The 55,191-nt window shown below is 71.2% G+C and carries 54 protein-coding genes and 1 pseudogene (2 of these 55 running past the window's edge); 29 read left to right on the forward strand and 26 right to left on the reverse strand.

All coding sequences use genetic code 11. The annotated features are described in order from the left end of the window. From ACIBK0_RS30560 to ACIBK0_RS30585, 6 genes and pseudogenes are all read right to left on the reverse strand, one after another. Positions 1–1,564 carry the 5' portion of a SulP family inorganic anion transporter gene (locus ACIBK0_RS30560; RefSeq protein WP_399087019.1) on the reverse strand. 50 nt of this gene lie to the left of the window's left edge, so the window shows 1,564 of its 1,614 coding nt (coding positions 1–1,564); it begins with the start codon at positions 1,562–1,564; the stop codon falls past the left edge of the window. Positions 1,565–1,974: 410 nt separating this feature from the next. Then, positions 1,975–2,667: a carbonic anhydrase gene (locus tag ACIBK0_RS30565; RefSeq protein ID WP_399087021.1), complete on the reverse strand. Its 693-nt coding sequence runs from the start codon at positions 2,665–2,667 to the stop codon at positions 1,975–1,977. Between the two features lie 103 nt (positions 2,668–2,770). Continuing rightward, positions 2,771–3,145, reverse strand: a pseudogene (locus ACIBK0_RS30570) (cytosine permease); the annotation flags it as partial. Positions 3,146–3,372: 227 nt separating this feature from the next. Continuing rightward, entirely contained in the window at positions 3,373–3,666 is a 294-nt protein-coding gene (locus ACIBK0_RS30575) for a hypothetical protein (protein ID WP_399087023.1), read from the reverse strand. Positions 3,667–3,813: 147 nt separating this feature from the next. Beyond that, positions 3,814–4,314 (reverse strand): cysteine dioxygenase, encoded by a 501-nt coding sequence (locus ACIBK0_RS30580; RefSeq protein WP_399087025.1) that lies wholly within the window; start codon positions 4,312–4,314, stop codon positions 3,814–3,816. A gap of 40 nt (positions 4,315–4,354) precedes the next feature. Continuing rightward, positions 4,355–5,245, reverse strand: coding sequence for an amidohydrolase (locus tag ACIBK0_RS30585; RefSeq protein WP_399087027.1), 891 nt, complete (start codon positions 5,243–5,245; stop codon positions 4,355–4,357). 166 nt (positions 5,246–5,411) lie between these two features. Between ACIBK0_RS30585 and ACIBK0_RS30590 the strand changes: the two genes are divergently transcribed. Both ACIBK0_RS30590 and ACIBK0_RS30595 read left to right on the forward strand, forming a co-directional pair. Further along, positions 5,412–6,416 (forward strand): LacI family DNA-binding transcriptional regulator, encoded by a 1,005-nt coding sequence (locus ACIBK0_RS30590; protein ID WP_399087029.1) that lies wholly within the window; start codon positions 5,412–5,414, stop codon positions 6,414–6,416. A 127-nt stretch (positions 6,417–6,543) separates the two neighbouring features. Further along, positions 6,544–6,894 (forward strand): DUF1330 domain-containing protein, encoded by a 351-nt coding sequence (locus ACIBK0_RS30595; protein ID WP_399087031.1) that lies wholly within the window; start codon positions 6,544–6,546, stop codon positions 6,892–6,894. 91 nt (positions 6,895–6,985) lie between these two features. Here the strand turns inward: ACIBK0_RS30595 and ACIBK0_RS30600 are convergent, their stop codons facing one another. Genes ACIBK0_RS30600 through ACIBK0_RS30615 form a run of 4 tightly spaced genes read right to left on the reverse strand, consistent with a single transcriptional unit; the run spans position 6,986 to position 10,276 of the window. After that, the gene (locus ACIBK0_RS30600) at positions 6,986–7,918 is read right to left on the reverse strand and encodes an ABC transporter substrate-binding protein (protein WP_399087033.1); all 933 of its coding nucleotides are present in this window, start codon (positions 7,916–7,918) and stop codon (positions 6,986–6,988) included. A gap of 14 nt (positions 7,919–7,932) precedes the next feature. Then, on the reverse strand, positions 7,933–8,604 hold the full coding sequence (locus tag ACIBK0_RS30605) for an ABC transporter permease (protein WP_399087190.1): 672 nt from the start codon (positions 8,602–8,604) through the stop codon (positions 7,933–7,935). Beyond that, a complete protein-coding gene (locus ACIBK0_RS30610) occupies positions 8,604–9,245 on the reverse strand; it encodes an ABC transporter permease (RefSeq protein ID WP_399087035.1) in 642 nt (213 codons plus the stop codon). The genes ACIBK0_RS30605 and ACIBK0_RS30610 overlap by 1 nt, the downstream gene beginning before the upstream one ends. Beyond that, entirely contained in the window at positions 9,242–10,276 is a 1,035-nt protein-coding gene (locus ACIBK0_RS30615) for an ABC transporter ATP-binding protein (RefSeq protein ID WP_399087037.1), read from the reverse strand. Before ACIBK0_RS30615 ends, ACIBK0_RS30610 begins: the two co-directional genes overlap by 4 nt. A 142-nt stretch (positions 10,277–10,418) precedes the next feature. Between ACIBK0_RS30615 and ACIBK0_RS30620 the strand changes: the two genes are divergently transcribed. The 3 genes from ACIBK0_RS30620 to ACIBK0_RS30630 all read left to right on the forward strand — a co-directional run bounded on the left by ACIBK0_RS30620 (position 10,419) and on the right by ACIBK0_RS30630 (position 13,513). Continuing rightward, the gene (locus ACIBK0_RS30620; RefSeq protein WP_399087039.1) at positions 10,419–11,984 is read left to right on the forward strand and encodes an aromatic amino acid ammonia-lyase; all 1,566 of its coding nucleotides are present in this window, start codon (positions 10,419–10,421) and stop codon (positions 11,982–11,984) included. Next, positions 11,981–12,841, forward strand: coding sequence for a MurR/RpiR family transcriptional regulator (locus tag ACIBK0_RS30625; protein ID WP_399087041.1), 861 nt, complete (start codon positions 11,981–11,983; stop codon positions 12,839–12,841). The genes ACIBK0_RS30620 and ACIBK0_RS30625 overlap by 4 nt, the downstream gene beginning before the upstream one ends. Positions 12,842–12,943: 102 nt before the next feature. Continuing rightward, a complete protein-coding gene (locus ACIBK0_RS30630; protein ID WP_399087044.1) occupies positions 12,944–13,513 on the forward strand; it encodes a hypothetical protein in 570 nt (189 codons plus the stop codon). Between the two features lie 19 nt (positions 13,514–13,532). On the opposite strand, the gene ACIBK0_RS30635 is transcribed toward ACIBK0_RS30630, so the two are convergent. The 5 genes from ACIBK0_RS30635 to ACIBK0_RS30655 all read right to left on the reverse strand — a co-directional run bounded on the left by ACIBK0_RS30635 (position 13,533) and on the right by ACIBK0_RS30655 (position 17,483). Continuing rightward, a complete protein-coding gene (locus tag ACIBK0_RS30635) occupies positions 13,533–13,907 on the reverse strand; it encodes a hypothetical protein (RefSeq protein WP_399087046.1) in 375 nt (124 codons plus the stop codon). 16 nt (positions 13,908–13,923) lie between these two features. Next, a complete protein-coding gene (locus tag ACIBK0_RS30640; protein ID WP_399087048.1) occupies positions 13,924–14,433 on the reverse strand; it encodes a roadblock/LC7 domain-containing protein in 510 nt (169 codons plus the stop codon). A 64-nt stretch (positions 14,434–14,497) separates the two neighbouring features. After that, positions 14,498–15,313, reverse strand: coding sequence for a transcriptional regulator (locus ACIBK0_RS30645; protein WP_399087050.1), 816 nt, complete (start codon positions 15,311–15,313; stop codon positions 14,498–14,500). After that, complete coding sequence (locus ACIBK0_RS30650) at positions 15,310–15,708, reverse strand: hypothetical protein (RefSeq protein WP_399087052.1); 399 nt, start codon at positions 15,706–15,708, stop codon at positions 15,310–15,312. The genes ACIBK0_RS30645 and ACIBK0_RS30650 overlap by 4 nt, the downstream gene beginning before the upstream one ends. 320 nt (positions 15,709–16,028) lie before the next feature. Further along, on the reverse strand, positions 16,029–17,483 hold the full coding sequence (locus ACIBK0_RS30655) for a diaminopimelate decarboxylase (protein WP_399087054.1): 1,455 nt from the start codon (positions 17,481–17,483) through the stop codon (positions 16,029–16,031). A gap of 148 nt (positions 17,484–17,631) precedes the next feature. Between ACIBK0_RS30655 and hutU the strand changes: the two genes are divergently transcribed. From hutU to hutI, 4 genes are all read left to right on the forward strand, one after another. Then, on the forward strand, positions 17,632–19,296 hold the full coding sequence (hutU, locus tag ACIBK0_RS30660; RefSeq protein WP_399087056.1) for a urocanate hydratase: 1,665 nt from the start codon (positions 17,632–17,634) through the stop codon (positions 19,294–19,296). Further along, a complete protein-coding gene (locus ACIBK0_RS30665; RefSeq protein WP_399087058.1) occupies positions 19,293–20,522 on the forward strand; it encodes an allantoate amidohydrolase in 1,230 nt (409 codons plus the stop codon). The genes hutU and ACIBK0_RS30665 overlap by 4 nt, the downstream gene beginning before the upstream one ends. After that, positions 20,519–21,880 (forward strand): formimidoylglutamate deiminase, encoded by a 1,362-nt coding sequence (locus ACIBK0_RS30670; protein ID WP_399087060.1) that lies wholly within the window; start codon positions 20,519–20,521, stop codon positions 21,878–21,880. The genes ACIBK0_RS30665 and ACIBK0_RS30670 overlap by 4 nt, the downstream gene beginning before the upstream one ends. A 65-nt stretch (positions 21,881–21,945) precedes the next feature. Further along, positions 21,946–23,121: an imidazolonepropionase gene (gene hutI, locus ACIBK0_RS30675; RefSeq protein WP_399087062.1), complete on the forward strand. Its 1,176-nt coding sequence runs from the start codon at positions 21,946–21,948 to the stop codon at positions 23,119–23,121. A 15-nt stretch (positions 23,122–23,136) separates the two neighbouring features. Here the strand turns inward: hutI and ACIBK0_RS30680 are convergent, their stop codons facing one another. Together ACIBK0_RS30680 and ACIBK0_RS30685 are read right to left on the reverse strand one after the other, a co-directional pair. Further along, on the reverse strand, positions 23,137–24,729 hold the full coding sequence (locus ACIBK0_RS30680; protein ID WP_399087064.1) for a ricin-type beta-trefoil lectin domain protein: 1,593 nt from the start codon (positions 24,727–24,729) through the stop codon (positions 23,137–23,139). 197 nt (positions 24,730–24,926) lie between these two features. Next, a complete protein-coding gene (locus tag ACIBK0_RS30685; protein WP_399087066.1) occupies positions 24,927–25,859 on the reverse strand; it encodes an RNA polymerase sigma factor SigF in 933 nt (310 codons plus the stop codon). A gap of 238 nt (positions 25,860–26,097) precedes the next feature. Between ACIBK0_RS30685 and ACIBK0_RS30690 the strand changes: the two genes are divergently transcribed. From ACIBK0_RS30690 to ACIBK0_RS30715, 6 genes are all read left to right on the forward strand, one after another. Then, complete coding sequence (locus tag ACIBK0_RS30690; protein WP_399087068.1) at positions 26,098–26,466, forward strand: STAS domain-containing protein; 369 nt, start codon at positions 26,098–26,100, stop codon at positions 26,464–26,466. Between the two features lie 245 nt (positions 26,467–26,711). Next, positions 26,712–27,257: an ATP-binding protein gene (locus ACIBK0_RS30695; RefSeq protein ID WP_399087070.1), complete on the forward strand. Its 546-nt coding sequence runs from the start codon at positions 26,712–26,714 to the stop codon at positions 27,255–27,257. A gap of 173 nt (positions 27,258–27,430) precedes the next feature. Continuing rightward, the gene (locus ACIBK0_RS30700; protein ID WP_399087072.1) at positions 27,431–28,135 is read left to right on the forward strand and encodes an LPXTG cell wall anchor domain-containing protein; all 705 of its coding nucleotides are present in this window, start codon (positions 27,431–27,433) and stop codon (positions 28,133–28,135) included. 89 nt (positions 28,136–28,224) lie between these two features. Further along, on the forward strand, positions 28,225–29,190 hold the full coding sequence (locus ACIBK0_RS30705) for a hypothetical protein (RefSeq protein ID WP_399087074.1): 966 nt from the start codon (positions 28,225–28,227) through the stop codon (positions 29,188–29,190). A 14-nt stretch (positions 29,191–29,204) separates the two neighbouring features. Further along, complete coding sequence (locus ACIBK0_RS30710; protein WP_399087192.1) at positions 29,205–30,281, forward strand: hypothetical protein; 1,077 nt, start codon at positions 29,205–29,207, stop codon at positions 30,279–30,281. Between the two features lie 62 nt (positions 30,282–30,343). Next, the gene (locus ACIBK0_RS30715) at positions 30,344–31,654 is read left to right on the forward strand and encodes a hypothetical protein (protein ID WP_399087194.1); all 1,311 of its coding nucleotides are present in this window, start codon (positions 30,344–30,346) and stop codon (positions 31,652–31,654) included. A gap of 920 nt (positions 31,655–32,574) precedes the next feature. On the opposite strand, the gene ACIBK0_RS30720 is transcribed toward ACIBK0_RS30715, so the two are convergent. Beyond that, positions 32,575–34,071, reverse strand: coding sequence for an oligopeptide:H+ symporter (locus ACIBK0_RS30720; RefSeq protein ID WP_399087076.1), 1,497 nt, complete (start codon positions 34,069–34,071; stop codon positions 32,575–32,577). A 492-nt stretch (positions 34,072–34,563) separates the two neighbouring features. Between ACIBK0_RS30720 and ACIBK0_RS30725 the strand changes: the two genes are divergently transcribed. Both ACIBK0_RS30725 and ACIBK0_RS30730 read left to right on the forward strand, forming a co-directional pair. Next, on the forward strand, positions 34,564–35,241 hold the full coding sequence (locus ACIBK0_RS30725; protein WP_399087078.1) for a response regulator transcription factor: 678 nt from the start codon (positions 34,564–34,566) through the stop codon (positions 35,239–35,241). Between the two features lie 323 nt (positions 35,242–35,564). After that, on the forward strand, positions 35,565–36,842 hold the full coding sequence (locus ACIBK0_RS30730; RefSeq protein ID WP_399087080.1) for an ATP-binding protein: 1,278 nt from the start codon (positions 35,565–35,567) through the stop codon (positions 36,840–36,842). Between the two features lie 422 nt (positions 36,843–37,264). On the opposite strand, the gene ACIBK0_RS30735 is transcribed toward ACIBK0_RS30730, so the two are convergent. Next, positions 37,265–37,801: a GtrA family protein gene (locus tag ACIBK0_RS30735; protein ID WP_399087082.1), complete on the reverse strand. Its 537-nt coding sequence runs from the start codon at positions 37,799–37,801 to the stop codon at positions 37,265–37,267. Between the two features lie 186 nt (positions 37,802–37,987). On the opposite strand from ACIBK0_RS30735, the gene ACIBK0_RS30740 reads away from it, so the two are divergent. From ACIBK0_RS30740 to ACIBK0_RS30755, 4 genes are all read left to right on the forward strand, one after another. Next, a complete protein-coding gene (locus ACIBK0_RS30740; RefSeq protein WP_399087084.1) occupies positions 37,988–39,148 on the forward strand; it encodes a 5-(carboxyamino)imidazole ribonucleotide synthase in 1,161 nt (386 codons plus the stop codon). Next, positions 39,145–39,669 carry a 5-(carboxyamino)imidazole ribonucleotide mutase gene (purE, locus tag ACIBK0_RS30745; protein ID WP_399087086.1) on the forward strand — a complete coding sequence of 175 codons (525 nt, stop codon included), beginning with the start codon at positions 39,145–39,147 and terminating at the stop codon, positions 39,667–39,669. Before ACIBK0_RS30740 ends, purE begins: the two co-directional genes overlap by 4 nt. A gap of 5 nt (positions 39,670–39,674) precedes the next feature. Further along, positions 39,675–40,853, forward strand: coding sequence for a dipeptidase (locus ACIBK0_RS30750; RefSeq protein WP_399087088.1), 1,179 nt, complete (start codon positions 39,675–39,677; stop codon positions 40,851–40,853). 124 nt (positions 40,854–40,977) lie between these two features. Beyond that, a complete protein-coding gene (locus ACIBK0_RS30755) occupies positions 40,978–42,096 on the forward strand; it encodes a dipeptidase (protein ID WP_399087090.1) in 1,119 nt (372 codons plus the stop codon). A gap of 108 nt (positions 42,097–42,204) precedes the next feature. On the opposite strand, the gene ACIBK0_RS30760 is transcribed toward ACIBK0_RS30755, so the two are convergent. Beyond that, positions 42,205–42,597, reverse strand: coding sequence for a VOC family protein (locus ACIBK0_RS30760; RefSeq protein ID WP_399087092.1), 393 nt, complete (start codon positions 42,595–42,597; stop codon positions 42,205–42,207). A 13-nt stretch (positions 42,598–42,610) separates the two neighbouring features. Then, the gene (locus tag ACIBK0_RS30765) at positions 42,611–42,970 is read right to left on the reverse strand and encodes a VOC family protein (RefSeq protein ID WP_399087094.1); all 360 of its coding nucleotides are present in this window, start codon (positions 42,968–42,970) and stop codon (positions 42,611–42,613) included. 112 nt (positions 42,971–43,082) lie between these two features. Between ACIBK0_RS30765 and ACIBK0_RS30770 the strand changes: the two genes are divergently transcribed. Further along, on the forward strand, positions 43,083–43,589 hold the full coding sequence (locus ACIBK0_RS30770; protein ID WP_399087096.1) for a CGNR zinc finger domain-containing protein: 507 nt from the start codon (positions 43,083–43,085) through the stop codon (positions 43,587–43,589). Positions 43,590–43,779: 190 nt separating this feature from the next. On the opposite strand, the gene ACIBK0_RS30775 is transcribed toward ACIBK0_RS30770, so the two are convergent. The 4 genes from ACIBK0_RS30775 to ACIBK0_RS30790 all read right to left on the reverse strand — a co-directional run bounded on the left by ACIBK0_RS30775 (position 43,780) and on the right by ACIBK0_RS30790 (position 47,886). Next, the gene (locus ACIBK0_RS30775; protein WP_399087098.1) at positions 43,780–44,379 is read right to left on the reverse strand and encodes a hypothetical protein; all 600 of its coding nucleotides are present in this window, start codon (positions 44,377–44,379) and stop codon (positions 43,780–43,782) included. Between the two features lie 31 nt (positions 44,380–44,410). Continuing rightward, positions 44,411–44,968, reverse strand: a complete 558-nt coding sequence (locus ACIBK0_RS30780; protein WP_399087100.1) for a hypothetical protein — start codon at positions 44,966–44,968, stop codon at positions 44,411–44,413. An 80-nt stretch (positions 44,969–45,048) separates the two neighbouring features. Beyond that, on the reverse strand, positions 45,049–46,332 hold the full coding sequence (locus ACIBK0_RS30785; protein ID WP_399087102.1) for an AI-2E family transporter: 1,284 nt from the start codon (positions 46,330–46,332) through the stop codon (positions 45,049–45,051). A 210-nt stretch (positions 46,333–46,542) separates the two neighbouring features. Further along, positions 46,543–47,886 carry a UDP-glucose dehydrogenase family protein gene (locus ACIBK0_RS30790; protein ID WP_399087104.1) on the reverse strand — a complete coding sequence of 448 codons (1,344 nt, stop codon included), beginning with the start codon at positions 47,884–47,886 and terminating at the stop codon, positions 46,543–46,545. Between the two features lie 271 nt (positions 47,887–48,157). Here ACIBK0_RS30790 and ACIBK0_RS30795 point away from each other — a divergent pair, with 271 nt between their 5' ends. Then, entirely contained in the window at positions 48,158–49,315 is a 1,158-nt protein-coding gene (locus ACIBK0_RS30795; RefSeq protein ID WP_399087106.1) for an acyl-CoA dehydrogenase, read from the forward strand. A gap of 90 nt (positions 49,316–49,405) precedes the next feature. Here ACIBK0_RS30795 and ACIBK0_RS30800 read toward each other — a convergent pair whose 3' ends face one another. After that, the gene (locus ACIBK0_RS30800; RefSeq protein WP_399087108.1) at positions 49,406–50,071 is read right to left on the reverse strand and encodes a tellurium resistance protein; all 666 of its coding nucleotides are present in this window, start codon (positions 50,069–50,071) and stop codon (positions 49,406–49,408) included. Positions 50,072–50,304: 233 nt separating this feature from the next. Between ACIBK0_RS30800 and ACIBK0_RS30805 the strand changes: the two genes are divergently transcribed. The 6 genes in view from ACIBK0_RS30805 to ACIBK0_RS30830 are tightly spaced (at most 43 nt apart) and all read left to right on the forward strand, a layout consistent with a single transcriptional unit that may run on beyond the window. Beyond that, positions 50,305–51,546, forward strand: a complete 1,242-nt coding sequence (locus ACIBK0_RS30805) for a hypothetical protein (protein WP_399087110.1) — start codon at positions 50,305–50,307, stop codon at positions 51,544–51,546. Continuing rightward, positions 51,543–52,022 (forward strand): hypothetical protein, encoded by a 480-nt coding sequence (locus ACIBK0_RS30810; RefSeq protein WP_399087112.1) that lies wholly within the window; start codon positions 51,543–51,545, stop codon positions 52,020–52,022. The genes ACIBK0_RS30805 and ACIBK0_RS30810 overlap by 4 nt, the downstream gene beginning before the upstream one ends. Positions 52,023–52,043: 21 nt before the next feature. Beyond that, on the forward strand, positions 52,044–52,712 hold the full coding sequence (locus ACIBK0_RS30815; protein ID WP_399087114.1) for a VWA domain-containing protein: 669 nt from the start codon (positions 52,044–52,046) through the stop codon (positions 52,710–52,712). 43 nt (positions 52,713–52,755) lie between these two features. Beyond that, a complete protein-coding gene (locus ACIBK0_RS30820; protein ID WP_399087116.1) occupies positions 52,756–54,132 on the forward strand; it encodes a protein phosphatase 2C domain-containing protein in 1,377 nt (458 codons plus the stop codon). Continuing rightward, positions 54,129–55,076 carry a hypothetical protein gene (locus ACIBK0_RS30825; protein WP_399087118.1) on the forward strand — a complete coding sequence of 316 codons (948 nt, stop codon included), beginning with the start codon at positions 54,129–54,131 and terminating at the stop codon, positions 55,074–55,076. Before ACIBK0_RS30820 ends, ACIBK0_RS30825 begins: the two co-directional genes overlap by 4 nt. Before the next feature lie 40 nt (positions 55,077–55,116). Continuing rightward, positions 55,117–55,191, forward strand: partial view of a CbrC family protein gene (locus ACIBK0_RS30830; protein WP_399087120.1) — the beginning only. The gene runs 456 nt beyond the window's last position; only the first 75 of its 531 coding nucleotides appear in the window; the start codon lies at positions 55,117–55,119; the stop codon falls past the right edge of the window.

Below are 55,191 nucleotides of genomic sequence, written 5' to 3' on the forward strand. Positions count from 1 at the left end.
TGGGCTGCGCCCCCGACGGCAGCACCCCGAGAGACTCCAGGACCTTGCGGTGACCCCGTTCGACTCCGGTGATGCGGACCTCGATGCCCCGGCCCCGCAGATCCCCCACCGCGTCCTTCAGCGCCAGCGCGCCGGTAGCGTCGACCGCCGTCAGCCCCGACATCCGCAGGTCGACCGCCGACACCCCGTGCACCTCCGCGAGGCTGCGCCGGAAACGGTGCGCCGCGGCGAACAGCAGGGGCCCGTCGAAGCGGTACGTGACCTCGGCGCACCCCGGCCCCTCGTCGTCGGCGGCGGGGGTGAGCCGGCTGCCCCGTACCGCCGCGCGCAGGGCGAGCAGCACGGACACCGCTAGGCCCAGCAGTACCGCCCGCACCAGGTCGAGGGCGAGCGTCGCGAACGCGGTGAGTGCCAGCACGAGGGCGTCCCCGCGGGTGGCGCGCGCCATCGCCCGTACGGCGTTCGTCTCCACCATCCGTACGGCGGTGGCCAGCAGCACCCCTGCCAGCGCGGCCAGCGGGATCCGTGCCACCAGCGGGGCCGCCGCCGCGACGATCCCGGCGAGGATCACCGCGTGCGTGAGCGCGGCGAGACGGGAGGCCGCGCCGGTACGGACGTTCACCGCAGTGCGCGCGATCGCTCCCGTCGCCGGTACGCCGCCGAACAGCGGGGCCGCGAGGTTGGCGATGCCCTGGCCGAAGAGTTCCTTGCCGGGGTCGTGGCGCTCACCCGGGCGCATGCCGTCCGCAACGGAGGCGGAGAGGAGTGACTCCAGGGCGGCGAGGGCCGCGACCGCGGCGGCGGGCGTGAGGAGGGACGGCACGCGGGAGGCGTCGAAGAAGGCGAGGGAGGGGGCGGGCAGGGAGGCGGGCAGACTGCCGATCCGGGTCACCTGCAGCCCGAGCCCCTCCGCGACGAGGGTCGCGGCGGCCACGGCGACGAGGGAGAACGGCACTCCGGGCCACCGGCGGGCGCCTGCCAGCATCACTGCCGCCGACCCCAGCGACAGTGCGAGCGCCGCCCACTGCGGGGCCCGCCCGAACTCCTCCGCCGCCCGCGTCGCCACCGCGGCGATCTGGTCGCCGCCCGGCACGGGCACACCCAGCGCCGACGGCACCTGCTGCAACGCGATCACACACGCGATGCCAACGGTGAATCCCGCGATCACGGGAGCGGGCACGTACGCCATCGCGGCCCCCGCCCGCGCGAACGCGAGCGCCAGCAGCATCACTCCGGCGATCAGCCCGACGGTCAGCACCCCGTCGGCGCCGTACTCGTGCACGATCGGCACGAGCACGACGGTCATCGCCCCCGTGGGTCCACTGACTTGTCTCGCCGATCCGCCGAACAGCGCGGCCAGCGCCCCCGCGACGATCGCGGTGGCCAGCCCGGACGCGGCTCCGAGTCCGGAGGTCACCCCGAACCCGAGCGCGAGCGGCAGGGCGACCACGGCGACCGTGAGCCCGCAGAGGAGGTCGCGCCGCGGAGCGCGCGTCATGGAGAGGAAGTCGGCGGGAGCGGGGAGGACGGAGAGGGCCCGGGTGAGGGCGGGGGATTGCTTCATGGCGGGTGTGGCTTCTTCGCGTGGGGAGTGGGTGAGTTGAGGGACACACCGCGCCGACGCCGGAAGCGTCAGCCGCCGGGCTTGGGGTGTGGGCGCGGTTTCCGCGACGGCCAGGGGTTCCGGCGCGGACCGTGGCATGGGCGACGGCTGCCTCTGTGGGGCGGACGTGGCATCCGTCAGCCACCGCTGTGGCTACCGCTGCAGGCGTGGACGCGCAGCCGTGACGGATCGCCACGACAGTGGGTGCGGACGTGGCAGCCACCCCGCTGCCGCTGTGGGCAGTCGTTCTGCGGGGCGATGGGGCCCTCTGCTCGAGCGGACCGAGAGCTCGGGGGAGGGTGGGCACAAGGGCAGCGCCCGGTGCCGTCGGAACAAGGGCTCAGGGCAGCAAGGGCGCCCGTGGTATGGGCTCAGGGCAGCACGGCGACCCGCCCGCTGTCGAGATCGAACCGCGCGGCCGCCACCTCGGCCGGGGCGAACGCCGGGTCCGCCCGGATGGCGTCCCGCACCCACGCCGCATGGGCCCGCACGGTGAGATCGGCCCAGTCACCGGGCAGACCACAGGTCCGCCGAGCCGCAGGCATGATTTCGTCCACCAGCAGCCGGAGATGCCCCGGCACGGGCGCTCCGTCGCGAAGATGCGTGAGCGTCGCCGCGACGGCCCCGCACCGCTCGTGCCCCAGCACGAGCACCAACGGAATGTGCAGCACCTCGACCCCGTACTGGACGGACCCGAGCACCGCCTCGTCCAGCACCTGGCCGGCGGTCCTTATGCAGAGCAGGTCCCCGAGCCCCTGGTCGAAGACCATCTCGGGCGGCACACGGGAGTCGACGCACCCGACGACGACCGCGAACGGATGCTGCTCGGCGGCGAGGACATGCCGCCGCGCGCTCCCTTCGTGCGGATGCAGCGGGCGCCCGGCGGCGTACCGCCGGTTGCCCGTGAGCAGTTCGGCGAGGGCCCCGCGGGCGGTCGTCGGGTGCGGATGCGGATCTAGGTGTCGATGCGGAGATGGATCCGGCGCGGCGGCTGCCGAAGCGGCCGGGGTCGCGGTGAGCGCGGCGGTGGTCGCCGCCAGAAAGGCCCTGCGATTCGAGGGCATGACGCTCCCTCAGGAGTTGTTCGTGTAGCGCTCATTCACAGTACGCACATGAATACTCACCCTGAGTGTCCGTTTAATGACCCTTGGTTGATTCGTCGTCAGATCATCGCCGCGGCGATACCGGCTCTTGATCGGGTACCGGCGGATACGCCGTCCGCTCCGGAATGTGCGCCGTGTTGCGCCGTGCGACCAGCCAGTACAGCAGCGCCGGTACGGCGAGACCCATGATCCACGACACGTCCGCACCGCCCAGCGGCGCCACCAACGGTCCCGTGTAGAAGCTCGTCGCCAGGAAAGGGAGTTGGGCGAGCAGCCCCGCCGCGTACACCCCGAGCGCGTCCCATCGCCACGCTCCGTAGCGGCCGTTGGGGTCGGAGAGGGCAGGGATGTCGTACCGCTCCTTCGAGATCAGGTAGTAGTCGACCAGGTTGATCGCCGACCACGGCGTGAAGAAGGTCAGCAGGAAGAGCAGGAAGTCTGTCAACTGCAATGTCGCCGGAGTGACAGGCTTGCAGTACGGGCATCACTGGCTGTGATACTTCGTCCGCGTCCAGCCACCCGCTGTCGCGGGATGGCAGGGGTCGTTGACTGGGCCCCGCGTCGCCACAACTCCCACGCTCTGGCGAGAACCGCCAGGACAAGGACCGGTCGTCGTAGGCCTGAGCGGCGTCCGCGCGGAACGCAACGGGCTTGGACTCGGCCCGCTTACGGCGCTTCGACCCAGGCTTGCCCAGATTGCCGTGACGAATGTGCGCGCAGGGTCGCGTAGGCGTCGGACGCCTTGCGGATTGCGTGTAACGCGGGCTGAGCCGACAACCCGAACCGAGCTTTCACTTCGTCGTACGCCGCGACCTGTAGCGGCCTCTTGCTGAACACCTGCCGCTCGAACGCCATCGCAGACACCCAGCGCGCTGCGTCGTTGCATCTGTGCAGGGTCGACCTCAGCGCCACCGCCTGCTCGGGGGTGGGCAGGAGCCTCACCTGCACAACGATCTTCATACTTGTAACCGTAACGTCGCTCCGCGTCACGTGGATGCGAACAGAACCCTGATATTTGTCGGGGTGAGGCAGAGGTCGAATGCTGGTTGGGATCTCTCTAGTTCGTCAGTGGTGCTGCTTGGCGTACGCGTCAGTGAGCTGGGCATTTCAGGCGGCCGGAGTGTCCAGCGGCCGCAGCTCGTCGGCGTACGAGACGGAGATCCGGCGCATCAGGCCGTCCTCGGTGATGTCGTACTGGCCGAGCCGCCACAGCGGTGGCGAGTACGCGTGGATCGAGACCGCGTCGTCGGTGGCGCCGGTGAGCCGGTGGATGTGCTCGGGGCCGAAGCAGAACGAATCGCCCGCGCCCACGGTGACGGACAGGTGGCTGCCGCCTATGCGCGGGTTGGATTCGTCCAGTGCGCCCTGGACGACGGCGACCGCGCCGGAGGAGATGTCGTGGTCGTGCCAGCCGGTGTCGTTCTGCCGGGTCCAGCACAGCAGCCAGACATCGACGTACTCGTCGCGGTACAGGGACGCGTAGTGCCGCTCCTCGTCGGAGAAGGCGACCTGTTCGCGCCAGAGGTCGGGGCGGACGGCGAGATCGTCGACGAGTGCCCGGAGCTCGCGCTTGTCGAGCGTGCGGTCCGGCAGGGCCTCGTACGTCATGGATGGCTCCTCTCGTGTCGTGTCGGTCGCGTGGCGTGGCTCAGGCCGGGCCGCGCAGCAGACGGGCGGGGTTGACGGTGCGCAGGGCGTGGACGGCGGCGTCCGCGCCGAGGTCGGGGATGACGGGGGGTGCGTAAGGGCGGTCGCTGCCGCTGACGACCACGTCGATGCCGACGGCCCTCACGAGTGCGTCCACGGCGCGCGTTCCGTAGGACGAGGTCTCGTAGAAGGCGTCGAAGTCGACCTCGCCGCGCCCGCCGCCACGGGCGGCGAACCGCTCGCCGTGCAGCGGGGCCAGGCCCGCGAGGGCGGCGAAACAGACCCGCAGGCGCGGGTGCCGGGCGCGGCCGAAGGCGCGGAAGGCGAACCAGGACGCGTGCATCTGGTGGAGGTAGGGGACCAGGGCGGGCCACCACGGCGGGGCGTCGGGGGTGGGCGGGGCGGCGCCCGGGTGGACGAAGAGAGGTTTGTCGTGGTGGGTGAGGACGTCGAGGAGGGGGGCGCAGCGGTCCCAGCCAGCCGCGTCGAGGAGCGCCGTGGCGGGGAGTTGGAGGCCCGCGCAGCCGCGGTTCAGCTCGCGGGCGACCGCCTCCGGGTCCGGTGCCGTCAGACAGGACGAGGCCCAGACGCCGAAGGGTGCGGGCAGCGCCAGGGCGCCGTCGTGGAAGGCGGTCAGGAGCTCCCCTGCCTCGGTGGGCGGCAGGTATTCGATGCCGAGCGGGCTGGACAGGGAGACCAGAGCCAGGTCGAGGCCGTCGGTGCGGGCCAGCTCGGTGCGGGCCGCGATGTCGTGGTCGGCCGGGTCGACCTCGTAGGGCGGCTCGCCCTCCAGGTGAAGGGTCCAGCCGTCGAGGTACGGCGGCGTGGTGCGGGCGCGCAGCAGCTCGATGAAGGCGGGCGGCCAGATGTGCTGGTGGACGTCGGTGGGCACGCGGCGGTCCTCGGGGCGGGATGGTCTGACTGGTCTGAGCATGGTTAACCGCTTCACTTATACGGTTAACTTAAGCGGTTAACAAGCCCTTCTGTCAACCGTTCGGCCAGGGAGTGGAGGGCGCCGCATGCCCACAATGCGGACGGGGCCCGGTAGGCTTCCCGGCATGGCCAGGCCCAACAAGCGCACCACCCTCCGGGAGGTGGCCGAGGCCACGGGCCTCTCCACCGCCGCCGTCTCCTATGCCCTGCGCGGCAAGCACGTCTCGAAGGAGACCGAGGAGCGGGTACGCAGGGCCGCGGCCGAGCTCGGCTACGAGGCCGACCCCATCGCCCGCGCCCTCGCCAGCGGCCGCACCAGCATGGTCGGCGTTCTCGCGGGCGACCTCCAGGACCTGTGGCAGCAGCAGCTCATGGCCGCCATCGGCCGGGAGCTCCTGGCCGGCGACCGCTTCGCGCTGATCCTGGACGCGGGCGGCGACCCCGACCGCGAGCTGGCCCTCGCCAAGCAGCTGCGCGACCAGCGGGTCGACGCGCTGCTGGTGTCTCCCGTCAACCCCTCGGCGGAGGGCTGGGCCGCGATCGCCGACGCGCTCCCGGTGGTGGCCGTCGGGGACTCGCTGAGCGCCGCCCGCACCGCCGGGCAGGTCATCTTCGACAACAGGGCCGGCATCGACGCCGTACTGGAGTACCTGCACGGCCTCGGCCACCGCCGGGTGACCGTGCTGACACCGACCCGGCCGAGCACGCCGGACCGCCCCGCCGACGTCTATGTCCGTGAGGCCGCCGACCGCCTCGGCCTCCGGGCCGAACTGGTCCCCTGTCCGCAGGAGTTGGGCGAGGCGACCTTGGTGGCGCGGCGCGTCCTGGACGGCGCGCGCCCCGCGACCGCCGTCTTCTGCTTCTCCGACTCCCTCGCATACGGGGTGTACGCGGCCGCGGCCGAGGCCTCCCTCGAAGTCGGCCGCGACGTCTCCGTGGTCGGCTTCGACGACCACCCCGTCTCCCGGGTGCTCACGCCGCCGTTGACCACCGTCGACTGGGGGCTGGCCGAGATCGCCGCGGAGGCGGCTCGACTGACCGTCGCGGCGATCGAGGGGAAGCGGGTGCGCAAGAAGCGGATTCTCTGCGCGCCTCGGATGAGTGAGCGGGGCTCGGCGGTGCGGGTGTAGGGGCCCGCCGGCCTCGGCCAGGGCTTACCCCGGAGGTAATCGACCGCGCTCCCGCGGCACGGCAGGCTTCATGGCAACCGCTCCGGCGCCGCCGGCCACCGGGGTGTCACCCACCGAAGGAGGCCCCATGTCCGCGTACGCCATGGCCAACCTGTTCCCGACCGGCCTGAACGAGGACATCCTGACCTACATCGAACAGATCCAGGACACCTTCGCCGCGTTCGGCGGCCGGTTCCTCGTCCACGGCGCCCGCGCCGAAGTGGTGGAGGGGGAATGGCCGGGGGACATCATCGTCGTCGAGTTCCCCGACATGGACAGCCTCAAGGCGTGGTACGCGTCTCCCGCGTATCGGGAGATCCTGTCGCTGCGCAAAGACCACATCGAGGGCAACTTGTTGTTCGTGGACGGCGTTGCGGCCGACTATGACGGGAGGAAGACAGCGGCGGAGCTCAGGGCCGCGATGGCGCCGGGTCGCTGACTCGTCCCGGCGCCCCCGAAGCCCCACGGTCGTGTCCTCGAAGAAATGCCGGACGGGCTGAAACACCTTGAACCGCCCGACAGTTCGACGCTCACGCCAGCTTCTTCCCCTTCAGCCAAGCGTTCGCGACCTCGTCCGGGTCCTTCTTCTCCTTGTCCACCAGACGGTTGAGCTTGGTGAGTTCCTCGGAGGTGAGGACGTTGCCGAGGGTCGCGAGGGCCTTGCGGACCTTGGCGTCGGCCTTGCGGGAGGCGATGAGGGGGACGATGTGCTGGGAGGGGATCAGGTTGAGCGGGTCGGTGAGGACGACCCAGCCGTTGTCGGCCACGTCCACGTCCGTGGTGAAGACGTTCGCCACGTCGATGTCGCCCTTCTTCAGGGCGCCCTTGACGAGCGGGCCGGAGGAGTCGAGGGACTTGAACTCCTTGAACTCCACGCCGTAGCGGTCATTGAGGCCCACGACGCCGACGACGCGCTTCTTCATCTCGGCCGCGGCGCCGAGGATCAGCTTGCCGTTGGCCTTGCGCAGGTCGGCAAGGGAGGTGAGGCCGTACTTGTCGGCGGTCTCCTTGGTGACGGCGAAGCTGTCGCGGTCCTCGGCGGCGGCGTACGGGAGGACTTCCAGGCCGCCGGGGAGGACGGTGGTCAGCGTGTTCTGCATCGCGCCCGCCTCCGTGTCCGTGGCCTTCTCGTCCAGGTAGAGGAGGAGGCTGCCCTGGTACTCGGGGAGCAGGTCGATGTCGCCGCCCTTGAGCGCGGGGACGACGATCTCGCGCGAGCCGAGGTTGGGGCGGACCTTCGTCTTGACGCCCGCGGCCTCCAGCACGCCCGCGTACAGGTAGCCGAGTATCTGGTTCTCGGTGAAGTTGGCGGTGCCGATGGTCACGCCACCGGCACTCGATCCGGAGCCGCCGCCGTTACCGCTGCCGGAGCCGTCGAGCGAGGTGATGCCGCTGCCGCAGGCGGCGAGGGCGGGGACGGAGGCGGCGGCGAAGAGGCCGCCGAGCAGAGTCCTACGGTTCATGGTTCTTCGGCTCCTCAGTGGGCTGCGGTACGGCGGTGGCGGAACAGGTAGCGCTGGAGTCCGGCCAGCGCCAGGTCGAGTACGACGGCGACGATCGCGACCAGGGCCGCGCCGCCGAGGACCTGGACCAGGTCGCGCTGGGCCAGGCCGTCGAAGACGTACCGGCCCAGCCCGCCGAAGCTGACGTACGCGGCGATCGTGGCGGTGGACACCACCTGGATCAGGGAGAGGCGCAGGCCCGTCATGATCAAGGGGAGGGCCAGCGGGATCTCCACCTGGAACAGGACCTGGTGGCCTCGCATGCCCTGGCCGCGCGCCGCGTCCTTCACCTCGGGGTCCACGGCGCTCATGCCCGCATAGGTGTTGGTGACGATGGCCGGTACGGCGAGGACGACAAGGGCCACATACACCGACCACAGGGACAGGCCGCTGATCAGGAAGACCAGGACCACCAGACCGACGGTGGGGAGCGCGCGGCCGAACGACGAGAGGTTGATGGCCAGGAACGCGCCCTTGCCGGTGTGGCCGATCAGCAGGCCCAGCGGGAGCGCGATGGCGGCGGCTATGAGGGTGGCGAAGAGGGAGTACTCCAGGTGCTCGGCAATGCGGTGCGCTATGCCGTCAGTGCCGGCCCACTGGTCGCCGCTGACCAGCCACTTGCCGAGGTTCTTGAAGAGTTCGTACATCAGGCTCGCCGCCTCGTCCACGGGGTGAGTACGTACTGGATCGCGACCAGCAGCGCGTCCGCGACCAGGGCCAGCAGCAGGGTCAGTACGACACCGGCGATGACCGGTGTCGGGAAGTTGCGCTGGAAGCCGTCGGTGAAGAGCTGGCCGAGGCCGCCGTCGCCGATGTAGGTCGCCACGGAGACCAGGGAGATCGACATGACCGTGGCGATCCGGACGCCCGCCATGATCACCGGGAGGGCGAGGGGGAGTTCGACGGTCAGGAGGGTGCGCAAGGGGCGCGTGCCCATGGCCTTCGCGGCTTCCTTCGTCTTGGCCGGGACCGAGTCGAGGCCCTCGACCGTGTTGCGCAGGAGGACGACCAGGGAGTAGATCGTCAGGCCGATGACCGTGGTGGTGCGGGTCAGGCCGGACACCGGCAGCAGGAGAACGAAGATCGCGATCGACGGGATCGTGAACAGGACGTTCGAGAGGCCGAGGAGGAAGCCGCGCAGGGGGCGGACCCGGTGGGCGACGACGGCCAGGGGGAGGGAGATCAGCAGGCCGAAGAAGACCGCCGAGAGCGCGGCCTGGAGGTGGGAGAGGGTGAGCGTGGTGAGGTCGTCCGTGTGGTCGCCTATCCACGACCAGTCGATGGTCATGCGGGCACGCTCGCTTCCGTGTGGGCGCGGCCCGCGTGCTCGTGGATGTCGTCCCGGGACGAGACACCGGTGAGCGCTCCGGCCGCGTCGACCCGGGCCACCAGGCCGGTGGGCGAGGCGATCGACTCGTTGAGGGCCGCCAGCAGGGAGTCGGTGTCCTTCAGGGGCCGCAGGGGGAGCTCGGCTTCCTTAGACGCCCAGTGCAGCGGCTTGCGGGCCTCGTCCAGTACGAGGGTCCAGGCGCCGCCCTCGGGGGCAGGGCCCTGCGGCAGGTCCGCGAGGGACTTCAGCGAGAGCAGCTTGAGGCCACGCTCGGCGCCGAGGAAGTCCGCCACGAAGTCGTCCGCCGGGTGGGCCAGCAGCTCCGCGGGCGTCGCGCACTGCACCAGATGGCCGCCGGTGCGGAAGATCGCGATCTGGTCGCCGAGCCGGACCGCCTCGTCGATGTCGTGCGTGACGAAGACGATGGTCTTGCTCAGATCCTTCTGGAGCCGCAGCAGCTCGTCCTGGAGCTGGGTGCGCACGACCGGGTCGACGGCACCGAAGGGCTCGTCCATGAGGAGGACGGGCGGGTCGGCGGCGAGCGCGCGGGCGACGCCGACGCGCTGCTGCTGGCCCCCGGAGAGCTGGTGCGGGTACCGCTTGCCCGCGTCGGCGGCGAGACCGACGGTCTCCAGGAGCTCGGCCGCCCTGGCCCGCGCCTTCTTGCGGCCCCAGCCGAGGAGCAGCGGCACGGTGGCGATGTTGTCGAGCACCGTGCGGTGCGGGAAGAGCCCCGACTGCTGGATGACGTAACCGATGGAGCGGCGCAGCTCGGCCGCGTCCTGCTCCAGGACGTCCTTGCCGCCGACGCGGATGGTTCCGGAGGTCGGGTCGACCATCCGGTTGATCATCCGGAGGGTGGTGGTCTTACCGCAACCGGAAGATCCGACGAGGACGGTCACGCCGCCTTCCGGCATCTCCAGGGAGAGGTCGTGGACTGCGGTGGTGCCGTTGGGGAAGCGCTTGTGGACCGTGTCGAACTGGATCATGAGGTGTCCCTTGCCCGGTCTGCATATCGTCATGCAGAGTTCTCTGTACCTGAATAGGTTGTCAACGGTCCCGCGTTAATCGCTCGTTACTTATGACCACCAGGCAAGATCCAATGTCCGTGTTGAGGGGAGTTTGGGCTTTATGTCGTCTCAGGATGTGGATACGCCGAGTGCGGTGTCGGCGGGCCTCGTGGTTCTGGACGGGGTCGGCACCGGCGTCACCGATGTCGTGCGCCTCGCCGACGGGACCGCGCGGCCGGTCCCCGGCACCGACGCGATGAAGCGCGTCGAGGAATCCTGGGACGCGGCCCGGCAGATCGCCGCGACGGGCCGCGTCTACGGCCGATCCACCGGCGTCGGCGCCAACCGGAACGAGGACGTGCCGACCGAGGCCGCCGCCGAACACGGCCTGCGCCTGCTGCGCAGCCACGCGGGCGCCATCGGTGAGGAACTCCCCGCCCGCCAGGTCCGCGCCATGCTCGCCGTCCGCGCCAACCAGCTCCTCGCCGGCGGAGCGGGGCTGCGGCCCACCGTCGTCACGGCGTTGTGCGAAGCGCTGGAGACCGGCGCGTATCCCGTCGTGAACGAGTTCGGGTCCGTGGGCACGGGCGACATCGCGGCGCTCGCACAGGTGGGGCTCGCGCTGGTGGGCGAGCATCCCTGGCGGCGCCCGGAGGGCGGACACTCCATCGAGGACCTCGTCCTGGAGAGCGGGCGCTCCCCGCAGGACCTCGCCCCGGCCCCCCAGCCCCTGGACAACAACGACGCCCTCGCGCTCATCAGCAGCAACGCGCTCACGCTCGGACAGGCCGCGCTCGCGCTGCACGAACTGCGCGGGCTGATCGGGGCCACCCAGGTCGTGGCCGCGCTGTCGCTGCTGGCCGTCGACGGGTCGCACGAGGCGTACGCGGCGCCCGTGCACGCCGCCCGCCCGCACCGAGGGTCGGTCGAAGTGGCGCGGCGGATGCGGGAGTTGATCGGCGCGGCCGACCGGCCGACGCCGCCGCTCGGACGGATCCAGGACCCGTACGGCTTCCGGTGCGTCCCACAGATCCACGGACCCGCGCACGACGCGGCGGACGCGCTGGAGGCGGTCCTCACGGTGGAGATCAACGCCGCCGCCGAGAACCCCCTCATCTCGCCCGAGGACATGGCCGCGTACCACCACGGCGGCTTCTACCAGGCCCAACTCGCCCTGGCCCTGGACCACTTCAGGCTCGCCGTCACCCAGGTCGCCCGTCTGTCGACCTCCCGGCTCTCCACGCTGAACGAGCCCGCCTACACCCGGCTGCGCCCCTTCCTCGCCGACCACGAGCCCGCGTCCTCCGGCGTGATGATCCTGGAGTACGCCGCCGGGGCCGCCCTCGGCGATCTGCGGGCCTTCTCCGCACCCGCCTCGCTCGGCCACGCTGTACTCTCCCGGGGCGTCGAGGAGCAGGCGAGCTTCGCCTCGCTCGCGGCGCGTCAGACACTGCGGGCGTGCGGTGCGTACCGTCTCGTCGTCGGCTGTGAGCTGGTCGCCGCCGTACGGGCGCTGCGCCAGCGCGACCTGCGGCCCGAGCCGGAGCTGCCGGTGGGCCGCGCGCTGGAGCTGGCCGAGTCGGTGCTCGAACCGGACCAGGCCGACCGGCCGCTCACGGACGATGTGACGGCGGCGGCCGCACTGCTGGACCGTTTCACGGAGATCTGGAGGGGGAGCACGTCATGAGCGTGGACAGGGATATGAACGTGACGGACAGTCCTGCCGCACGGCTGCAGGCGCTCTTCGAGGGGCACCGGCTCACGCCGACCCAGCGGCGCATCGCGCACAGCATGGTGCGCAGCGCCGCCGATGTGCCGTTCCTGTCCAGCGTCGAGCTGGCCGAGCTCGCCGGGGTCAGCCAGCCGTCGGTCACCCGCTTCGCGGTCGCGCTCGGCTTCGACGGCTACCCGGCGCTGCGCAAACACCTGCGCGAGGTCGCGCCGGCGGAGCAGACGGTGGACTCGGGGTCGTACAACGAGTACCAGCAGGCTGTCGAGGCCGAGATCGAGAACCTGAAGCACCTCGCGGAGGTGCTCGCCGACCCGCGCCCGGTCGCGAAGGCGGGCCGCCTGCTTGCCGCCTCCCGCCCGCTCCCGGTGCTCGGCCTGAGGGCCGCCGCCTCCCAGGCGTACGGCTTCGCGTACTTCGCCGCCAAGGTCCACCCCGACGTACGGCTGCTGCACGAGGGCGGCACGATGCTCCAGGACCGCATCGACGCGGCGGTCAAGGCCGGATCGACGGCGCTGCTGTGCTTCGCGCTGCCGCGGCATCCGCGCGAGGTCGTGGACTCCCTCGCCTACGCGAAGGAAGCCGGCCTGACCGTCGTCACGGTCGCCGACTCCGCCTTCGCGCCGGTCGCCAAGGTGTCGGACCTGCTGCTCCCCGCCGCCGTCGGCACCGGCCTCGCCTTCGACACGGCCTGCGCCCCGATGCTGCTGGGCCGTGTCCTCCTGGAGGCGATGTGCGACGACCTGCCGGACGCGCAGGCCCGGCTGGAGCAGTTCGACACGCGGGCCGCGGTGCGGGGCCTGTTCGTGGAGTAGTCACGGTTTGGTGGAGTACCCGTGCCTTCTCAGATTCGTCTCACCTTCGCTGACTAGCCTGCGCGGCCAAAAGGGCTGAACGGTGAGCTGAGGAGGCGGATCGTGGCGCGCGGAGGGCAGGGGCTGGCTCGGGTGGCCGTCGTCGTGCGGGCGGGAGCCGCACCGCTGTGGTGGTGTGGGGTGTTCGCGGCCGGGATCGGGGTGCTGATCCCGGGGGTGACCGGGCGCCGGATCGGGGTCATGGCAGGGGCGGCGCTGTTCATCGTCGCGGCCGCCGTGGTGGCGTACTGGCGCCGCAAGCGGTACGCCGTCCTGGTCCGCTCCGCCGCCCGGGCCGGCAAGCACGACGTCCTCCAGGACCGCGCCGTGACGGTACGCAACTGGCGCCGGGGCCACCGCTGGTGGCTCCTGGCCGCCTTTGTGGCCGCGCTGGGCAGCTCGTTCGTGGTGCCCGCCGCGGGCGGCATGCTGCTCGCCGGCGCGGGCATCGGCCTGTGGTTGAAGGCCGGCTGGCTCGGGCGCCGCGAACGCACCGAGCAGGCCCTGATCTGGGTGCGCGTCGACTGGCTCGGCAGGGGTGCGGGCGCCCCCGCGGGCAAGCCGGTCAAGGCCTGCCGGGCCACCGGCGTCGCGGCAGGCGACGCCGCGCCCGGCGGAGCGCGGCGCCGCTGACCGTGTCGAAGCGGACTCGCTACACCTCCAGGTCCGCCTCGATCTTCTTCAGCTGGTGCCGGGCCATCGCCAGGTTGGACCGCTTCTGGTCGAGCACCAGGTAAAGGAAGAGGCCGTTGCCGCCGCGCCCCTTGAGCAACCGGATCAGGTGGTACTGGTCGGACAGCGTGATCAGGATGTCCTCGATCTCGCCCTTCAGACCGAGGTGCTCCATGGTGCGCAGCTTGGCCCGTACGACGTCGGTGTTGCCGGCCGCCGCGACGGTGAGGTCGAAGCCCTTGCTGCCGCCGATCGTGCCCAGCGCCATTCCGCTGGTGTAGTCGACGAGGGCGGCTCCGGTCGCGCCCTCGATGGATGCGAGCGCCTCTTTCAGCGCGGTTTCGGTGTTGGCCATGGTGCTGTGATTCCTTTCAGCTTTCCGACGTGGTCGGGGTGTTGGGGGTAGGGGTGGTGCGCGCGGCTGCCGAGCCGCGGGCCGTACGGGTCCGCGAAGTGCTGGAGGCGGTCTTCGTGGATGCCCTGGTCGGTGGGGTCGGTTCACCGCGGGCCGTCGCGGCGTCCACGAGCTCCCCGATCCGGGTGCCGGAGCGGCGCCCCTCCAGATGGAGCCGGCCGACGTTGACCCGGTCCTGGGCGAGCAGCGTCAGCACGGCGGAGGCACCCGCCGCATACGTCGCCACATAGCCGTGGACGCCGCGCACCAGCAGCTCGCGGAAGTCGCCCTGCCCGGTGGCGTCCGCCATCCGCACGGCGACGCCCAGTGCGGCCGCGGTGAGTGCGGCCAGGCCCTCCGGCTCCACGCCTGGGGTGTCCTGGGCGAGGACGAGACCGTCGACGCTGGCCGCGAGCGCTCCGGTCAGCTGGGGCACTCGGGCCCTCAACCGGTGGAGTTCGTCGAGGACTTCGGGCTCCGCCGCCATCAGCAGTCTCCTCTCGGCACGCTGTCGCAGCGCGCGGATCACAAGGCCTCCCGCGGGTCGGGGCTCACAGGGCCTCCAGCGCGTCTCGCAGCCGCCGCAGCAGAGCCACGTCGGGATCGTCGGAGGGCTGCGTGAGCACACTGGGCACGGGAGGCGGCTGCGCCGGGGCCGCCGCCGTCACGAGCCCGGCGGCGGCCAGTCGGCGCAGGTCGACCAGGGTGTGGAACGCGGGCCGTCCCAGCGCGAGCGAGACATCCGCCGCGGTGCGCACGCCGTCCAGCCGGCCGAGCACGGCTTCCTGGCGCAGCGGGACCGACGGCCCGGCGGCCAGTCGGGAGCGCACGAGCGGCGCGGTGTCCGTCGCCGGGTCGGGCCAGATGCGGTGCAGCAGCTCGCGGCGGCGCACGGTCTCGCGCTCCAGCGCGGCCACCGGCACGGGGCGGACGGGGCCGAGCCAGTGCGCGGCCCCGTACCGGAAGCGGGTCGGGGTGCTGCTCGGCCCGAGCGCGAAGTACGCCGCGTCGTACAGCGAGCCGAGGTGGCACAGCTCCAGCGCGCCCTTGGCGATCCGGCCGCTGTCGACCAGGAAGCGGCCGACCCGGCGGCGTGCCCCGGCCGCGGCGACGGCCTCCCGCCACACCTCGGCGTCCAGCACCCCGCGGGCGGCGAACAACACGTCGAGCCCTGGTGTGGAGGGGCTCTCGGCGTGCACCACGTCGCCGTCGGCGAGGTAGAGCGTGCCGCGCTCGCGGATGAGGACGCCGGTGGCCCGTTCGGCGGCGAGCCGGCTGAGCATCGGCGAGACGCCGGTACCCGGGGCGTCCGCCGCTCTGTCCCGTACGGGCAGCTTGGGCGGGGGAGGTGTCCTGACCGTCGTCATCCCAGCACCAGCCGTCCGGCCATCTGGCCGAGCCGGATGCGGGCCAGCGCGAGATTGCCGTCCGCGCGGGCCATCCAGAGGTGCAGGAACACACTGCTGTCGAAGGTGGTCCGCACGAACCGCAGCAGGTGGTAGCTGTCGCGATTGCTGATGATCAGGTCCTCGACGGGTGTCTCCTGCTCGGACCAGTCGGAGCCGTCCGCAGGGGCGAACGCCCGGTGCTCCGCGGCCAGCCGGGCCAGCTCCGCGGCCTCCGCCGCGGTCGTCTCGTGGTCACCGCCCGGCGCGTCCCCGACAGTGCCCAGCGCCAGGCCGCTGGTCCAGTCGACCACCGCGGCACCCCGGGCACCGGGCAGTGTCATGGCTTCCAGTAGGCACTCGTCGATTCCGGGCACCGTGTTTCCCCTCCCGCCAAGGGTTCGGTCGAGTGACGCCGAAGTTACGCAACGTGTGCGCGGGGGGTGAGGGATCTGGCATTTTCATGTGGAACATGCCCGGGATGGCTAAGGTGGGTCAACTGACCATATTTTCCGGCCGGTTGAATCCACCCCGGAGGCCTTTCAGGGGGCGCGCGCGGGTGCGCCGGGGCGCACGGCGGCGTGGTGCGGCGCCGGTGACGGCGCCTGCGTGCACCCGGTGACGGCGATAGCGTGCACCCGGTGACGGCGCGAGCGTGCACCCGGTGACGGCGCGAGCGCGGGCCCGGTCGCCGGGGCTAAAGCCCCGTGAGCGCCGACGGCTGCGCCCCGCCCGACTCCGCGACGATCTCGTCCAGAGTCTGCGGCTCCCGTACGACCGCGAAGCGCACCCCACCCTCTCCGTCCGGCGCGAAGCCGTAAATGCCCGGCCGGGCAAGGGAGTTGTACGCGTAGTGGTGGGCGAAGTAGTACGCCCCCGTGTCCAGCGCGGCCGCGTAGTCGCCCTGTTCGAGCAACGGCAGTGCGCGCCCCTCGGCGAGGAGGTCGCCCGCGAAGCAGGCGGGGCCCGCGATGTCCTGGACGACGTCCGGCCCCGCCTTGGGGCGGCCCTTCGCGTCGTACGCGGCGATCCGCAACGGCCAGGACGCGGGCGCGTACACCGTGCGGGCCGCCACCTGCACCCCGGCATGCGTGACCGCCACCGCCCGGCCCCCGGCGGACTTCGTGTACTCGACCCGCGCGAGCACCGTCCCGTGCTTGGCGAGCAGCGACCGCCCGAACTCGGTGACCAGTCCGTACCGCCCGTCGAAGAGGCCGGGGACCACCTCGGCGAGCAGCCGTGCGTACTGCGCGTATGTCGGGGCCGTCGCGTCGGAGCCGAAGTTCACCGGCAGCCCGCCGCCCAGGTCGATCGTGTCGATCTGCCGCCGTCCGATGTGCCGGTTGATCTCCTCGGCCAGCGCGTACGTCTCCGCCACGCCCCGCGCCATCAGCGACAGCGGGATGCCCTGAGACCCGGTGTGCGCGTGCAGACGGGTCAGCCACGGGCGGTCGGCGTACGCCCCGACGACCCACTCGCGGGCACCCTCGTCCCGCAGCGCGACCCCGAACTTCGAGGTCGGCGTGGCGGTCGACAGTGCCTCGATGGAACCCCCGCCGACCTGCGTATTTACCCGGATTCCGAGGGGGGAGCGGGTGCTCGTGGACCGCATCAGGCCGTCGATGCGGTCCAGCTCCTGCGGATTGTCCGCGTTGACCGCGATGCCCAGTGCCAGTGCCTCGCGCAGCTCGGCGGACGTCTTGGCGGGGGAGTCGAGCACGATGTGCGCCGGCGGCACTTGGGCCGTCCGCGCGAGCGCCAGCTCTCCGGGGCTCGCCACCTCCGCGCCGATGCCCTGCTCGTACAGCAGCCGCAGCACGGGTACGAGGGGGGTCGCCTTCACCGCGAAGGCGTGCAGCACCGGGGTGCCGGGAGCGGCCACCGCGTCGAAGGCGGCTCGCAGTGCTGCCGCCGAGGCCCGGATGCCGGGGACGTCGAGGAGCGCGACGATGGGGGTTCCGGGTCCGAGAAGTCCCTGCTCCACGGCGGCCCGGACGGCTTCGTCGCGCCGGACGGCGCGGTGGGGGTCCGGCTCACCGCCGGCGTCGGATGTTCTGCCGGACCCATGGCCGACTCCGCCGCCGGGAAACGCCGTCGTCGCATCCACGCCGTCGCCCACCGGATCCCCTGTCCTGTCCCTGTCTGCGCCCATACATCCCAGCCAAACATCCACGACGTGCCCGCGCTGGGCCATGCGCCTATTGACTAGCTCTATTCAAGAAGTCAGGATGTGAATATCTACTGCAACAGTCCGCTGGAGCAGTCCGCAGAGCCGGAACAGTCCGCATAGGAGGCAGACCATGTCAGGACCCCGCCCCGTACGAGCGCCGCGCGGTACGGAACTGAGTGCCCTGGGATGGCAGCAGGAAGCCGCCCTGCGGATGCTGCAGAACAACCTCGACCCCGAGGTCGCCGAGCACCCCGACAAGCTCGTCGTCTACGGCGGCACCGGCAAGGCCGCCCGCGACTGGCGCTCCTTCGACGCCATGGTCCGCACGCTGCAGACCCTGAAGCAGGACGAGACGATGCTCGTCCAGTCCGGCCGCCCCGTCGGCGTCATGCAGACCCACGAGTGGGCCCCCCGCGTCCTCATCGCCAACTCCAACCTCGTCGGCGACTGGGCGAACTGGGAGGAGTTCCGGCGCCTCGAGCAGCTGGGCCTGACCATGTACGGCCAGATGACCGCCGGTTCCTGGATCTACATCGGCACCCAGGGCATCCTCCAGGGCACCTACGAGACCTTCGCCGCCGTCGCCGCGAAGAAGTTCAACGGCACCCTCGCGGGCACCATCACGCTGACCGCCGGCCTCGGCGGCATGGGCGGCGCCCAGCCGCTCGCCGTGACGATGAACGACGGTGTCGCGATCTGTATCGACTGCGACCCGCGCGCCATCGAGCGCCGCATCGAGCACCGCTACCTGGACGTTCGCGCGGATTCGCTCGAGCACGCCCTCCAGCTCGCCGTCGAGGCCCGCGACCAGCGCAAGCCGCTCTCCATCGGTCTGCTCGGCAACGCCGCCGACCTGCTGCCGCGGATGCTCGCCGAGGGAGCGCCCATCGACATCGTGACCGACCAGACCTCGGCCCACGACCCGCTCGCCTACCTCCCCGTCGGCGTCGACTTCGACGACATGGCCGACGCGGCCGCCAAGGACCCGGCGGGCTTCACCACCCGCGCCCGCGAGTCCATGGCCCAGCACGTCGAGGCCATGGTCGGCTTCATGGACGCCGGTGCCGAGGTCTTCGACTACGGCAACTCCATCCGCGGTGAGGCCCAGCTCGCCGGCTACGACCGGGCCTTCGCCTTCCCCGGCTTCGTCCCCGCCTACATCCGCCCCCTCTTCTGCGAGGGCAAGGGCCCCTTCCGCTGGGCGGCGCTCTCCGGTGACGCGCAGGACATCGCCAAGACCGACAAGGCGATCCTCGAGCTCTTCCCGGAGAACGAGTCCCTGCACCGCTGGATCAAGATGGCGGGTGAGCGCGTGCACTTCCAGGGCCTGCCCGCCCGTATCTGCTGGCTCGGCTACGGCGAGCGCGACAAGGCCGGCGAGCGCTTCAACGACATGGTGGCCTCCGGTGAGCTGGCGGCCCCCCTTGCCATCGGTCGCGACCACCTCGACTGCGGGTCCGTCGCGTCGCCGTACCGCGAGACCGAGGCCATGCTCGACGGTTCCGACGCGATCGCCGACTGGCCGCTGCTGAACGCCATGGTGAACGTGGCCTCGGGCGCGTCCTGGGTCTCCATCCACCACGGTGGCGGCGTCGGCATGGGCCGGTCCATCCACGCCGGTCAGGTGTCCGTCGCCGACGGAACCAAGCTCGCCGGCGAGAAGATCCGTCGCGTGCTCACGAATGACCCCGGCATGGGTGTCATCCGCCACGTGGACGCCGGGTACGACATCGCCGAGTCCGTCGCCGACGAGCGCGGCGTGCGGGTGCCGATGCGTGAGGGTGGCGAGGCGTGACCTTCCACAGCATGTGGGCGGAGCTGCTGCCGATCGGCCGCAGTTCCGCCTCCGGGGGATACCGCCGGTTCGCCTGGACCGGGGCCGACGCCGACTGCCGGGCCTGGTTCCGGGCGCAGGCCGATGCCCGGGGGCTCACCTACGAGGTGGACCGGAACGGGAATCAGTGGGCCTGGCTGGGGGACCCCGCGGAGGGGGACGCCGTTGTCACCGGGTCGCACCTGGACTCCGTGCCCGACGGCGGGGCGTTCGACGGGCCCCTCGGGGTCGTGTCGTCCTTCGCCGCGCTGGACGAACTGCGCGCCCGCCATGTGAAGTTCACCCGGCCCCTCGCCCTCGTGAACTTCGGTGACGAGGAAGGTGCCCGGTTCGGGCTGGCGTGCGTCGGGTCGCGGCTCGCCGCGGGGCAGCTCACCGTCGAGCAGGCGCACCGGCTGACGGACGCGGACGGGATCACGCTGCCGCAGGCCATGGAGCGGGCCGGGTACGACCCGGACACCATCGGGCCGGACCCCGAGCGGCTCGCCCGCATCGGCGCCTTCGTCGAACTGCACGTCGAGCAGGGGCGCGCCCTCGACCTCAGCGGCGACCAGGTCGGCATCGCCAGTGCCATCTGGCCGCACGGCCGCTGGCGGTTCGACTTCCGGGGTGAGGCCAACCACGCGGGCACCACCCGACTGGTGGACCGCCGGGACCCGATGCTGTCGTACGCCGAGACCGTGCTCGCCGCCCGCCGCGAAGCCCAACTCGCGGGCGCCGTCGCCACCTTCGGCAAGATCTCCGTCGAGCCGAACGGCGTGAACGCCATCCCCTCCCTCGTCCGCGGCTGGCTCGACTCCCGCGCCGCCGACCAGGCGACCCTCGACACGGTCGTGACCGGCGTCGAGGAGGCGGCCCGCGAGTACGCGAAGGCACACGGCGTCGAACTCGACGTCGTCCGTGAGTCGTTCACCCCTGTCGTGGAGTTCGAGCACGCCCTGCGCGACGAGCTCGCCCGCATCCTGGGCAAGGACGTGGAAGGGGACGCGGGACTCACGGTCCCCGTCCTGGGTACCGGTGCGGGACACGACGCCGGAATCCTCTCCGGCACCGTCCCGACCGCCATGCTGTTCGTACGCAACCCCACGGGTGTCTCGCACTCCCCGGCCGAGTACGCCGCCGAGGACGACTGCGAGGCCGGGGTGACCGCACTCGCCGACGTACTCGAAGGGCTGGCCTGCAGGTGACGACGCAGACGTACTGGCTGGAGCACGCCTGGCTCGACACCCACGTCGAGCCGGGCGTCGCCCTGACCGTGTCGACAGGCGGCTCCGCCGCGGGGGAGGACGGCCGCATCACCGCCGTCCGTACCGGGCTCGACAGCCCGCCCCCCGGCGCCGAGATCCTCCGCGGACTCACCCTCCCCGGGCTCGCCAATGCCCACTCGCATGCTTTCCACCGCGCCCTGCGCGGAACCGTCCAGGTCGGCTCCGGCACCTTCTGGACGTGGCGCGAGATCATGTACTCCTTCGCGGACCGGCTGACCCCGGACACCTACCACGCGCTCGCCCGCGCGGTGTACGCGGAGATGGCGCTCGCGGGCGTCACGGCCGTCGGCGAGTTCCACTACGTGCACCACGCTCCGGGCGGCATCGCGTACGCCGACCCGAACGCGATGGGCGAGGCGCTCATCGCCGCCGCCGCCGAAGCCGGGATCCGGATCACCCTCCTCGACACCGCCTACCTGTCCTCCGGGTTCGGGCAGCCCCCGAACCCGCACCAACTCCGCTTCTCCGACGGCACGGCCGATGCCTGGGCGGAACGCTGTTCAGTTCTCAAGGACCGGGATCACGCACGGATCGGTGCGGCGATTCACTCGGTGCGGGCCGTGCCCGCCGGGCAGCTGGCGACGGTCGCCCGATGGGCCGAGGAGCGGCGGGCCCCGCTGCATGTACACCTGTCCGAGCAGACGGCGGAGAACGACGCCTGCCAGGAGGCGCACGGCTGCACGCCCACGCGGCTGCTCGCCGACCACGGTGTCCTCGGCCCGCGCACGACCGGTGTCCACAACACGCACCTCACGGACGAGGACATCGCCCTGATCGGTGGCTCGGGGACCGGCACCTGTATGTGCCCCACCACCGAGCGCGATCTCGCCGACGGCATCGGACCCGCCGTCGCCCTCCAGCGAGCGGGCTCGCCCCTCTCCCTGGGCTCCGACAGCCACGCCGTCATCGACCTCCTCGAAGAGGCCCGCGCGATGGAGCTGAACGAGCGGCTGCGCACCCGCACCCGCGGTCACTGGACGGCGGCCGCCCTCCTGCGTGCCGCCTCCGCGGACGGCCACGCGGCCCTGGGCTGGGACGGCGCGGGCATCCTGGAGACGGGTGCGCTCGCCGACTTCACGACGATCGCCCTCGACTCGGTCAGAACCGCGGGACCGCTGCCGCGCCTCGGGGCCGAGACGGCCGTATTCGCCGCGACGGCGGCCGACGTACGCCACACGGTCGTGGGCGGCCGGCACGTCGTACGAGACGGTGCGCACACCCTCGTCCCCCATGTGCCGACAGCCCTCGCCGACGCCATCGACGCCCTGCGCGCCTGACGCCCACCACCGGTCCCGCCACCCGCGGTCCGGTCACCCCCGGTCCCGCCACCCACGAGGACACCATGAGCAGCACGACGGTCATCACCAACATCGCCGGCCTGGTCACCAACGACCCCTCCCTCGGTGACAACTCCCCCCTCGGTCTGATCCAGGACGCGGCCGTCGTCATCGACGGCGACCGCGTCGCGTGGACCGGTGAATCAAGCAAAGCACCCGCCACCGACAATCGCGTCGACGCCGGTGGCCGCGCGGTGATCCCGGGCTTCGTCGACTCCCACTCGCACCTGGTCTTCGCGGGCGACCGCACCCAGGAGTTCAACGCCCGCATGTCGGGCCGCAGCTACAGCGCGGGAGGCATCCGCACCACGGTCGCCGCGACCCGCGCCGCGAGCGACGAGGACCTGGAGCGCAACCTCACGCACTATCTCGGAGAGGCCCTGCGCCAGGGCACCACCACCTTCGAGACCAAGTCGGGCTACGGCCTCACCGTCGAGGACGAGGCACGGGCCCTGCGCCTCGCGGCCGCGCACACCGACGAGGTCACCTACCTCGGCGCGCACATCGTCCCGCCGGACTACGCCGACGACCCGGCGGCGTACGTGGCCCTGGTGACCGGCGAGATGCTCGACGCTTGTGCCCCGTACGCCCGGTGGGTCGACGTCTTCTGCGAGAAGGGCGCCTTCGACGGCGACCAGGCCCGCGCGATCCTCATGGCGGGCAAGGCGAAGGGCCTGCACCCGCGGGTCCACGCCAACCAGCTCTCGTACGGCCCCGGCGTCCAGCTCGCCGTCGAACTGGACGCGGCCAGCGCCGACCACTGCACCCACCTGACGGACGCGGACGTGGACGCGCTGGCGAGCGGCAACACCGTCGCGACGCTGCTTCCCGGCGCCGAGTTCTCCACCCGCGCCGAGTGGCCGGACGCGCGCCGCCTGCTGGACGCGGGTGTCACCGTCGCCCTCTCCACGGACTGCAACCCGGGTTCGTCCTTCACCTCGTCGGTGCCGTTCTGCATCGCGCTGGCGGTACGGGACATGCGCATGACCCCGGACGAGGCCCTCTGGTCGGCGACGGCAGGCGGTGCGGCGGCGCTGCGCCGTGACGACATCGGCCGTCTGACGCCGGGCGCCTACGCCGACCTGGCCTTCCTCGACGCCCCGAGCCATGTGCACCTGGCGTACCGGCCGGGGGTGCCGCTGGTGTCGGAGGTCTGGCGGCGTGGGGCTCCCGTCGCATAGCGGTCGGGGCGGCGCTCACGCGGCGGCGGAACCCGCCCGCCACCGCTGCTCCTCCCGCCCCTGCTCAGGAGCGAGGAAGAGCCCGTCGCCGTACGGCGTGACCGCGTGGTCCGGGGCGATGTCCGGGCGGATCACGCCGTCGCCGTCGACCGTGAAGCGCAGGTTCATGCCGTTGCGGCCGTAGACCGACCGGCACTCCCAGATGCCGACACCTCTGTCCGTGGAGCCGCGGCTGTCGAGGCAGAAGTCGGGGTCGGCGTACGACTGGAGGACGCCGCGGTCGGTGTCGACGCGCCACATCTGGGTGCGGGACGAGGTGCAGCGGGCCGTGATGACGTCGTTGCCCTCCTCGATGTCGCCGTCGCGGATGTCCAGGCAGAGTCCCGAGTCGGCGTTCACCACCTGGGCGAAGGTGCCGTTCGGGGGGTGGGACGCGGTGTGCGTGGGAGAGGGCTTCGGGGACGAACGGGTCGGCGAAGGTGTCTTCGCGGGCCGGGAAGTCGCCGTGGGGGAAGGAGACTTGGTCCTGTGTGTGGCGGACGGCGACGGGGGCAGTGAGACCGTCGCGGTCACCGTCACCGGAGGCGGTGCCTGAGGGGTCCGTACCGAACCGGCCGTCTTCGTGGGCTCCGATCCGCCCGACATCAGCAGGAACAGCAGCAGCGGCGCCACCGCGACGCCGAGCGCGGCCGAGGCGAGGACGACGCGCCGGGAGGGCAGCCAGTCCCCACCAGCCTTCGCCTTCGAGTGAGTCGGCGTCCCGTCCGTGCCACCCATCACGTACGCCGCCCCGCCCCACGGCAGCAGCCCCTCCGCCAGCGCCTCGCGCGGGGTGTCCCGCAGGGCGCCCAGCTCCTCGTACCCGGCGGCGCAGTGCGCGCAGTGCGCCATGTGGGCCTGCAGGTCGACGCTGTAGCGCGGGTTCTCGGGGTGCGCGGCCTCCTCGATCAGCCGGCGGAAGTCCTGGCAGCGGGGGTTGCCGGAGCGGGCGAGGCGGGTCTTGAGGCAGGCCTGGCGCAGCGTCTGGAACGCGGACTCCTTGCCGTAGGTCACGTCCGGGGGCGTGGCCCCGAGGAGCATCGCGGTCCTGGTGTCGGGCTCCTCGTCGACGACGCCGTACCAGACGAGTCCCTGGACGCGGGTCGGCAGCGCCTGGAACGCGTTGAGCATCGGCGGCACGGCTCCGTCCGGGCCCGCCTCACGGAAGTGGACGAGCAGGCCGGGGTCGAGGCGGCTCCCGCGCTCGTCCATGGCCCAGGAAGCGGCCACCCGCACTGTCAGGAGCAGCAGCCGGTGGCGCCAGGGCCCCCGGGGATCGATGCCGCGCGCGGTGTCGCGGGCCGCGAGGGCGAACGCCTGGGCCGTGAGCTGCCGTGCGGCGGACTCGCCCACCGTGCACAGCCGGGCGTACGAGAGGACCGCCGACCGGTGGCGCAGGCGTAGTTCGCGCAGCGCCGGATACGCGGTCGCGGTCTCGGCGCGCAGCAGTTCGGTGAGCCGTGCGTCCGAGACGGTGGCGAACATGCCCCTGCCCTCGGCGTCAGCTTCGTGCTCGCCCTCGTAACCGTGCCCGTCGTCCTCAGCGTCGGTCCGGCCGGCCCCAGCCATTCCCGTGCCTCCTCGCATCCCCGGTGCTCTGCCCGCCGTAGCCCTGACCTACTGGCGGGTATGGGGGTGCCCATAGTGATGGAGGTGAACCTTTGGGGAAAGGGGTTCCCGTGGGTAACCCCGTCCGATGCCAAGCTGTAACTGCGCCCGGCACCCCCTCACTTGGGGTACCGGGCGCACAACGCGACAGCGGGACGTCAGTCCTCGACCGTCAGCCCCTTCCGCAGCCGCACGAGCGTGCGCGACAGCAGCCGGGAGACATGCATCTGGGAGATGCCGAGTTCGTCGCCGATCTCGGACTGGGTCATATTGGCGACAAAGCGCAGCGAGAGGATCTGGCGGTCACGCGCCGGGAGTTCGGCTATCAGCGGCTTCAGGGACTCCACGTACTCGATGCCTTCGAGTCCGTGGTCCTCGTAGCCGATGCGGTCCGCGAGCGCGCCCTCGGAGTCGTCCTCCTCGGGCTGGGCGTCGAGCGAACTGGCCGTGTAGGCGTTGGAGGCCGCCATGCCCTCGACGACCTCGTCGTTGCTGAGACCGAGGCGTTCCGCCAGCTCTCCCACCGTCGGAGCGCGATCGAGTCTCTGGGCGAGTTCGTCGCCCGCCTTGGCCAGGTCCAGGCGGAGTTCCTGCAGCCTGCGCGGTACGCGCACGGACCATGAGGTGTCGCGGAAGAAGCGCTTGATCTCGCCGATGATGGTCGGCATCGCGAAGGTGGGGAACTCGACGCCTCGGCTCAGTTCGAAGCGGTCGATCGCCTTGATCAGGCCGATCGTGCCGACCTGGATGATGTCCTCCATCGGCTCGCTGCGGGAGCGGAAGCGGGAGGCGGCGAACTTCACCAGCGCGAGGTTGAGTTCCACGAGTGTGTTGCGCACGTACGAGTACTCGTACGTGCCTTCTTCGAGGGACTCCAGCCGCTCGAAGAGTGTTTTGGACAGGGCCCGTGCGTCCACCGGCCCCACCTCGTCGTAAGGGGGGATCTCCGGGAGTCCGTCGAGTCCGTCGAGTCCGTCGAATCCGCTGGTTCCATCGGCTTCGTCGAGGTGCTCCGGGCGTCCCAGAGGGGGTGCCGACGTCGCCGTCTGGGTCTGCGATGCGTCGAGCCGGGGTGACATGGTGTCCTCCATCGTTCTCGGCATATGGCCGCCGATGCCAATTCGTGCACTGCGGTGTGCGGCGCCTCCAAAGCCGGCCGTGTCGAATAGCTGTCTCTACTAGCCCTACCCGCTTTCGTGAGCTTGTCGCAAGTGCGTTTCATTGCTAAATGTCCGTTTTCATGGGGTTGTTCGGGTGTCAGGGGTCGTGAGGAAGGCGTAGTGTTCGAGTGCGTACATCAGCAGTCGCGACGCTCGGGAGAGAGACGGCATGGACCGCGGGACGGTCGGCAGCGCACAGTCGGGCCGGCTTCTTGTCGAGGTGCGGGAAGAGGGCTCAAGCGCCGTCGTGACCCCCGCGGGTGAGTTGGATCACCACACGGCCGATTTGTTGCGTGAGCCACTCGAGGACTGCCTCGACAAGGGGTATGCCCGTCTGGTGGTCGACTGCTCACGTCTCGAATTCTGTGATTCCACCGGGCTCAATGTGCTGCTCGGCGCCCGGCTGAAGGCCGAGGCCGCGGGTGGCGGGGTTCATCTGGCCGGGATGCAGCCGGTGGTGGCCCGGGTCTTCGAGATCACCGGGGCGGAGGCCGTCTTCACCGTCCACGAGACGCTCGACGCGGCCCTGGCCGACTGATCCGCCCGGCCCCGGCGACGTCGAAGTTGTGACTCAGTTGCCCCCATGTGATCGCCGCGTTACTTGCGTCACATCTTCCGTGCCGAATAAGTGGGTGTTCGGACGGTTCGGTCGGGCAGGAGACATCCTGAACACGTCGGCAGCGCATATGTCGGCAGCCAAAGCGGCGAACGCGCCGTTGATCCCTACGTACTGAGTACTGAGTCTTGAATCGTGAACCGGTGAATCGGTGAGGTGAAGCGCTGATGAGCACCACCCGGCCTTACTCGCCGGGCGACCGCGGCCCGGAGTCGGGTGACGGCGGCGCTTCCGGGGCGTCCGCGGACGGCGTGACGCCCGGAGACGGCGCGTCCCGGGGCGGCGTTGCCGTCCCCTCCGCAGGCCGTCAGGCCCGCAGGCTGAACTTCGACGGCGCGAGCGGAGTCGTGCCGCTCGCTCGCGACTTCACCCGTCAGGCGCTTCACGCCTGGGGCTGGCTGCCCGCCGCGAGCGCCGACCGGCGGGCCGCCGCCGAGGACGTCCTGCTGGTCGTCTCCGAGCTTGTCACCAACGCCTGTCTGCACGCCGAGGGCCCGGACGAACTCTGGATCGCCTGCGACAGCAAGGTGCTGCGCCTCGAGGTCTCCGACCGGGGCACCGGCCAGCCCGCCCCGCGCACCCCGCACCGCGCCGGACGCCCCGGCGGCCACGGGATGTTCATCGTGCAGCGGCTGTGCCTCGACTGGGGGGTCGTGCGGACTCCGGGGGTCGCGGGCAAGACCGTGTGGGCGGAGCTCGGGGCGCCCGCGTAACCGTCATCTGGGGTTACCCAGGGTTCGAACCCCTCTTCGTACGTCGCCGTATGCGCGCCGGATCTCCTCAGATCCGGCGCGCACTTTGTCTTCCCTCCACAAGACCCCGGGCGTACTTTGAGCGCCCAATCTGATGTGCCGTCAGTAAATTTCGGCGACGAGGGGACTTCGAGGTGTCGTACCGGACGTACCAGAAACGAACCGCCGCGCTCGCGTTCGCCGCGGCCCTGGCCGGCTCGGCGGTGCTGATGGCCGCCCCCGCCGCCCAGGCCGACGTGGTGAACGTCAACTACCAGTGCAAGACGCCGATCGGCGACAAGAGCGCCGTCTCGCCGATCGACATCAAGAGCGTCAAGAGCGGCAGCGGCTACAAGCTCACCATGTCCTGGCAGAAGGGCGTCTCCTCCAGTCCGGTGGAGCTGGGCAAGGGGGCGATGAAGCCGAGCGCCGTGATCAAGGTGGGTGGCGCGGACAGCGGCACGGTGCCCGTGAGCGGCCCGGCCAACGCCGCCGCGATCCCCGCCAACACTCCCATCAAGATCAGCGACTTGAGCGGCACGTACACGCCGAAGAAGTCCGGCACGGTCACCTTCACCGCGGGCGTGCTCACCATCAAGGCGCTCGGCACGACGACCACCTGCACGCCGTCGAACAATCCGAAGCCCTCGCTGACCCTCGACGTCACGGCCGCGAGCGGCGGTTCGGGATCGTCGAGTTCCGGCCAGACGCAGAGCGGTTCCGACTCCGGCGGCCAGCTCCCGCAGACCGGCCCCGAGGACTCGGCGATCGCCCTCGGCACCCTCGGCGGCACGGTGCTGCTCGCCGGCGCGGCGGGCGTGCTGTGGCTGACGCGCAGGCATCAGGCGGTACGCCGCTGAGACACCTGGTATGTCGTACGCCCACCCGTCGCCCGACCACCGCCCCTCAAGGAGGCGCTGAGCGCCGCCTCCGTATTTGGGAGCCGCTTGTGCCGTACGCACTCTCCGCTGCCCGCGTGCTGGGCCTGACCTTGGTGTTGTCGATCACGGCACCGGTGCCCCCGGCCCTGGCCGACGACGGCTGGTCCGTGGTGCCGTCCGCGAGTACAGCGGGTACGGCGGACGGTCGGCCGTACGTCTACGCGGAGGGTGCGCCCGGCACGGTCCTGCAGGACGCCGTGTCCGTGCTCAACCCGGGTGCGCGGCCGCTCACCGTCCGGCTGCGCGGCGCGGACGCCGACAACACCAAGGGCGGCGGCTTCACCGTACGGAGGAAGTCGACGGACACCGGCGCGTGGATCGGCTTCGCGCGGGAGAGGGACGGCCACCGGACGGCGGTGCGCGAGGTGTCCGTACGGGTTCCCGCGCACACCCGCGCCGACGTGCCGTTCACCCTGAGCGTCCCGGCGGGCGCGGCGCCCGGCGACCACCCCGGCGCGGTCGTCGCGAGCGGCGGCGGCCGAACCTCGGCGGTGCGGGTCCAACTGCGGGTGAGCGGACCGACGTTGTCGGCCCTCACCGTCGAGCATGTCGCCGTGCGCGCCGGCCGGATCTCGTACGAGCTGGTCAACCGCGGCACCACCGTCCTCACCCCGACGCTCGCGGTGCACGCCGACGGCGTCTTCGGCGAGCTTCTCGACCGCGCCCCGCGCACGCTGCCCCTCGAACTCCTGCCGGGCCGCCGCGTCACGCTCAGCGAACCGTGGCACGACACCCCGGCGCTGGACGCGGTCGACGTGCGGCTGACGGTGACGGCGGCGGGCGGGGCGCACGACACGGAGTCCGCGTCAGCACGGTTCGTGCCGTGGGGCGCGGTCGTGGGGACCGGGGGCGGACTCGCGGCGGCGGTGGGCGCCTGGCTGGTCCTACGACGACACAGGCGCCGTGGGCCGGGCGGCGAGGCGCGTGAGGAAGAGCCGCGTACGGAAGTCGAGTTGACGGGAGCGGTGTCGTGAGCGTCAAGGTGCGGATGGCGGCGCTGGGGGCGGTGCTCGCGCTCGTCCTGGTCCCGCTGACGGGGACGGCCGCGGTGTCCGCCGACGGGAAGCCGAGTGTGAAGCTGTCCAAGTCCCAGGCAGGAACGGGCGGTTCGATCACGGTGACCGGCAGCGGATGGCGGTCCAAGACCTTGCTGATGATGCTGATCTGCGGGCAGTCCGTGCCGTCCCGGGGCGTGATCGGCGGCACCAACTCCTGTGCCAACGCGGACGGCCGGGCCGTCACCACCGACGCGAAGGGCAGTTTCAGCAAGCGGCTGCCGGTCACCGAGCCGCCCAAGCCGTGTCCGTGCGTGGTGCACGTCGCCACGGTCACGGGGGAGAAAGCGGAGGCGGACGCCATCTTCATGGTGGCCGGGCACTCGGTCGAGCCGCTGCCGAAGGAGGAGAGCGGCGGGCGGCTCTCGGTGCTGACGGACACCCGGCTCGACGGGGCGAGCGGCCTGCTCACCTGGTTCGGCTCGCCGCCCTCCCGCAAGCTCGTCTTCACCGTCGGCAATGTCGGCACGGCTCCCGTGAAGAACCCGGTCTTCCAGGTCGGCACCTCCCACGGGGTGTTCGCCCCGCAGTGGGAGGAACAGCAGTGGCGCGGCACGATCGCGCCGGGCCGCAAGGCGCAGATCAAACTCCCCGTCGAGCTGTCGGCCGGTGCGCACGGCGACTACATGGTCTCCCTGAAGTACGGCGGCAAGGTGCTCGCCGAGCAGCCGTGGGGCGTGGGCCGCCCCTGGGGCGTGACCCTCTTCTGGATCCTGCTCTGCGTGGTCGTGCCGGGCGCGGTGTTCCGCATCGGGATGACCGTGGTGGACCGGGTGCGGCCGCACAGGTCGAACGGGCGCGGGGGCCGTCACCGGGGTCTGCACCTGCCCGAACTCGCCCTCCGTATGCCGAAGTTGAGCCCGCCACCGGCCTCCGCGCCGGTGGCGTCGAAGACCTCCACGACCCCGACCCTGCCGTGGTTCACGCCGGACAGCGATCCGGGCACCACGGAGAACGGTCAGCTCTCCGCACCGCAAGAGAACAGCCCGACGACGAAGGGAAATACGTGAGCACGCAACGGAGAGTGGTACCGGCGGCCGGACGGAGAGTGAGCGCGGCCGGGGTCGCGCTGATGCTCGGCGGCGCGGGCATCCTGCTGGGTGTGGCCGCGGCCCCGGCCCAGGCGGCCGAGGTTTCGTACAAGACGGAATGCGTTCCGCCCTCGATCTCCGGGCTCCCCCCGGTCGAGGGCACGACGAAGGTGGAGATCACCGCGCCCGCCGAGGCGAAGGTGGGCGACGAGGTCACCATCACATGGAAGTTCGTCCAGGCGGCGTCGAAGAATCCCGACGTCATCGACCTGGAGAAGGACACGGTCAAGCCGACCGGCACGCTGAAGGCGGGCGGTGCGCAGACGGCCGACATCGCCATGGAAGGGCCCCGGTCGAACCCGGCGATCCCCAAGAACAGCGACATGAAACTGTCCGACATGACGGGCAAGCTGAAACTGACGGCGGCGGGTGACGTCACGCTGACCCCGGACGCGTACAACATCAATGTCAGCAAGCCCGTGTCCACGGACACGAAGTGCACCCCCAAGGAGACGGTGCAGTCCGCGGCGACGATCAAGGTGACGGGGAGCGGCGGGAGTTCGGGCGGTACGACGGGCGGGCTTCCGACGGGGACACCGACCCTGCCGACGGGGCTGCCGACACTGCCGACGGAGCTGCCCACGGGCTCCTCCACGCCGGCGCCGAGCGCGAGCGACACCGGGGGCACCGGCGGAAGCGACGCGGGCGGCGACTCCACCGGGGGCGACAGCGGCGGCCAGACGGACTTCACCGGCAAGGAAGTCTCCATCCCCTACCAGTGCAAGACGCCCATCGGCGACAAGAGCGCCACGTCCCCGGTGCAGATCAACGCCAAGAAGAACGGCGGGAGTTTCGACCTCACCGTCCAGTTCAAGAAGTCCGTGATGGACAGCCCGGCCGACATCCCCGCGGACTCGGTCAAGCCGTCGATGGAGGTCGTGCTGGGCGGCTCCGACAAGGGCACGGTCCATGTCGAGGGCCCCACCAACGCCAAGGAGATCAAGTCGGGCGACCCGATCGAGATCCCCGACCTCACGGGCACCTACAAGCCCGGCGCCAGCGGCAGTTCGACCCTCTCCCCGGGCGTCCTGACCGTGCAGGCCCTGGGCACGACCACGACCTGCACGCCGTCCAAGACGGAGGTCTCCCTGACCCTGGACACCGCGGAACAGGCGAGCGGCGCGTCGGGGGGCGGCTCGTCCGGCTCCGGTGACACATCGTCCAGCGGGGGTCTGGCGGAGACGGGCTCCGACAGCCACGGCGCGCTCAAGGCGCTCGGACTGGTCGCGGGGACGGTGATCCTGCTAGGCGGAGCGGTCTTCACGTTCCTGCCGGGACGGCGCCTGCGCTGAGCCGTCCCCACCCATCTGCACCGCGCGGGTGCGGGGTTCGCCGTATGTGCCCCGCACCCCGGGCCCCGGAGACATAGCCTCCCGCGCATGGCAGGGGAGCTGGAAGGTGAGGCGATCGACGAGATCGCGACCGGGATCGACGAAGAGCTGATCGCACTGCGCCGCCTTCCCCGGTGGGCACGTTCGCGGTCATGCCGGGCTTCGGGGCGCCCGGCCAGGACCATTTCCAGGTCGAGCTCACCGGACCGGAGGCCGCCGCCGACGCCGAGCGGTTCGCCGCCCTGGTCGAGGGGTGGTCGACCGTCGAGTACCCGCACACGTCCGAGGCGGTCGCGCGGCTCTGGGACGACCTCCGGACACCGGACGGCCCCCTGGCCCGCTTCGTCGTCGCCGACGCCGCGCCGGCCCCGAGGGACGGGGGCGCGGTCGTACGGGTGTGGCTGCGCACCTGGCCCGACAGCGGATACGCCGGGATACGCGCCGCGGTACGGGAATCCGTGGCTTCCCTGAGCGGCGTCCGGGTCGCGCTCCCGGCGGAGCCGTTCCCCTCCATGGTGTGCTCACCCGACTTGAGCGAAGCGGGCGCCGCGTATCTGCGGGGCTCGCTCGGCGCCGACGCCGTGACGGTTCACCACGCCTCGTTCCCCTTCAACGGCGAGGACTTCGCCCTCTGCCTGCGGGACGTACCCGGAGCGATGTTCTTCCTCGGCGTCGCGAACCCGGACGCCGGATTCAACGGGACACCGCACGCCCCGCCGCGGACGAACGCGCTGTGGGCATCGCGGTCCGCGCCATGGCCGGGCTCCTGCCGAGCCGACTCGGCGCGTTGTCCCAGCCGTGAACGTGCTGGAAACCCCGAAGGGCTCCCGCACCGGGTGGTGCGGGAGCCCTTCGGACATCAGGCGTCAGCCGGCGTTACGTCAGTGGACGTCGCCCATCAGCTGCTTGACCTTCTTGCGGTACATCCACACCGCGACACCGGCGATCACGGCGAGCGTGGCCTCCAGGGCGACGATGCCCGTCTTGTTGAGGTCGACCTCGGCGATGGAGAGGAGACCGGTCGTGGCGTCACCGGCGGTGACGGCCAGGAACCAGACACCCATCATCTGGGAGGCGTACTTCGCCGGGGCCATCTTCGTGGTGACGGAGAGGCCGACCGGAGAGAGCGTCAGTTCACCGACGGTCTGCACGAAGTAGATGGCGACCAGCCACATCGCGGCGGCCTTGTGACCGCCCTCGGCGATCGTCAGCGGAGCCAGGAAGAGGAAGAAGGAGGCGCCGATCAGGATCAGACCCGACGCGAACTTCGTGGCCGTGCTCGGCTCCTTGCCGCGCTTGTTCAGCGCCAGCCACGCCCAGGCGAAGACCGGGGCGAGCGCCATGATCATGACCGGGTTGACGGACTGGTACCAGGAGACCGGGAACTCCCAGCCGAAGATGGTGTTCTCGGCGGAGGAGTCGGCGAAGATCGACATCGTCGAGCCGCCCTGGTCGTAGATCATCCAGAAGACGGCCGCGGCGACGAAGAACCAGATGTACGCGGACATCTTCGACTGCTCGGCGCGGTCCAGGTCCTTGTCCCGCTTGATGCGGCCGATGACCATGATCGGGATGATCAGACCGGCGAGCGTGATCGGGACCAGCAGCCAGTTCAACGTGTAGTGACCGGAGAAGCCGACGATCGCGTAGAAGACGACGGCGACGGCGGCCCACAGCGCGGACTTGCGCAGCGTCGCGGCCTTCTCCTCGGCGGACAGCGGGGTGGGGACCTCGTGCGAGCGGGCGCTGAGGTGACGGCCGCCGAGCAGGTACTGGGCGAGGCCGAGGGCCATGCCGAGCGCGGCGAGCGCGAAGCCCAGGTGCCAGTTCACGTTCTCACCGACGGTGCCGATGATCAGCGGCGCGGCGAAGGCACCGAGGTTGATGCCGATGTAGAAGAGGGTGAAGCCACCGTCACGGCGCGCGTCGTCCGGGCCGTCGTAGAGGTGGCCGACCATCGTGGAGATGTTGGCCTTCAGCAGACCGGAACCGATCGCGACGAGGCCGAGGCCGCCGTAGAAGGTGCCGGACGAGGGCAGAGCCAGCGTGAGGTGGCCCAGCATGATGATCACACCCGCGACGGCGACCGTCTTGCGGGGGCCGAGGACACGGTCGGCGAACCAGCCGCCCGGCAGCGCGAGCAGGTACACGAGCGAGAGGTACACCGAGTAGATCGCGGTCGCGGTGGCCGCGCTCAGGTGCAGGCCGCCCGGTGCCACCAGGTACAGCGGGAGCAGTGCCTTCATGCCGTAGTAGGAGAAACGCTCCCACATCTCGGTCATGAAGAGAGTGGCCAGTCCGCGGGGGTGGCCGAAGAAGGTCTTCTCGGAACCGGGGGTGCCCGGGGTGACCGAGTCCTTCGTCAGGCTGGACGCCATGGTCGTTCCTTGCTGGTCGGGACGCGCTGCTTGAGCGTCGCGCGCCCGGTGGGGGGGCGGCCGGCACCGGCGGGGTACGACCATCCACCCCCACGCCCACGGGGATTCCGCTCCGGATTGCGAAGCGGTGGACGGCGACCACCGGGATCCACGCCCTTCACGCGTCAGCGCGCTCGGGCCCGGCCACAGGTCATTCCTTTCAAGGCTGGCGAACACCAGCCCGCACACAAAAGAGACCTTCAGCGTCGAACACTCGCCAAAGGTCCCGGTGTGGTGCTACAGGCGTCTGGTCACCATACGACATGTCAATGCCGCATATGGAAGGACTTGAGACATGGATCACAGGCGATCATGGAACCGGGGACGCCTATTCGAAGGTGCTTACCAGGATCGCATCCCACAGCCGCAGGTAAGAATCACACTGGTGGCGGGTGTGAATCACGGAGGCCGATCGCCCCACAGCACTTGTCCGTGGCGGACTACCATCACCCCATGACCCGAGTACTGCTCGCCGAGGACGACGCGTCCATCTCGGAGCCGCTGGCCCGCGCATTGCGCCGGGAAGGCTACGAGGTCGAGGTGCGCGAGGACGGACCCACCGCGCTCGACGCCGGAATGCAGGGCGGCGTCGACCTGGTCGTTCTGGACCTGGGCCTGCCCGGCATGGACGGCCTGGAGGTGGCCCGCCGGCTGCGTTCCGAGGGCCACACCGTCCCGATCCTCATCCTGACCGCGCGCGCCGACGAGGTGGACACCGTCGTCGGCCTCGACGCGGGCGCCGACGACTACGTCACCAAGCCGTTCCGGCTCGCCGAACTCCTCGCCCGGGTACGGGCGCTGCTGCGACGCGGCGCCGCCGAGCCGCAGCAGCCGCCCGCCACGCACGGGGTGCGCATCGACGTCGAGTCGCACCGCGCGTGGATGGGCGACGAGGAACTCCAGCTCACGGCCAAGGAGTTCGACCTGCTGCGGGTCCTCGTCCGTGACGCCGGACGCGTCGTCACCCGTGACCAGCTCATGCGCGAGGTCTGGGACACCACGTGGTGGTCGTCGACCAAGACCCTCGACATGCACATCTCCTGGCTCCGCAAGAAGCTGGGCGACGACGCGGCGAACCCTCGCTACATCGCGACGGTACGAGGCGTGGGTTTCCGCTTCGAGAAGAGCTGACGTCCCGCTTCTCCGTCAGGTCTGGGGCTGCGCCCCAGACCCCGCCGGGTCGTTCCTCGGCCGCGGTTGGGTGGGGGCTGGTCGCGCAGTTCCCCGCGCCCCCTGTGGGGCGGGGCCTGGCAGCACTGGCCCGTCCGGCGATCGAGGACGAGGCCGTTCAGGCCGAAGGGGGGTCCGGGGGCGCAGCACCCAGGGATGGGATGGGTAGGGAAGGCGCGGGCGAAAACCGGACCCGCGGCACGATGCCCGCACCCACCCCGTCCAGGCCCGGCGCAGCGTCAGGGCACACTGGACCACGTACAGCCACCTGCCCGGAGGGCCCCGTGCGTCGCCGTCTCATCCAGTCCACGCTCGCCGTCGTGCTCGTGGTGATCGCCGTCTTCGGCGTATCCCTCGTCATCGTCGAGACCCGCACGATCAGCAACAGCGCCCAGGAGCGGGTGGACTCCGAGGCCCTGCGACTGGCGAGCATCGTGGACAGCCGCATCCTCGGCGACGAGAACATCACCGCGGCGGTCTTCAAGAACCAGGTCGCGGACCAGCGCTACGCCATGATCAGGATCCCCGGCCGCCCGCCCATCGAGGTCGGCACGGAGCCCACCGGCGACGTCATCCACTCCACCGCCAAGGGCGAGGAGGGCGAGACCGTCACCGTCGAGGAGCCGCGCTCGTCGGTGACCCGCGAAGTCGGCCGTACGCTCCTGATCATCGGTGCCGTCGCCCTGCTCGCGATCGTCGCCGCCGTGCTGCTCGCGGTGCGCCAGGCCAACCGCCTGGCCTCCCCGCTCACCGACCTCGCCGAGACCGCGGAACGGCTCGGCTCCGGCGACCCCCGCCCGCGCCACAAGCGGTACGGCGTCCCGGAGCTGGACCGCGTCGCCGACGTTCTGGACGGCAGCGCGGAGCGCATCGCGCGGATGCTCACCGCCGAGCGCCGCCTCGCGGCCGACGCCTCCCACCAGCTCCGTACGCCCCTCACGGCGCTCTCCATGCGGTTGGAGGAGATCACGCTCACCGACGATCCGGACACGGTGAAGGAGGAGGCGACGATCGCGTTGACGCAGGTCGAGCGCCTCACGGACGTCGTCGAACGTCTGCTCACCAATGCCCGCGACCCGCGCACCGGCTCCGCCGTCTCCTTCGACCTCGACGAGGTCATCAAGCAGCAGCTGGAGGAGTGGCGCCCCGCCTACCGCAGCGCGGGCCGCGCCATCGTCAGCTCGGGCAAGCGGCACCTGCGGGCGGTCGGCACACCGGGCGCGGTCGCGCAGGTCCTGGCGGCGCTGATCGAGAACTCCCTCATGCACGGCGGCGGCACCGTCGCCCTGCGCACCCGAGTGACCGGCAACCAGGCCGTCGTCGAGGTCACGGACGAGGGCCCCGGCGTCCCCACCGACCTGGGCGCACGGATCTTCGAGCGCACGATCAGCGGCCGCAACTCCACGGGGATCGGGCTCGCCGTCGCCCGCGACCTGGCGGAGGCCGACGGGGGCCGCCTGGAGATGCTCCAGGCCCAGCCGCCGGTCTTCGGCCTGTTCCTCTCCCGCACGCCCCTGAAGAGGCCCCCCGCAACAGAGGAAGACGAGCGCACGGTCCGGTAACCCCACCCGCGCCCGGCCTCGACCGAGCCTCGGTGAGCCCCGGCCTCGACTGAGACGCGCAAGCCACGGCGCGGCTGCGCGGCAGCGTCCTGCCTGGCTATGGCTGAGGCCGCGGCTCAGGCCTGCCCGGCAGTGCCGTGGTGCGGTCGCTCGGAACCACCACGGCCGTCCCGCAGAGCCCCCCTCACGAGGCTCGGGCTTCGCACCCGGTCGGCCCGCCCGCCCGAGTCGACCTCGCGAGGTTCGAGCGCGGCTCCCGCCGCCGCCCATCGAGGCCCACCCCATGACCTACCCGCACGGGTGGGTCGGTGGGAAACCCGCCGCGGAGCGGCGGAGAAGCGGCGAAGAAGCGGCGGAGCGCCGGGAAGCGGGTGGTCGCGGAGCGGCGAAGAAGCCGGCGGCCGCGAAGGAGCCGAATCGCTTCAGTTCACCTTGGCCCGCGGCCGAGGCTTCGCCCCCGCGTCGAGGAACGATTCCGCACTGGCCACAGCCTCCCGCGCCGGCAGCGCCCGGAACACCCATGTGCGGTACGACCAGAACCGGAACAGCGTCGCGACCCCGATGCCGAGGAACTTGAAGACGTTGCTCTGCAGCGGGGTGTCCCAGCCGAACCCGTACGTCGCCGCGTACAGCACGCCGTTCTCGATGACCAGCCCCACCACGCTGAACAGCAGGAAGAGCGTCAGCTCCTTGGTGCGGCCACCCTTGTCGCGGTCCCGGTAGGTGAAGTAGCGGAACCCGATGTAGTTGAAGACGATCGCGACGACGGTGGCGATGACACTGGCCCGCACGACCTGCAGCCCGGTGACATGGCGTACGAGGTTGAACACGAGCAGGTTGACGAGCAGCCCCGCCCCACCGACCGCACCGAACTTGGCGATCTCCCTGAAGAGCAGGTCGAACCGGCGGCGAACCGCGCTGCGAGGCCTCACAGGAGACCCCGAAGAAGCACTGCCCATGGTGTCGCCAGCCCCCGTCGGTGGGTACGTCGGTCGAAGTACGTCAACCCCGCCATGCTAACCAGCGGCTCTCTCCGCCGCCTGTGCACGGGCTCACAGGTAAGAAAACAGGCGGTCACAGGCTCGGAAATTACGGCGTAAGGGCACGGAAATCGGCCACCGTGGCGCGGCCGATACTCTTGGAGCGTGACGTTCCCGGTAGTCGGCATGGTCGGCGGGGGCCAGCTCGCTCGTATGACACACGAGGCGGGCATCCCGCTCGGCATCAAGTTCAAGCTCCTCAGTGATACCCCTCAGGATTCCGCGGCGCAGGTCGTCAGCGATGTCGTCATCGGCGACTATCGCGACCTCGACACGCTGCGTGACTTCGCGCGGGGCTGCGACGTGATCACCTTCGATCACGAACACGTACCCACCGAGCATCTGCGGGCCCTGGAGGCGGACGGCATCCCCGTCCGCCCGGGACCCGATGCGCTCGTGCACGCCCAGGACAAGGGCGTGATGCGCGCGAAGCTCGACGAGATCGGTGTGCCCTGCCCACGGCACCGCATCGTGAGTGACGTCGCCGACGTCGCCGCGTTCGCGGCGGAAGGCCTCGCAGAAGGTGCCGAGGGCGACGGTTTCCCGATCATCCTCAAGACGGTCCGCGGCGGCTACGACGGCAAGGGCGTCTGGTTCGTCCGGTCGATCGAGGACGCGGCCGACCCCTTCCGCGCCGGCGTCCCCGTCCTCGCCGAGGAGAAGGTCGACTTCGTACGGGAGCTCGCGGCGAACGTCGTCCGCTCCCCGCACGGCCAGGCGGTCGCGTACCCCGTCGTCGAGTCCCAGCAGGTCGACGGCGTCTGCGACACGGTGATCGCTCCCGCCCCCGGCATAGCGGAGGAGCTCGCCCTCAAGGCCGAGGAGCTCGCCCTGCGCATCGCCAAGGAGCTCGGCGTGGTCGGCCACCTGGCCGTCGAGCTCTTCGAGACGGCGGACGGCCGCATCCTCGTCAACGAACTGGCCATGCGCCCGCACAACTCGGGCCACTGGACCCAGGACGGCGCGATCACCTCCCAGTTCGCCAACCATGTCCGCGCGGTCCTCGACCTCCCCCTCGGCGACCCGCGCCCGCGCGCCAAGTGGACGGTCATGGCGAACGTCCTCGGCGGCGACTACCCGGACATGTACTCCGCGTACCTGCACTGCATGGCCCGCGACCCCCAGCTGAAGATCCACATGTACGGCAAGGACGTGAAGCCCGGCCGCAAGGTCGGCCACGTCAACACTTACGGCGACGACCTGGACGACGTCCTTGAGCGTGCCCGCCACGCAGCCGGTTACCTGAGAGGCACGATCACAGAATGAGCCCCGTTGTAGGCATCGTCATGGGGTCGGACTCCGACTGGCCCGTCATGGAAGCCGCCGCGCAGGCCCTCGACGAGTTCGAGATCCCGTACGAGGTCGACGTCGTCTCGGCGCACCGCATGCCGCACGAGATGATCGCGTACGGCGAGCAGGCCGCCGAGCGCGGGCTCAAGGCGATCATCGCCGGCGCGGGCGGTGCCGCCCACCTGCCCGGCATGCTCGCGTCGGTCACCCCGCTGCCCGTCATCGGCGTGCCCGTCCCGCTGAAGTACCTCGACGGCATGGACAGCCTGCTGTCGATCGTGCAGATGCCGGCCGGTGTCCCGGTCGCGACCGTCTCGGTCGGCGGCGCGCGCAACGCGGGCCTGCTGGCCGCCCGGATGCTCGCCGCGCACGACGAGGAGCTCCTCGGCCGGATGCGGGAGTTCCAGCAGGAGCTGAACGACCAGGCCACCGAGAAGGGCAAGAGGCTGCGCACCAAGGTCGAGGGCGCGGGCAACGGCTTCGGCTTCGGGAAGTGACGCGGATGTCGTCCCTCGATGAGGCCCGCGCACTTCTGGCCGACTTTCCCGTCGTCGACGGCCACAACGACCTGCCCTGGGCCCTGCGCGAGCAGGTCCGCTACGACCTCGACGCCCGAGACATCGCCGCCGACCAGAGCGCGCACCTGCACACGGACCTGGCGCGCCTGCGCGCGGGCGGCGTGGGCGCCCAGTACTGGTCGGTGTACGTCCGCTCGGACCTGCCCGGCGCGGTCACGGCCACGCTCGAACAGATCGACTGCGTACGGCAGTTGATCGACCGCCACCCCGCGGAGCTGCGCGCCGCGCTGACGGCCGCCGACATGGAGGCGGCACGGGCGGAGGGCCGTATCGCCTCGCTGATGGGCGCGGAGGGCGGGCACTCGATAGACAACTCCCTCGGCGCACTGCGGAGGCTGTACGCGCTGGGCGTCCGCTATATGACGCTCACCCACAACGACAACATCGCGTGGGCGGACTCGGCCACCGACGTCCCCGCCGTGGGCGGTCTGTCGGCCTTCGGCCGTGAGGTCGTCCGGGAGATGAACCGCGAGGGCATGCTCGTGGACCTCTCGCACGTGGCCGCGGCGACGATGCGGGACGCGCTGGACACCTCCGTCGCGCCGGTCATCTTCTCCCACTCCTCCTCGCGCGCGGTGTGCGACCACCCGCGCAACATCCCGGACGACGTGCTGGAGCGGCTGCCCGCCAACGGGGGAGTGGCGATGGTGACGTTCGTACCGAAGTTCGTCCTCCAGGCGGCAGTCGACTGGACGGCCGCGGCCGACGAGAACATGCGCGCGAACGGCTTCCACCACCTCGACACCACCCCCGAGGCGATGAAGGTCCACCGCGTCTTCGAGGAGTTGAACCCGCGCCCCATCGCCACGGTGGCGACGGTCGCCGACCACCTCGACCACATGCGTGAGGTCGCCGGGATCGACCACGTCGGCATCGGCGGCGACTACGACGGCACGGCCTTCACCCCGGACGGCCTGGGCGACGTCTCCGGCTATCCGAACCTGATCGCCGAACTGCTGGACCGCGGCTGGTCGTCCACCGATGTGGCCAAGCTGACCTGGCGGAACGCCGTACGGGTGCTGGGCGCGGCCGAGGACGTGTCCCGCGATCTCCGGGCGAAGCGGGGCCCGTCGAACGCGACGCTGGAGCAACTGGACGGCTGAGTGCGCAGGGCGGCATGCCCGGTGGGCTGGGCGTACCCCCAAACGCCCCGCCCACCAGGAAGCCCCGCGGGCTCCGTGCAACGGTGGCGATACTGCGATCACCGTCCACCCCACGGAGCCCGTCATGGCAGAACTGCAGGACGAACTGCACGCCACCGCCGAGGTGGAAGAGCTCGACCGGCCCGTTGCCTGGCCGGAGGCGGAGTCCCTGGAGACCACGGAGACCGACCGGGGGACGGACCCGCTTAAGCGGGCCCACGCCTTCCTCGCCGGCCACCCCGTCGCCGACGGCTACAGCGGTTTGCCCTGGGCGCTGCGCCACCTGCCGTGGTTCGACCTGGAGCTGGGCGAGAGCGCCGTGGACACGGATGTGCCGAGGCTGCGGGAAGGGCACGTGGGTGCGCTCTTCTGGTCGCTGCACCTGCCCGAGGGGCTCGCCGGGGAACGGGCCGTGGGCGCCACCCTGGAGCAGCTGGACCTGGTGAAGACGGTGGTCCGGGCGCACCCCGAGGGACTGCGCATGGCGCACAGCGCCGCCGAGATCACCGACGCCCAGTACTGCGGCCGCGTCGCCGTCGTGCTCGGCCCCGCCCGTGCCGACGCGCTCGGCGACTCGCTCGGCATCCTGCGCGCCCTGCACACGCTCGGCCTGCGCATCCTCACGCTGTCGGGTGCGTCCTGGGCGAGCGAGGCGGGCCTGACCCGGTTCGGCGAGGAGGTGCTTCGCGAGATGAACCGCCTGGGCGTGCTCGCCGACCTCTCCGACACCTCGGAGGCCACGATCAGCCGTGCCCTCGCGGTCTCCAAGGCCCCGGTTCTGTTCACCCGCTCCGCGGCCTGGGCGCTGCGCCCCCATCCGGCCAACCTTCCCGACGACGTTCTCGTCGCACTGGGCGCCGCCAAGGGGCTGTGCCTCGTCCCGCTCACGGCCGAGCAGACCGGTCCGTCCGTGCGGGACGTCGCCGACCACCTCGACCACGTCCGCGCCCTCGCCGGTGCGGAGTGCGTCGGCCTCTCGGGGACGTACGACTCCGGAGTGGCCCATCCGCAGGACCTGGCCGACGCGTCCTGCTATCCGTACCTGATCGCCGAACTGTTCTCCCGCGGCTGGTCCGAGACCGATCTCGCGCTGCTCACCCGGGGCAATGTCCAACGGGTGCTGCGCAGCGCGGACTTCACGGCCCGCGCCGCCCAGCAGCGCCGCGAGCCGTCGACCTCGAAGATCGCCGAGCTGGACGGATAGCCGGCCGTTACGAGTGGCCCATGACGAGTGGTTCGGTAGGAGCGGTGGCCCGTGGCGGGTGGCCGATCACGGGTGGCTCATGACGGGTGGTCGGTCAAGGGTGGTCGATCACGGGTGCTCGATCCTGCACAGGCAGAACGGATGGCCCGCCGGATCGGCGTACACCTGGAAATCCTTCTTCTCCCGGTCCTCCAGGTCCAGCGGCCGCGCCCCCAGCGCCAGCACCTTCTCGTGGGCCGCGTCGACCTCCGCCCAGGTGACCCCGGCGTCGAAGTCGATATGGAACTGCTGCGAGTTCCGGTCGGCCCGCGGCCACTCCGGCGGGGTGTGGCCGTCCGCCCGCTGGAAGGCCAGCCGCGGCCCGTCAGGAATCCGGAGCACCACCCAGTCGTCGTCCTCGGCCTGGGGGGTGCCGCCGCCCACCCGGGCGTAGAAGTCGGCGAGCGCGCGCGGGTCGGGGCAGTCGATCACGACGGAACGAAAACGTGCCACAGCCGGCATGAGTCCTCCAGGGTCAGCAGGCGCAGAGACAGAACGGGTGCCCTGCCGGGTCGGCGTACACACGCCAGGAACGCGACCGGTCGTCGGCGTCCAGCGGCTTGGCGCCGAGCGTGAGCACGCCCTGCTCCGCCGTGTCCAGGTCGTCGACGGTCAGGTCCAGATGGAACTGCTGTGATGCGGCGGGCGCGGGCCACTTCGGCGGTACGTGACCCGGTGCCGCCTGGAAGGCCAGCGACTGCCCGCCGGGCACCTTCAGGTCCACCCAGTCTCCCTCGCCCTCGACGGTGCCGCCCAGCACCTCGGCGTAGAACCCGGCCAGCGCGCGCGGGTCGGGACAGTCCAGGACGACGACGCCCAGTTCGGCGAGAGCCATGACTTCCTCCTAGGGGGACTCGGATACCCGTGTACCGCTTGTTACCTATAGGCCGCCTCAAGCGGTAACTAGCGTTACTGCATGCTCCCGCATTGGAGGTAACGTCGCAAGCATGAGTGAGAGATCGCCCGCACCCGGGGGGCTGGCCCTGGTGGAGGCCCTGGTGAACACCGTGGACCTGGAGTCGGGCGCCGACACGCTGGACACGGTCGAGGGGCGTGCCGCGTTCGGCGTCGCGGAGCGGGACGTGGCCGACGTACGAGAGCTGCGCGAGTCCCTGCGGGCCGTGTGTCTGGCGCACGCCGGCCACGCCCCGCACCGCGAGGTGACGCCCCTGGGCGAGCTGCTTGCGCGGGCGCCGCTGTATGTGGCGGTCGACGAGCGGGACGGCTCGGCGGCCCTCGCCCCGGCTGACGCGGGCCCGCTGCTCTCCCGCGTCGCGGCGGCCGTGGCGGAGGCGCTCACGGCGGGCACCTGGCTCCGCCTCAAGGCCTGCGAACTGCCTGAGTGCCATTGGGTGTACTACGACCGCAGCCCGGCCGGCCGGGGCCGCTGGTGCTCGATGGCGGTGTGCGGCGCGCGCGCGAAGATGCGGCGGTACCGCGCCAAGGGGTCGTAGGACAACGGGAGTCGGGCGCCAACCGCTCGACGCACAGCGAAGTGGGGCAGAATGCAAGGGGCGCCGGTCCGGCCGACTGAGCCTCGGCCGGACCGGCGTCGTGCGTGTGGGTGTCAGGCCGACCGAGCCTCGGCCTGACCGGAGTGGTGCGTGCGCGTCGCCGCGCCGCGCGACCAGCAGACTGTACGCGTCACGTGACCAGCAGGCGGTTGAAGAACGAGCGGTAGTGGCGCAGTGCCAGGCGCAGGTCCTCGGTGTCCGCCTGCTCGCCCCGATTCCACTGTCCCTCCAGTTCCTGTTTGTGATCGGCGAAAGTGGCAGCGAGCCTCTGCATCACGTCCGCGACCAAGGCGTCGGCGGTGTTCACGGCGTCGCGCGGATCGTCGACGAACTTGCTCTGCACCTCCTGCCAGCGGGCGCGGAACCCTTCCTCGTCCTCCTCGCTGAGGAGTTGGGGAATCTCGTCCTCGGCCCCCGTGTCCGAGCCGCGGGCCTCGTCCCGGGCGCCGGAGCTGTCGGTCGTGGGGCCGGAGTCGGCCTTCGTGTCCTCGGCCGCCGGGCGGGAGGCGGCTTCCACGTCCTCGGCCGGGGGGCCGGACTCGGCTTTCACGTCCTCGCGTTCGGCGGATTCGCCCGCCAAGGTCGTGCCTTCGCCAGGGAAGGTCGGCACTTCGGACCGCGTGCTCGCCGTGTCGTCCGTGTCGGCCGTCCTCCGGTCACGGGGCTGGGCGATGTCGTCGGTGGACAGGCCGCTCTCGGTGGCGGCGTCCGGTATGTCGTGACGTTGCATCTCTTCTCCGTTCCTGCGGTCGCCGAGCCGATCAGGCCCGGGCGTGGCGGGCTCGGCCTCCATTGGAGAGCAGTTCTTCGAAGAGGGCGCGGTAGTGCACCATGGCGCCCCGCAGTTGCTCCGTGGTCGCCTGGTGTCGCACGCTCAGTTCGTCCACCTCATGAGCGGCCCGGTAGTGCTCCAGGGTGCGGCCGTGCTCGACCGAGAGGTCCTTGAGCTGCTGCTCGAAGTGCTGGGTCGGATAGCCGCGTTCGTCCATCAGAGAGGTCACCAGGCGGTCCGCGTCGTGCACGGCGCCCTCCGGGTGGTCCACGAAGTCCTCCTGCACGCTGGTCCAGTCCCGGGCGTACCGATCCCTGACGCTGCTGTCCAGCGGCTTGATGTCCAGCGAGTCGTGCCGCTTCTCGCGGGCCCTGAGTTCGCGTTCGCCGGCCATGCGGCTGTCGGCGTCCTCCACCGTCCGCTCGTACTCCGGACCGAAGCGCTCCCGCAGCTTCCGGCGGCGCACGAACAGCGCAGCCGCCACGGCGGCCAGGGCAATCACCACCACGATGGGAATGATGATTGCCAGAAGTGTCCCTGTTGACATCGGGCGGAACCTCCTCACGGGGGCAGAATGTGCCCCTATTTATGCCGAATTCCCCCGACTTTTCGACTAAAACGAAATAATCAAAGGGGAGTACGCCCTCGCCCCGGCGACCGCCCGGGCTCGGCAGGCTCGGGTGCGGCGCGCAGTTCGCCGATCACGGACCAGGCGACCGACACCATCGGGACGGCCACGACCGCGCCGATCACGCCGGCCAGGATGCCGCCGGCGATGACGGAGACGGCCACCACCACGGGGTGCAGCCTGACCGCCCAGCTCAGCACCAGCGGATGCAGCACGTGTCCTTCGAGCTGACCGATGACGACGATCAGGGCGAGCACCGCGAGGGCGATGACCGGTCCCCGTGAGGCCAGGGCGACGACCGTGGCCACGGCCAGCGCGATGGGCGACCCCACCAGCGGGATGAAGGCGAGGAAGAACTCCAGCAGCGTCAGCGGCAGCGCCAGCGGCACGCGCAGCGCGAACAGGGCGATCCCGACCAGTACGGCATTGGTGGCCGCCACGATGATGATGCCCCGCGTGTAGCCGGCGAACGTGCGCCACGCCGCCCGTCCCGTGCGCGCCCACGGGTCCCGCGCGCCCTCCGGCAGCAACTCCTGGAACCAGTGCCAGAACTGGTCCCCGGAATGAATGAAGAACAGGGAGCAGAACAGCGCGAGCACCCCGGTGGTGAGCACTTCCACCAGCCGCCCGGCGCCGCTGAGCGCGGAGCTGATCAGGAGGGAACGGTGCTCCGAGATGTACTTGGCCAGCTTGCCCTGGAGATCCGACACCACCGCATGGCTCAGGTGGAAGGGGGAGCCCTCCAGCCATCGTTCGATCCGCCCGATGCCCCCGGAGAACTCCTCTCCCAGCTTGCCCGATTCTCCCGCCACCAGACTTCCGACGAGCGCCAGCAGCCCCAGCACCACCACCAGGCTCCCCACGACGCTCACCGCGACCGCCGCGGGCCTCGGCAGCCACCGCGCCAGCAGATTGGCCGGCGGACGCAGCACCGAGGTCACCACCAGTGCGAGGAACAGCGCCACCGCGACCAGTTGCAGCCGCCCGAGGATGGTGAAGCCCGCGTACACGGCCGCCCCGAGCACGAGCAGCCGCCATGCGTACGCCGCGGCCACCCGCAGCCCGTGGCCCACGGTCCTGGCCGCGCTGTCGCGGTCCCGGGCGCACCGCGTCGCCGCCCCGGCCGTACGGGCCTGTGCCACCGCTCCCACCCCGCGGGCGGGCCGGCTCCCCAGCACGGTGAACCGCATCCGTCGTCCGCCGCGACCGGAGCCGGGGTCCGCGCCGGTGTCCGCGCCGGGCGAGTCCGGCCGTGGGCGCGAACGACGCGATCCGTCGCTCACCTGTGGGTCACCGCCTCCCGTCGGCGGGATCACGCTGCTACGCGTTCCCGAAGGTGCACCTTCGAACACAAGGGGCGTCAGGGACAGCGTGGGGCGGCAGGAGGAGTCGGGCGAGCCGGGGATGCCCGGCCGTACGCCATCCGGCCCCCTGGAGTCGGCCGATCGGTGACGGGACGTCGATCGGCGGCGGGGCCGCGGCGGTGTGGCCGGCTACGCGGTGGGTCGCCCCATCGCCCGGTAGGTCCACCCGGCCCGGCGCCACACCTCCGGGTCGAGGGCGTTGCGTCCGTCCAGGAGCACCCGGACCGAGGCCGCCTCGCCGAGCACCGCCGGGTCCAGCTCACGGAACTCGCGCCACTCGGTCAGGTGCAGGACGACGTCGGCGCCGCGCACGGCCTCGACGGCGGAGTCGGCGTACCCGAGCGTCGGGAACAGGCGCCGCGCGTTCGCCATGCCCTTCGGGTCGTAGACGGTGACCTGGCCGCCCTGCAGGTGGATCTGTCCGGCGACGTTCAGCGCCGGCGAGTCCCGTACGTCGTCCGAGTCCGGCTTGAAGGTCGCGCCGAGCACGGCGACCCGCTTGCCGAGGAAGGAGCCGCCGCCGAGCGCCTCGCGGGCCATCTCCACCATCTGGCCGCGGCGCCGCATGTTGATGGAGTCGATCTCGCGCAGGAAGGTGAGCGCCTGGTCGGCACCGAGCTCACCGGCACGGGCCATGAAGGCACGGATGTCCTTGGGCAGACACCCGCCGCCGAACCCGATCCCGGCGCGCAGGAACTTCTTCCCGATCCGCTCGTCGTGCCCGATGGCCTCGGCGAGCTTGGCGACATCGCCGCCGGCGGCCTCGCACACCTCGGCCATGGCGTTGATGAAGGAGATCTTGGTGGCGAGGAAGGAGTTCGCGGAGGTCTTCACCAGCTCGGCGGTCGGGAAGTCGGTCACCACGAACGGCGAGCCCTCGGCGACCGGTGTCGTGTACACCTCGCGCAGCAGCTTCTCGGCGCGCTCGCTGCGCACGCCCACGACGATCCGGTCGGGGTGCAGCGTGTCGTTCACGGCGAAGCCCTCGCGCAGGAACTCCGGGTTCCAGGCGAGTTCGGCGTCCTCACCAGCGGGCGAGAGCTCGACGAGCGTCCTGGCCAGCCGGTCCGCCGAGCCGACGGGCACGGTGGACTTGCCGACGACGAGGGCGGGCCCCGTCAGATGCGGCGCGAGCGACTCGAAGGCCGAATCGACGTACGACATGTCACAGGCGTACTCGCCGTGCTTCTGCGGCGTATTCACGCAGACGAAGTGGACGTCGCCGAATTCCCCGACCTCGGCCCAGTCCATGGTGAACCGAAGCCGCCCGGTGGACCCCTCGATCCCCGCCACATGTTTGCGCAGCAGCTCCTCGAGCCCGGGCTCGTACATCGGGACTTCGCCCCGCTGGAGCATCTCGATCTTTTCGGGGACGACGTCGAGCCCCAGCACCTCGAAACCGAGCTCGGCCATGGCGGCGGCGTGTGTGGCGCCGAGATAGCCGGTGCCGATCACGGTGATCTTGAGGGCCATGGGTGCTCCAGATAATCAGGTGTCGGGGCGTCAGCGCCGTCGTTGAGGGGTGGTGGTCGGGTGACGGGTGAGCTTACGGCCGTGGGTGCGGTGCCCGAGCATAGTCGGGGCCTGCGGGGCGACCTCACCGGGCAGATCTCGCCGTGTCTTTCCGGTGCTTTTCCCTTTGTCGCCAAGCTCACGTATCACTCGGGTGGGCGGACCCCTAAAATTTGGGTTACTTAACGGTAGTTAGCGCCACCATCACAGCATCCTTGGAGCGTGAGAGACCTTGGCCGGATCGGCTGATTTCGACCTGTACCGCCCGTCCGAGGAGCACGACATGCTCCGGGACGCGATCCGCTCGCTGGCTGAGGCGAAAATCGCGCCGTACGCCGCAGCGGTGGACGAGGAAGCCCGTTTCCCCCAGGAGGCCCTGGACGCACTGGTCTCCTCCGACCTGCACGCGGTGCACGTACCGGAAACCTACGGCGGCGCGGGCGCCGACGCGCTGGCCACGGTGATCGTGATCGAGGAGGTGGCGCGGGTCTGCGCGTCCTCCTCCCTGATTCCCGCGGTGAACAAGCTGGGCTCGCTCCCCGTGATCCTCTCGGGCTCCGAGGACCTGAAGAAGAAGTACATGACGCCCCTGGCCCAGGGCGACGGGATGTTCTCGTACTGCCTCTCCGAGCCGGACGCGGGCTCGGATGCGGCGGGCATGAAGACGAAGGCGGTCCGCGACGGCGACTCCTACGTCCTGAACGGCGTGAAGCGCTGGATCACCAACGCTGGCGTGTCCGAGTACTACACGGTCATGGCCGTGACGGACCCGACGAAGCGCTCGAAGGGCATCTCGGCGTTCGTCGTGGAGAAGTCGGACGAGGGTGTCTCCTTCGGCGCCCCGGAGAAGAAGCTCGGCATCAAGGGCAGCCCCACGCGCGAGGTCTACCTGGACAACGTCCGCATCCCCGCGGACCGCATGATCGGCGAGGAGGGCACGGGCTTCGCCACCGCGATGAAGACCCTGGACCACACCCGCATCACGATCGCCGCCCAGGCGCTGGGCATCGCGCAGGGCGCCCTCGACTACGCCAAGGGCTACGTCCAGGAGCGCAAGCAGTTCGGCAAGCCGATCGCCGACTTCCAGGGCATCCAGTTCATGCTCGCCGACATGGCGATGAAGATCGAGGCCGCCCGCCAGCTGACGTACGCGGCGGCTGCCAAGTCCGAGCGCGGCGACGCCGACCTCACCTTCCAGGGCGCGGCGGCCAAGTGCTTCGCCTCGGACGTGGCCATGGAGGTCACGACGGACGCGGTCCAGCTCCTCGGCGGCTACGGCTACACCCGCGACTACCCGGTCGAGCGCATGATGCGCGACGCCAAGATCACCCAGATCTACGAGGGCACGAACCAGGTCCAGCGCATAGTGATGGCCCGCAACCTCCCGTAACTCACCACTCGGGCAGGGCACTTGAGGGGCACTCTCCGGAGTGCCCCTTTCCCTTGCCCGCCCCCCGCGACAACGAGACGACGGGGCGGATCAGTCCTTCGTCCCCCACACCCACGGGAAGCCGAAACCGTACGCGCGGTCCATCAGCTCCTGGACCGAACTGCGCCGCGTGCCGGTGTACCAGCAGACCTCGCGGCGGACCGTGAGCCCGCCCGGCCCGGGCGACGCCAGCGCGATGGCGCAGCCCGTGGCACCGTCGGGGGAGTCGTCCAGGGCGATGCGGAAGCCGCCGGCCGGAGCGGTGACCGTGGCCGTGGCGCCCAGACGCCGGAAGTCCACCGCACCCTCGTACACATAGACGTAGAAGAGCAGCTGCCGGAAGTGCTCGCGCCGGTCCAGGTTGACCCGGAGCGTCTCCCCGTCGGACGAGGCCCCGGTGCGGTCGTCCTGGTCGAGCTCCACGTACGGCCACTGCGACAGTGAACCGAAGGCGTTGCCCAAGGGCTGCACGGCCACGCCCGAGCCGTCCGCGCAGGCGACCAGGCAGCCGAGGTCGAGGTCGGCCTCGGTCGCCGCCGACCAGTTGAGGTTCACCTGAAGAACGCCGCGCCCCGCGATGCTGGCCTGCGGCACCGTCTTGGTCAGCACGGTGTCCGAGTGCGCGGACGGTGGCCGCATCTCGCGGGCGGCGGTGCGCTCCGGGCCGGCCGTGGGCTTCAGGCGGATGGTGCCGCGCGGACGATTGTCGTTGCTCAACTGCGCCCCCTTGCAACGCCGTTCGGGAGAGCGGCGGGTGCCGGGAGTTTATGCGCGGTGCAGCGATTCTGGAGTACTCTCTGTGCCTTCGGTCTCACGTCTGGTGCGTGTGAACCGGCGGGGGCACGGGGGCACTTGCTACGGGTGGGGATCCAAGGGTGTCGTCAACACACCCCCGCGTCCGTCGTGTTGTGGGGGTGGGCATGCCGACAGGCGCCCTGTTGGACCGTCATATGGTCGCTCAGAGCCTCAAGGATCTGGCGGATCGGCCGGCGCTCGGGACCCGGAAGGAAGAGCTGACCGCCCTCGCGGACGCGCTCCGGGACCAGGACGCCGGCGCGCTCGAACCGTGGTCCGAACTCGATCTGCTCGGCGCCTACGCTCGTCCGGAGAGTCTCCGGGCGACCAGGGACCAGGGGGCGGAGCACAAGGCCTGGTCCTATGCCGAAGCGGTGCTGGGCGCACTGGTCTTCGTACCGCTGATGCTCACCTGGTACGGCCTGACCCGGGCGTCGAGCGCGTACGGAGCCCTGACCGGCGCGGATCCGAAGGCCGCCGCCCGGCCCTTCCTGCAACTGTGGCAGTCCGGCTTCGAGGGGCATCTCACCGGCGCGTTCACCTTCGGTCACGTGGCGATGAGTGCCACCGTCGCCATCGCGGTGCTGTTCACCCTGGTCCTCGTGCACGGGCTGCGACGGTCCGCCGTCACACGCCGGGAAGAGGAGGCCGAGCGCACCGCCGAGGAACTGATGGCGGTGCTCGTACCGGCGCTGACACGCGCCCAACTGGTGCTGAACCAGCAGCGGCTCAGCTCTCCCCAGCGCTTCGCCGCCGAGCTCACCGGGGCCGCCGCGACCCTCAACCGGCTGGGCAACAAGGCCGTCCGGGTCCAGAAGGACCTGACCACGGCCGCCTCGGTCGTCGGCGGGGCGGTGGAGGCCGCCGAGCGCCGGCTGGCCGGGGTGGACACATCCATCAAGCCGCTGGAGGTGGCGGCGGGCCGCATCGAGGCCGCGGTCAGCGACGGCGGAGCGCAGGTCCGCAAGGCGCTCGACGACGTCCGTGACGCCAGCGGTGAGGTGCGGCTCGCCGTGGAGGGCGCCGGTGACCGCGTCGAGGACTCGGTCACCGTGCTGGCCGCGTCCCAGCGCGCCTACACCACGGGCATCGAGGTGGCCTCGGACGTGTCCGTCCAGCTGCTCGGCAAGCTCGGCGACGTGGCGGAGGGCACGGCCCGCGCGGTCGAGGAGTCCCAGCAGGCGGTCCGTGAACTGAGCGCCCAGACAGGGGCGTTGCGCGCGGCGGCCGAGGAGTTCTCGCGGCTCGCCGACGCACTGCGGGTGGACACGGTGGACCCGGTGGAGCGGGTGGGACCGGTGGCCGACGTGGCCGAACGGCCGGATCGGGCGGAGCGGACGGCCGACGAACGCGAGACGCCGCCGCTGCCCGAGGCGTCCCTGACCGAGGTTCGATGAAGGGCCGCAGGCTCCAGCCACTGCACCTGGCGGGGTGGCTGTTCGCGGACATGCTGCTCGTCCTCGCGCTGGTGGCCATGGGCGACCAGGGAGACCCGCAGGCCGCGGAGAGGCCCGGCTCCTCGCCCTCCCCCTCGGCCTCGGCGCAGCACAAGAAGCCGAGGCGCACAGGTCCGCGGGCTGTTGTCCGCACCCCGGTCAAGGTGGCCCTCGACGCCCGGGCCGGGGACAGGGAGGCGATCGTGCGCGGCCTGCGCAAGGCGACGGCACGCTACAAGGGGCGGCAGGCCGCCTTCGTGCTGACCTTCGGACGCCACACCGACCCGGGCGCCGGAGGCCGCTACGCCCACGAGGTCAACTCCCTGCTGGAGAAGGCGCGTCCCGACATGTTCCACGGCGCCACCACACGCGACTTCTGGAAGGGCGGGGCCTCCTCGGGCCACGCCGACATCGAGATCTACTTCTACACGTACTGAGTCACACGGAGGTACGACACCGTGCAGATCCTGCCCTTCTACCTGCTCTGCGACGAGTCCGGGTCGATGATCGGTGAGCCGATCGACGCCATCAACGGCGCGCTACCGGACCTGCACCACGAGATCAGTACCAACCCGACCGTCGCCGACAAGACGCGTTTTTGTCTCATCGGCTTCTCCGACAGCGCCACCGTGCTGCAACCGCTCGTCGACCTCAGCGACATCGACTCGGTACCCGCGCTGGCCGCCGGCGGGCTCACCTCGTACGGCGACGCGTTCCGCACGCTGCTGCGCTGCGTCGAAGCGGATGTGGCCGCGCTCAAGGCGGAGGGCCACGAGGTGTACCGCCCGGTGGTCTTCTTCCTGTCCGACGGCATTCCCACCGACGAACCGGACTGGGAGCAGGCGTACAAGGAACTCACCCAGTCCCGGTTCTGCCCGAAGATCATCGCCTTCGGCATAGGCGAGGCGCAGGAGAGCACGATCGCGCAGGTCGCCAACTTCCGGGCGTTCATGCAGAAGGACTCCTCGGTGTCACCGGCCCAGGCGCTCCGTGAATTCGCGTCCAGCCTCACCCGGTCGATCGTTCGCTCCGCGGGGAGCATCGCGGCGGACGGCGGCAACGGATTCACCCTGGCCGTGGACGACACCGTGCCCGGGTTCTCCACCGTCTCCCTCGACAAGCTGTGAGGTCGTGCCGATGGGCCAGGAACAGGGCAGGAGCGCCGAGCACATGAACGCCGGACCGTCCCCTGACGACCCGCGGCAGCGCGATCCGCTGGACGCGACGTGGCAGAGCGTCGGGCAGTTCTTCGCCGAGCCCCCGGAGCCCACCGCGCCCGCTCCCGGGCCGGAGCCGACACCGCCACCGGCACCGCCGGCGACGCCGTACGAGCCGACCGCGCCGGTGATCTCGTACGAGCCGATACGGCCGGCGGTGCCGTACGAGCCGCCCCCGCCTGTGATCTCGTACGAGCCGACACAGCCCGCGACCTCGTACGGGCCGAACCCGCCGGTGAACTCGTACGAGCCGGATCCGTCGGCGATCCCGTACGTCGTCCCCGTACCACCGCACCCCGAGGTCCTCCCGACGCCGGCCGGGCCACAGACTCCGCCGCCCGGCGCCCCCGAGGCGCCGCCCGTGCTCCAGGAAGCCCCGGTCGAGGCCCCGGTCCCGGTCGAGCCCCCGGTCCCGGACCTGGTCCCGGCCCTGGGCGTCCCGCCGTACTCCGGCCCGAAGCCGCCGCTGTATCCGCCCGAACCCCGCGGCGTCCCGGCGGTCCGGCGGGACCCGACGGCGGCGCTGATCCCCGACATGGTGGTGGACGGTGCCGGCTACGGCGCCCTGACGGTGCGGGCGGCCTCCGTGCGCGGCGACTCGCACCGCTATCAGAGCGAGCCGCGCCAGGACTCCCTGGCCGTGGTCCGCCTCGGCGCGCCCGGCCCGGACGAGCTGCTGCTGCTCATGGTGGCGGACGGCGTGGGTTCGGCGGCCCGTTCGCACGTCGGCTCGCAGGAGGCCTGCCGGCTCACCGCGATGCAGCTGGACAGTGCCTCCGCGGAGCTCGCCGAGGCGCTGCGCGAGGGCGACCGCAGCCGGTTCACCGCGTCGGTGGACGCCGAGGTGGGGCGCGTCGCGACGCTCCTGGCCCACCACGCGCAGGAGCGGGGCGACGATCCCGCCGCGTACGCCACCACGCTGCGCGCCCTGCTCGTGCCCCTCGACCCGGAGGTCCGCACCCGCGGATTCCTGGCCGTCGGCGACGGTGGCACCGCCCGGCTGCGCGACGCCGAGTGGGACCTGTCCCTGACGGATCCCGAGCATGGCGGCGACGGGATGATCGACACCCGCACGGCGGCGCTGCCGCACAGCCACCGGGCCCGTGTCTCGCTCCTCGGCCCGGCTCTCCCCGGCGACGTACTGGTCCTGTGCACGGACGGTCTGTCCACGCCGCTGGCGGGGGACGCCGGGATGCGGGACTTCCTGCGTTCCGCATGGGGCACCGGTGCCGTTCCCGCTCCGGCCGACTTCCTCTGGCAGCTGCAGTACCGGGTGAAGTCGTACGACGACGACCGCACCGCGGTCGTCCTCTGGGAGGCCATGCCATGAGCCCGAGCGACGGCGCCGACGTACCGCTCGGCTCGCTCACCCTCGGGACCCGTGTCGGCGACGGCGGCCAGGGCGAGGTGTACGACGTCGACGGCCCGGGCCGACTGCTGTACAAGAGCTACCGCGAGCCGCAGAAGGTCGACGGCGCGGAACTCGCGGCCCTTGTGACGCTCCGTCAGGGGCTCGCCCCCGCCGACCGGGACCGCCTGGACCGGGAGGCTGCGTGGCCGCTGTGCCGGGTCGTGAACGGCGGCCGGGTGACCGGCTTCCTCATGTATCGCGCCCCGGAGTCCATGACCTGGCGGACGTCGCGCGGCGAAGCACGGCTGACCGAGCTGTCGTATCTGCTCCGGGCCCCCAAAGCGGCCTGGCAGGCCGTTCCGCAGCCGTCTCCGGCCGAGCGGTACGCGCTGACGGTCGCTGTCGTCGAACTCTTCCAGTGGCTGCACGCGCTGGGACTGGTCGTCGGGGACGTGTCGCAGGCGAACGTGCTGTGGGCCGTGCGACCCGGCCCCGCTCCCTACCTCCTGGACTGCGACGGGGTACGTCTGGTGGGGCGGCCGCCGGTCCTGGAGCAGGCGGACACCCCGGACTGGCACGATCCGCTGGCAGCGCCCGGCGCGGTCACCGTGGACAGCGATCGCTACAAAGTGGCCCTGGTCGTGGGGCGCGTCCTGAGCCAGGACGCCTACGTGGCCCCCGGCAAGCCCCTGCGGCCGCTGTCCGGCGTCCTCGACGGCAGACGGGAGAACGCGGTCACAGCACTGTGGGAACAGGCGGCTGGTCCGCGGGGCAGCAGGCCGCACCTGGGACAGTGGCGTACGGCGTTGGCCGGCCGGGACACGATCAAACTCATCGCCGCCGAACCGGCGCCGAAACCGGCTGTGGACCGCACCAAGTTCGACGGCCCGCGCAGCCGGGGACGGATCAGCCTCCGTGACTGATCCACGGACCGCAGCGGCGCGCCTGAGGCAGGCTGACCCCATGACCGACCCCACGACAGCGGACCTGCCGTCCTTCCCGTACCACCCGGACCCTCTGGCCACCGGCTCGGTGGTC

This window comes from Streptomyces sp. NPDC050564 (assembly GCF_044457265.1).
Lineage (GTDB): Bacteria > Actinomycetota > Actinomycetes > Streptomycetales > Streptomycetaceae > Streptomyces.

Bases quoted from the DNA above. Each gene is read 5' to 3' on its own strand.
- ACIBK0_RS30565 (WP_399087021.1), bottom strand. From the start codon at position 2,667: ATGCCCTCGAATCGCAGGGCCTTTCTGGCGGCGACCACCGCCGCGCTC.
- ACIBK0_RS30575 (WP_399087023.1), bottom strand. From the start codon at position 3,666: ATGAAGATCGTTGTGCAGGTGAGGCTCCTGCCCACCCCCGAGCAGGCG.
- ACIBK0_RS30580 (WP_399087025.1), bottom strand. From the start codon at position 4,314: ATGACGTACGAGGCCCTGCCGGACCGCACGCTCGACAAGCGCGAGCTC.
- ACIBK0_RS30590 (WP_399087029.1), top strand. From the start codon at position 5,412: ATGGCCAGGCCCAACAAGCGCACCACCCTCCGGGAGGTGGCCGAGGCC.
- ACIBK0_RS30595 (WP_399087031.1), top strand. From the start codon at position 6,544: ATGTCCGCGTACGCCATGGCCAACCTGTTCCCGACCGGCCTGAACGAG.
- ACIBK0_RS30600 (WP_399087033.1), bottom strand. From the start codon at position 7,918: ATGAACCGTAGGACTCTGCTCGGCGGCCTCTTCGCCGCCGCCTCCGTC.
- ACIBK0_RS30605 (WP_399087190.1), bottom strand. From the start codon at position 8,604: ATGTACGAACTCTTCAAGAACCTCGGCAAGTGGCTGGTCAGCGGCGAC.
- ACIBK0_RS30610 (WP_399087035.1), bottom strand. From the start codon at position 9,245: ATGACCATCGACTGGTCGTGGATAGGCGACCACACGGACGACCTCACC.
- ACIBK0_RS30615 (WP_399087037.1), bottom strand. From the start codon at position 10,276: ATGATCCAGTTCGACACGGTCCACAAGCGCTTCCCCAACGGCACCACC.
- ACIBK0_RS30620 (WP_399087039.1), top strand. From the start codon at position 10,419: ATGTCGTCTCAGGATGTGGATACGCCGAGTGCGGTGTCGGCGGGCCTC.
- ACIBK0_RS30625 (WP_399087041.1), top strand. From the start codon at position 11,981: ATGAGCGTGGACAGGGATATGAACGTGACGGACAGTCCTGCCGCACGG.
- ACIBK0_RS30635 (WP_399087046.1), bottom strand. From the start codon at position 13,907: ATGGCCAACACCGAAACCGCGCTGAAAGAGGCGCTCGCATCCATCGAG.
- ACIBK0_RS30640 (WP_399087048.1), bottom strand. From the start codon at position 14,433: ATGGCGGCGGAGCCCGAAGTCCTCGACGAACTCCACCGGTTGAGGGCC.
- ACIBK0_RS30645 (WP_399087050.1), bottom strand. From the start codon at position 15,313: ATGACGACGGTCAGGACACCTCCCCCGCCCAAGCTGCCCGTACGGGAC.
- ACIBK0_RS30655 (WP_399087054.1), bottom strand. From the start codon at position 17,483: ATGGGCGCAGACAGGGACAGGACAGGGGATCCGGTGGGCGACGGCGTG.
- hutU (WP_399087056.1), top strand. From the start codon at position 17,632: ATGTCAGGACCCCGCCCCGTACGAGCGCCGCGCGGTACGGAACTGAGT.
- hutI (WP_399087062.1), top strand. From the start codon at position 21,946: ATGAGCAGCACGACGGTCATCACCAACATCGCCGGCCTGGTCACCAAC.
- ACIBK0_RS30680 (WP_399087064.1), bottom strand. From the start codon at position 24,729: ATGGCTGGGGCCGGCCGGACCGACGCTGAGGACGACGGGCACGGTTAC.
- ACIBK0_RS30685 (WP_399087066.1), bottom strand. From the start codon at position 25,859: ATGGAGGACACCATGTCACCCCGGCTCGACGCATCGCAGACCCAGACG.
- ACIBK0_RS30690 (WP_399087068.1), top strand. From the start codon at position 26,098: ATGGACCGCGGGACGGTCGGCAGCGCACAGTCGGGCCGGCTTCTTGTC.
- ACIBK0_RS30695 (WP_399087070.1), top strand. From the start codon at position 26,712: ATGAGCACCACCCGGCCTTACTCGCCGGGCGACCGCGGCCCGGAGTCG.
- ACIBK0_RS30710 (WP_399087192.1), top strand. From the start codon at position 29,205: ATGGCGGCGCTGGGGGCGGTGCTCGCGCTCGTCCTGGTCCCGCTGACG.
- ACIBK0_RS30715 (WP_399087194.1), top strand. From the start codon at position 30,344: ATGCTCGGCGGCGCGGGCATCCTGCTGGGTGTGGCCGCGGCCCCGGCC.
- ACIBK0_RS30720 (WP_399087076.1), bottom strand. From the start codon at position 34,071: ATGGCGTCCAGCCTGACGAAGGACTCGGTCACCCCGGGCACCCCCGGT.
- ACIBK0_RS30725 (WP_399087078.1), top strand. From the start codon at position 34,564: ATGACCCGAGTACTGCTCGCCGAGGACGACGCGTCCATCTCGGAGCCG.
- ACIBK0_RS30735 (WP_399087082.1), bottom strand. From the start codon at position 37,801: ATGGGCAGTGCTTCTTCGGGGTCTCCTGTGAGGCCTCGCAGCGCGGTT.
- purE (WP_399087086.1), top strand. From the start codon at position 39,145: ATGAGCCCCGTTGTAGGCATCGTCATGGGGTCGGACTCCGACTGGCCC.
- ACIBK0_RS30750 (WP_399087088.1), top strand. From the start codon at position 39,675: ATGTCGTCCCTCGATGAGGCCCGCGCACTTCTGGCCGACTTTCCCGTC.
- ACIBK0_RS30755 (WP_399087090.1), top strand. From the start codon at position 40,978: ATGGCAGAACTGCAGGACGAACTGCACGCCACCGCCGAGGTGGAAGAG.
- ACIBK0_RS30760 (WP_399087092.1), bottom strand. From the start codon at position 42,597: ATGCCGGCTGTGGCACGTTTTCGTTCCGTCGTGATCGACTGCCCCGAC.
- ACIBK0_RS30765 (WP_399087094.1), bottom strand. From the start codon at position 42,970: ATGGCTCTCGCCGAACTGGGCGTCGTCGTCCTGGACTGTCCCGACCCG.
- ACIBK0_RS30770 (WP_399087096.1), top strand. From the start codon at position 43,083: ATGAGTGAGAGATCGCCCGCACCCGGGGGGCTGGCCCTGGTGGAGGCC.
- ACIBK0_RS30775 (WP_399087098.1), bottom strand. From the start codon at position 44,379: ATGCAACGTCACGACATACCGGACGCCGCCACCGAGAGCGGCCTGTCC.
- ACIBK0_RS30780 (WP_399087100.1), bottom strand. From the start codon at position 44,968: ATGTCAACAGGGACACTTCTGGCAATCATCATTCCCATCGTGGTGGTG.
- ACIBK0_RS30790 (WP_399087104.1), bottom strand. From the start codon at position 47,886: ATGGCCCTCAAGATCACCGTGATCGGCACCGGCTATCTCGGCGCCACA.
- ACIBK0_RS30805 (WP_399087110.1), top strand. From the start codon at position 50,305: ATGGTCGCTCAGAGCCTCAAGGATCTGGCGGATCGGCCGGCGCTCGGG.
- ACIBK0_RS30810 (WP_399087112.1), top strand. From the start codon at position 51,543: ATGAAGGGCCGCAGGCTCCAGCCACTGCACCTGGCGGGGTGGCTGTTC.
- ACIBK0_RS30820 (WP_399087116.1), top strand. From the start codon at position 52,756: ATGAACGCCGGACCGTCCCCTGACGACCCGCGGCAGCGCGATCCGCTG.
- ACIBK0_RS30825 (WP_399087118.1), top strand. From the start codon at position 54,129: ATGAGCCCGAGCGACGGCGCCGACGTACCGCTCGGCTCGCTCACCCTC.